This is a genomic window from Shewanella sp. 6_MG-2023, assembly GCF_030547195.1.
Taxonomy (GTDB): Bacteria; Pseudomonadota; Gammaproteobacteria; order Enterobacterales; family Shewanellaceae; genus Shewanella.
In genome coordinates this window covers 1-57671 of record NZ_JAUOQU010000028.1, presented here as the reverse complement: position 1 = coordinate 57671, position 57671 = coordinate 1, and the positions used below count along the sequence as shown (strand labels likewise).

Sequence of the window (57671 nt, the reverse complement as noted above, 5' to 3'; positions counted from 1 at the left end):
CTTCATTCACAGACTTATAAGCATCTGGTAGTTCGATGTATTTACCCACCATACCAATGGTAATTTCACCATTTGGATTAGCTTCTTGATAAATAACATTTTCCCACTCAGACAAATCAGCATCATTACAATCGATACCAAAACGTTTAACCACTAACTCATCAAGACCTTGAGAGCGCAATAACGCTGGGATCTTATAAATACTGTCGACATCTTTTAATGAGATAACGGCTTTTTCTTCTACATTACAAAATAGCGAGATTTTCGCTTTTTCATTAGCAGGAATAGCACGGTCGCCACGACAAACTAATACGTCTGGCGCGATACCAATTGAACGCAATTCTTTAACAGAGTGTTGTGTTGGCTTAGTTTTAATTTCACCTGCAGCACCTAAGAACGGCACTAAGGTTAAATGCATGAATAATGTGCGATCACGTCCTAGCTCAGCACCTAATTGACGAATTGACTCTAAGAAAGGCAATGACTCGATATCGCCTACTGTGCCGCCAATTTCTACGATAGCAACATCGTGACCTTCGCCGCCTTCAAGTACTTTTTCTTTAATTGCATTAGTGATGTGCGGGATCACCTGAATGGTGGCACCTAAATAATCACCACGACGCTCTTTACGTAGCACTTGCTCGTAGATACGACCGGTAGTGAAGTTATTACGACGGTTCATCTTGGTTCGAATGAAACGCTCGTAATGACCTAAGTCTAAATCGGTTTCAGCACCATCTTCAGTAACGAATACTTCACCATGCTGAGTCGGGCTCATGGTGCCAGGGTCAACGTTAATGTATGGGTCAAGTTTCATAATGGTTACATTGAGGCCACGCGCCTCTAAAATTGCTGCTAATGAAGCTGCTGCAATGCCTTTACCTAGTGATGAAACAACGCCACCAGTAACGAAGATATACCTTGTAGTCATGCTGAACCTGAGAATGTGAGATTGAAAATAACGTGCTTGTAAGAAAGCACTAGGACGGGGCGACATTCTACCAAAATAGCGCGCTAACAACAAACAATAAACGCATAAAATTGATATTAAGCCAAAGTTAAATCATGGTCATAATTTAACCCTAATTTTCATAGCGTTGAATTCAATATCATCCTAATGTTTGCCAAGTGCGCAGATTAATCTTTACTAAGCTGCTGACTTTTCTCTGCCATTTTAACTTGATCCCAATAGCTATCGAGCTCTTCAAGTGAGTGCTGTTCAAACGCCTTGCCACTTTGTGCAGCATATTGCTCTACCCCTTTAAAGCGACGTTCAAACTTCTGATTAGCAAGCCTTAATGCCTGCTCTGGCTCAACCCCTAAGTGTCTTGCCATATTGGCAACAGCAAATAATAAGTCGCCCATTTCATCAACCACCTTGGGGTAATATTCGTCTTTATTGGCTTCTAAGTGCTGCGCCTCTGCCATGACCTCATCGATTTCTTCATGAACCTTTGCCACCACAGGGGCTAAATCAGCCCAATCAAAGCCCACCTTTGCAACCCGCTTTTGAATTTTTATCGCTCGGTTCAGTGCTGGCATTGCTACTGGAATGTCATCAAGTATCGAGTGTTGGCTTTTCGCGAGCCTTTCTTGCTGCTTAATTTCATCCCAAACAAGTTTGACTTGTTCAGCGCTAGTGCCAAGGTTGTCGCCGCTAAACACATGGGGATGTCTTCTGGTTAATTTGTCGCAAATTTTATCCACCACAGTGGCAAAATCAAATAAGCCTTGTTCTTTACCGAGCTGACAGTAAAACACCACCTGAAACAACAAATCACCCAGCTCATCTGGCAGCGAATCTAAATCAGCTTGCTCGATGGCATCGGCAACCTCATAAGCTTCTTCAAGGGTAAAAGGAACAATAGTCTCGAAGCTTTGCTGTTTATCCCAAGGGCAACCCGTTTCAGGATCCCGCAGTTTTTCCATAATTGTTAATAAAGGCTGCATAATATCGTTAGCTTGCTTTAGGGTATTTGCTGACATGGTCTATTTCTCAATGATATGGCCTAAACTGGCTGATAAGTTAAAATAAAGGTGACAAACCTTTCGATTTATCACCTTATCTTTTGACACTAAAGTGCGCCGTTGGGATTTAATACTATAATCGTCTGGCTTCGGTCACACCTTCAACTTGGCCTAATTTTGATAATATCCGTGACAAGCCATCGAGGTTATACAGTTCAAGTTCTAGCTCAACGGTAGCAGTTTGGTTTTTTTCATCAGAGGTTGAACTCATTGCCATCACATTGGACTTTTCAGCCGCCAGTACTGTGGTGACATCTCGCAGTAAACCACTGCGATCATGAGCTATCACCCGTACTTTAATCCGATAACCGCCAGAATAGTTTTCTCCCCACACCACTTCGACACTGCGCTCTGGATGGGCGCGCATTAGCTCTTTAACCTGTGAGCAGTCACTGCGGTGCACTGACACGCCGCGGCCCATGGTGATATAACCAAAAATTTCATCACCCGGTACCGGTTTACAGCAGCTGGCAATATGGCTTAATAAATTACCAACACCATTTACTTCTACCTGACCTTTGCCTTTACGGGCTGGTTTCGGATTCGAGCGTTTAATGAGCTCTTCAACAATCTCTTGTTCGGTCACTTCAGTTTTGCGTAAACTGGTTTCAATGTAATTCACCACTTGGTTTAAGCGTAAATCACCGCCACCAATAGCCGCTAACATGTCATCCATGGAGTTCATATTAAAGCGCTCAACCGCAACTTTGGCATCTTTTAAATGAAGTGAGACACGGTTAAGTTCAGCCTCAAGTAATTCTTTCCCTGCCACCATGTTTTTATCGCGGTCTTGCTGCTTGAACCAATGCTGAATTTTCGAGCGAGAGCGAGACGACTTGATGTAGCCTAAATTTGGATTTAACCAATCGCGCTTCGGATTAGGATGCTTTGAGGTAATGATTTCAATACGCTCACCGGTTTCAACTTGATAAGTAAAGGGCACAATACGGCCATCGACTTTGGCGCCAATACATTTATGGCCCACATGGGAATGAATGTAGTAAGCAAAATCGAGCACGGTGGAGCCTAATGGTAAATCAACCACTTCGCCATTAGGGGTAAACACATAGACTCTGTCCTCAAATACTTGGCTGCGGACTTCATCAACCAGGTTTCCGGTTTCAGCAACATCTTCTTGCCACAGCAAAATTTTACGTAGCCAATTAATTTTTTCTTCATAGCCACTTTGCTTGCCACCAGCAGAGCCTTCTTTGTACTTCCAATGGGCTGCGACCCCAAGTTCTGAGTCCTGATGCATAGCTTCAGTACGAATTTGAATCTCTACCGTTTTACCTTCAGGGCCAACGACCACGGTATGAATTGATTGGTAACCATTGGGTTTAGGGTTGGCCACATAATCATCAAACTCACGGGGAATATGATGCCAAAGGGTATGCACGACACCTAAAGCACCATAACAATCTTGGAGGCGTTCTGTGACAATACGCACCGCGCGCACATCAAACAGCTCATCAAACTTCAAGTCTTTGCCTTTCATCTTACGCCAGATGCTATAGATGTGTTTCGGGCGGCCATAGACTTTCGCGCGGATTTGGTCATTATCCAGACGCTGTTGCAGCTGGGTAACAAACTTATCGATAAACACTTCTCTGTCGACACGTTTACCATCTAACTGTTTGGCAATATCTTTGTAAACTGTCGGGTGCAGGTAGCGAAACGAGATATCTTCTAATTCCCACTTTAATTGCCCAATTCCTAAACGGTTGGCAAGCGGGCCGTAGATATCGACCACTTCTCTTGCCAACAATACCCGGGTTTCTTCATCGGCATTTTTAACTTCACGAAGTAGCGCTACCCGCTCAGCAAGCTTAACCACTACCGCGCGTACATCTTCGACCATGGCCAATAACATTTTACGAATATTATCGATTTGCGGCTCGGCGGTTCGAGAGTCAGGACTGACTTTTAAGGCGCCAATAGCCTCCATGGTCACCACGCTTGCCACTAGCTTGCTTAAGCTAGCGCCATATTTTTCTTCAATTGTTTCAATTGATAAAATACCGGCATCATGAGCAATAAATAATAATGAAGCTTGTAAGGTCTCGATATCCATATTCAATGGCGCTAGAATTTCCACCATTTCACGGGCGCGCTCAAGCAAGGCCCGATGTACATCGGGAGATTTCGTTGGCAACATATCTAGATACAGGATCAGATCCCGTAACAATAGGGCTTCTTCGGCGTTATCGATATAACGCATAACCCATTCGTCGATATTAAAATCGGCTAGATTAAAATGTGCTTCTCGAACTGAGACCATAATTAACTTCCTTATTGGTACTGACTTTTACGCGTACAAATAACTGAATCTGTGTTGATGTGTTATTTACTCTAATGCTTTCATCTTGAGCATTCAGTTATTTATGTCAAATTAATATTAATCAATTTAAAAAATGTCATCTTCAAACAGTATTTCTGTTTGAGTTGGCAGTAAAAACAGTTGATTTTACTGGTTTGCCACGCCAGCGCAGCAAGTTATTTAATTTCAAACAATGCCATCGCTTCGATATGATGAGTTTGTGGAAACATATCCAACATGGTTAGTTTTTTAAGCTGATAGCCTTGTTCGATTAATACTTGGCTGTCTCTGGCTAAACTTGCCGGATTACATGACACATACACCACTTTTTTAGGCTTCATTTTAGATAACCATTGCAAACTTTCATACGCCCCCGCTCTGGCAGGATCGAGCAATAGTTTATCAATTTTGCCCAGCCAAGAGGCTTGAGATAAATCCGCACTTAAATCAGCGTGAAAAAAACTCAGGTTGGTTAAGTTGTTATCAGCAGCATTTTGTTTCGCCTGCGTAACCATTTCAGGTACGCCTTCAACACCAATAACATCAGCGGCTTGGGTAGCAAGGGGCAAACTAAAATTACCTACCCCACAAAATAAATCCAAAATTCGTTCATCTTGTTGTGGATCTAGCCACTCGATGGCCTGTGCGACCATACGCTGGTTAATATCAGCATTGACCTGCACAAAATTTCCCGGGCTAAATCGACATTCGACTTGGCCGTTAGCTAACAAATATTTGGGTAATTCAATATGGTCGTCACTGACTAGCGAACGCAGTTCGCCATCATTATCTTGCACTAACAACTGCATTTGATGCTCCAAAGCAAACGCTTTCAGGCGCTGCTCATCATCGGTTTTCAATGCTTTGGTGATTCTAAGTACTGCAAATATGCCATTTTCAGCTTCAGTGAGTTCAAGGTGACCGAGTGTCATTTTAGCTTGTAACTGATTAAGCACGTTTGAGAAGGGTTCAATCAATGCCGACAATGCTACAGCCAATACATCGCACTGCTTAATATCAACGATATTATTGCTATTGGCAGCTCGAAAGCCTAATTGTAAATGCTTCGTCTTTTTATCAAATAACGAAGCTAGCCGTGCGCGACGACGATAATGCCATTGCTCACCGGTTATCATTGAAGTCATGATCTTGTCATCAATATTGACCGCTAACTTACCCATTAAATTTTGTAGTGCATCTTGCTTATATTCGCGCTGCGCATCAATGCTCATATGTTGTAAGTCGCAGCCACCACATTGCTGATAATGAGGGCATTGCGCCGCGACTCTTTTATCGGTTGCGATTTGAATTTTAAGCAGCTTAGCTTTAGCGTACTTTTTCTTTTGTTCAATTAATTGCGCGGTTACCGTTTCACCGGGCAGAGCCCCAGGAATAAATACCACTTTGCCGTCATGTTGAGCAATACCTGCACCGAGATGATCAAGTTGTGATACCGTTAAAGTCAACTTGGCCGACAGTTGTTTAGTTTTGTTTGGTTTTGCTTTAAAAAATTGTGCCATTTTGGCCTCAGGTATTGAATAAATGACTAGTCAAGACGGCTCTGTTTCTGGCAGTCTAGTCCTCATCATAGATAAAAAGTCTTTAGGAATAATGTCTTCACGATGAAAAATGCTAACAACATGACCAAATACAGTCTTCGCTCTTGGGTACTGGTACTTGCGTTAGCGCCAACGGTCATGGTGGGTATTCTACTTGGAAGTTACTTCACCATAAACCGTTTTTATGAACTCGAAGAGACCTTAATCAATCAAGGTAGAAGTATTGTCGAGCCTTTGGCCATTGCCAGCGAGTTCGGACTGGTCACTGAAGACAGAGAAGCCAGCAAACGTTTACTGGCAGCATCGCAATTAAACAACTCTGCCCTTATTCACTCAATTGCTATTTTTGATGATGAAAATCAATTATTTGTAACATCTCACTACCATAAAGATTTTGAGAGTATGCGCTATACAGCAGCGTTAAAGTCTTTAATTTCGACTCAGTATGAAACCATCGACGACACCATGGTGATACGGGTGCCGATTATGTCTTATACCGGCGTTAATCAACAAACTAACCCGCAAGAGGTGACAATTTCGCCCGCCAACGGCCCAAGAAAAATTATCACCAATGCTGAAGGGCAACAAATATTGGGGTATATCTCAATATTACTCAATAAAGAAAATGCCTTACTTGAGCAACACCGTGCCGCCATTGCCGCATTTGTCATTGTATTAATTGGGGTGCAGCTGAATCTGTTTTTCACATTCCGTTTGGTTAAGCATGTTAACTACCCCATTACTGAAATGGTAAGAGTAGTAGCAAAAATTCGTGAAGGTAAGTTAGACACCCGTCTTGATGGACAATTAATCGGCGAGCTAGATTTACTTAAGCGCGGCATTAATGCCATGGCTAGTTCATTGTCAGAATATCACGATGAAATGCAGCAAAACATTGACCAAGCGACCTCTGATTTACGGGAAACCCTTGAACAAATTGAAATCCAAAACGTCGAGCTTGATTTAGCCAAAAAGCGCGCCCTTGAAGCCAGTCGCATTAAATCAGAGTTCTTAGCAAATATGTCCCATGAATTAAGAACACCACTAAACGGTGTGATTGGATTTTCTCGGCAGTTAATTAAAACGCCGCTGCACTCAAGTCAGTTAGATTACATAAAAACCATTGAACGAAGCGCCAGTAACTTACTGGGGATCATTAATGACATTCTGGATTTCTCCAAATTAGAAGCCGGTAAAATGGTCTTAGAGAAAATGCCATTCGCCCTGCGGGAAACCATTTCTGAAACCGTCAGCATTGTGGCCGGCAGCGCTCAAGAAAAAGACATCGAACTGATTATTGATATTGACGACAACGTGCCTGAAAGTGTCAGCGGTGATGCGATGCGGGTTGCACAAATCATGACGAACCTATTGGGCAATGCGATTAAGTTTACCGATCAAGGTAGCGTTATTTTGAAAATTCATCTTGTAGGCCAAAAAGATGAAAATATCACCCTGCGCTGTGAAGTAATTGATACCGGTATTGGTATTGATGAAAGTCAGCAAGAATATCTGTTCCAGGCCTTTGGCCAAGCAGACTCGTCTATTTCACGCCGCTTTGGTGGTACCGGCTTGGGCTTAGTGATCACCAAACGTTTGATTAACCAAATGGGCGGCCAAATTGGCTTTACCTCAATTCCAAATCAAGGCTCAACATTTTGGTTCATGCTGCCATTGGAATTAAGCCAGTTTCATATTGGTGAAGTGCTGCATTTGGACTCTTTACGTAATAAAACCCTGTTGTTATTTGAATCAAGAGAGCTAAGCCGCGATATGCTCAATCGCCGCTTTGAAGCGTGGGGGCTACATTTAACCACTGTTGGCCAAATTAGCCATTTAGAGTCAACGCTTTCATCAAGCAAAGTGCATTACGATTATATTCTGCTTAACTGCCATGGCTTTAGTGATAAAGAGCAGTTATTAAGCTGTTTAAGCATGGCGAGGGAAAAGACCTCATGTTTAGTCTTGCTTCATGATTGCATCGAGCAGCAAAAAATATTAAACCAAGCATTGAGGCCTAATAGCGATATTTTACTCAGTATGCCAGTGAGTGACTACGAGTTGGCTAACCACTTAATTCATCCACCCACTCAAACAGCGCTATTAACCGAGTCACTACCCGCGACTGTGTATGAGCGCAAGAATTTGAGCGTACTTGCTGTTGATGACAACCTTGCTAACTTAAAGCTAATCGATACCCTACTGAAAGAGTTGGTGGTTAATGTCATCTCTGTCAATAACGGTGATGAAGCCGTGAGCTATGCCCAAAAACAAGCCTTCGATGTTATCTTTATGGACATTCAAATGCCCGGCACTGATGGGGTTACAGCAACCAAACTTATCCGCCAAGACTCACTTAACCGCAATACACCTATTATTGCGGTAACAGCCCACGCTATCGCTGAAGAGCGAGAATTAATTTTAGGTAGCGGCATGGACGGTTATCTGCCAAAACCCATTGATGAAGCGGCATTAAAAGGGGTGATTGATCGCTGGATAAATAAACCTAAATTTACCCACTTTGATATGCATACCCTTAATTGGGAGCTGTGCTTAGCACAAACCAATCAAAAACCGGATTTAGCATTAGAGATGCTGCAAATGTTGGTGGACTCACTGCCTGAAAGTGTCAGCAACATAGAAACGGCATTAAAAAGCAGCAATAGTTCGCTTATGCTGCAAACCGTGCATAAGCTTCATGGAGCGAGTTGTTATTGTGGGGTGCCCAACACCCAAAAACTTTGCCAAGAATTAGAGTCTGCGTTAAAGCACAAAACCAACATCGAAGACTTAGAACCTGAAATACTTGAGTTACTTGACGAGCTAACTAAGGTAGAATCAGCAGCAAATCAAGTGATATCACAGTTATCAGCGGATGTTCCCTATGAGCAATAAACCCGGTTTTTTTAAGCGTTTAAAAGCGCTGTCATTACCTCAAAAGCAACTTTTTGCGACCGCGCTATGTCAGCGCATGCTGCCCAATTACGCCCTTTTCTCCGAAGTGTGTGAGTTTGGTGAGCCTAAAGTATTAAGCACAGTATTGGATTTACTTTGGCAATCACAATACGATAAAAAGCTTAAGTTTAATTACGATATTCACTTACAGCGTTTAGATGAAAATACCCCTGAGCCTGCAGATTTTGAAGCCTACGGTGTTTATCCTGCAATGGATGCTGCTGTAGCGTTATCGACTTTACTCGGTGGCATACAAGCTAAAATCGAAGAAGATATTACCAACGTCAGTAAATTATCATCAAGTACAGTGGCCAACTATATTGAAGCCATTAGCATTGAAGAACTTGAAGACGTCATGAATGAAGATGTTGTAGAAGAGTTCGTATTTAACCATCCTGTAATGCAAGAAGAGAAGCACTTACAAGGAATGTTATTAGATGTGATTGAAGAAACAACAAAAATCACACCTGAATTCATTAAGGAATTACGCAAAGAAATCATTGATGCTGGCGTGTCTAATATCGGCATCAGTCTGCAGCAATGATACTTTTAAAGTAGCAATAGCACTCTTTAAGTAGCAATAGCACTCTTTAAGTAGCAATAGCACTCTTTAATAAGGGCCTGTCATCATGCCCTTATTAAAGATACCGCTAACAGATAGCTTTATACTCTAATGCCAACCTGATGGGCAACATTTACATCCTCCTTGTCGTATCAGATCTATGCAGTTTTTCTTATCTTAGTTTAATTTAAAAACTTAACTTATTTGAATAGCTTAGATTCATCTCATACCTTACCTTTATCTAATATCTTATTGGCGCCATTAAAGTAAGATATCCAACGCCCACATTATTGATATGTCATTCAAGGTCCTAAAAAGGAATCAAGCTTGCCTAGTATCCTAACCCCACTTATCGCTGTTTTTGGCATCATGGTTATTGGCTTTAGTGTCCAGAAACTTAAATTACTCCCCCAAGATAGTGACTCGGCGCTAAATAAATACGTCTACTATATCGCCTTCCCTGCTATTTTATTTATTGCACTGGCCGAAACTGACATTAGCGATATTCTGCAATGGGGATTTATATTCGCCTTTGGCCTCGCTATGGCGGGCACATATTGTATTACAGTGATCATCTCAACCCTTGCAGACAATAAACAGCCCGCGCTAGCTGCAATTAGAGGCCTAAACACCAGTTTTGGTAATACCGCCTTTATTGGGATCCCTTTAATGATGAACTTGTATCCTGATAACAATCAAGCCATCGCCACCGCAGCCATTGCCAGTCTACTGTCCATTATCATGTTCGCATTTGCACTGGTGAGCATGGAACTTGCGGTGAATAAAACCCAACAACGTCATCCTATTATGATTATGCTCAACGCATTAATCACCAACCCCATCGTTATTGGTTGCGCCCTAGGGGTATTGGTATCAGCGCTCAAAATAAACCTACCTGACAGTATCAGCATGATGTTTCGGTTAATCGGAAACACCTCTAGCCCCTGCGCCTTATTTGCCATTGGCATGGTGTTAGCTAAAGCCATGCATCGCGGCGCAAAAGCTGGGCCTAAAAAACATAATATCGCCCTTGAAATGAGCTTGCTGAATAGTTTAAAACTCATTGTCCAGCCGTTATTTGCCTATGTTTTATTAAGCTATTTTAAGGTGGAGTCTGAGCTAGTTTTTATGGGCGTCATTCTGGCGGCACTGCCGACAGCAGCAAGTGTTTACTTACTGGCACAGCGTTACCAAATCTATGCCTTATCAAGTGCCAAGTGCATATTGATCAGCACTACAGCCACCTTTATTAGTTTGCCCATTATTGAAAAAATCTTAAGCGCCTTGGTTTAATCCTCGTATAAAAAATCAGCACCATTTTTTATACAGTACTTTACTGTATATAAAAACAGTGTAAACTGTATGCAGATACAGTGGTTTGATGGTTATTCACACAAGGATTGATTATGCTGTGCCAATTAAGCATTAATAATTTCGCAATTGTACGTTTTCTAGAACTCGACTTTAAAGCTGGCATGACCAGCATTACTGGTGAGACCGGTGCTGGTAAATCCATTGCTATTGATGCCCTGGGCTTATGCCTTGGTAATCGCTCAGATGCCAATAGCGTTAGACCAGGTGCAACCAAAGCCGAAGTGAGTGCCCGCTTTAGCTTAGATGATGTGCCATTTGCTAAGCGCTGGCTAGAGGACAATGACCTTGATGTCGAAGACGAATGTATCTTAAGAAGAACAATTAATGCCGATGGCCGCTCACGTGCCTATATAAATGGTAATCCAGTTCCGTTAGCCCAGCTTAAATCTCTAGGGCAATTATTTGTCGGTATTCACGGCCAACACGCGCATCATGCAATGTTAAAAAGCGAGCATCAACTGACCCTTCTTGATAGCTACGCCAACCATAAATTATTGCTTGATGGGGTAAGCAAAAGCTATCAACGCTGTAAGTTAATCGAAAATGAACTGAAACAATTACAACAAAATCAGCAAGAGCGTATCGCCAGAAAACAGCTAGTGCAATATCAAGTTGAAGAGCTTGATGAGTTTGATCTTAAAGCCGGTGAATTTATTGAGATTGAGCAAGAGCATAAACGCCTTGCTAACGGCACAGAGTTAATTGATACCTGCCAATCCAGCCTGCAATTACTGTGTGATGACGATGAAGCCAATATTGAATCTTTACTTAATCGGGTCGTGGGCTTAGCTGAAAACCTAACTGAGTTTGACCCACAACTAAGTAATATTGCTCAAATGCTCAATGAAGCGTTAATTCAAGTGCAGGAAAGCAGCAGCGAAGTTCAGGACTATTTAAGCCGAATAGAACTCGATCCTGAACACTTTGCTTACCTTGAGCAGCGCATTTCAAAGGTGATGAAATTATCAAGAAAACACCATGTGAGCTCTGAGCAACTGTTTGAGCATCACCAAGCTTTAAAAGCTGAACTTAGCGAGCTTAATAACGATGCCACAAGGCTTGATGAAATTCAGCAGCAAGTAGATGAAAGCAAAAAAGCTTACGTAATTAGCGCCCAAAAACTCAGCCATAGCCGTAACCGCTATGCTAAAGAGCTTAATAAGTTAGTCACCCAATCGATTCAAGAGTTAAATATGCCCAAAGGCAGATTCTGTATTGAGGTGAATTTTAACCCAGAACTACAATCAGTTTCTGGTTGTGATCAAGTTGAATTCTTGGTTACCACCAACCCCGGTCAACCGATGCAGCCCATTGCCAAAGTAGCTTCTGGTGGCGAATTATCACGTATTGGGCTTGGTATTCAGGTTATCACCGCTAAAAAGGTATCAACACCAACCTTGATATTCGATGAAGTGGATGTAGGTATTTCAGGACCTACTGCAGCAGTTGTGGGAAGAATGCTACGCAGCTTAGGTCAATCAACTCAGGTGCTCTGTGTGACGCATTTACCGCAAGTTGCAGGTAATGGTCACCAACATATGCTAGTGAATAAATTCACCAAAAGTGGCGGCACTGAGACGAATATGAAGTCATTGGATAAACAAGAGCGAGTCAATGAGCTAGCAAGACTACTCGCGGGTGATGTGATAACTGAAAATACCTTAGCGAATGCTAGAGAGCTATTGCAATAATCTTGCAGCTTTAAGCATCATCCATTAATCATCGCCCATTAAAAAGCCCACTATGAAGTGGGCTTAACGTTTAATGGGATTAGCTTTAAAGAGATTAAAGTATCATTGGTTAAATATAATAAGCCAACAACTGTAAACAAATTAACGAGAAAATCCCCGCTAATACATCATCAATCATGATCCCAAAACCGCCATGCACTTTAGCGTCGAGCCAACGAATTGGCCACGGTTTTAAAATATCGAAAAAACGAAATAACGCAAAACCAACCACTAACCAAATTACCCCAGCAGGGGCGGCAATCATGGTGATCATTAAGCCTGCGACTTCATCCCACACAATTGCGCCATGATCATGAACGCCCATATCTTTAGCGGCTTTATCACAAATATAAATACCAACAAGGCAGCTAATTAGCGTGATAAAAATAAAAGCCGATAGGCTTAAAAAGCTCATCAAGTACACAATCGGCACTGCGGCAAGGGTACCAAAGGTGCCTGGGGCTTTGGCGGCTAAACCACTGCCAAAACCTAATGCTAAAAAGTGTACAGGGTTTGTTAAGGTTAATTTCTTAACGGCTGGATCGGTTGAAATAAACTTCATTAGAAATGCTCAAAACTATTTTTTTCTAGCTCAAAAGGTTTGCCATCAGCCACTAAGCGTAACTTTTCGCCGGCACAAATTTGACCTACTTTAATAAATTTAACCCCAGCGTGGATCAGTGCAATATCCAAAGCGCCACGTTGAGATTCTGGTACAGTAAACATCAACTCATAATCTTCGCCACCAGTTAACGCATAACTAGTTGCTTCATTAGGGCTCAATGATGCTTGTAATGATTCCGATAGCGGTAATTCATTCACATCAATAATCGCACCCACATTAGATGCCTTTAAAACGTGCTGAATATCAGAAAATAAACCGTCAGATAAATCAATGGCACTGGTTGCTAAAGAGCGTAGCGCTTGACCCGCTAGTATTCTAGGCGTTGGATGATAGTGACGGTTAATTAAAAATTCTTTATGTTGATGTGCGACTTCTTTTTTGCCCAACAGGATATCAAGCCCAAGGGCAGAGTCACCCAAAGTGCCAGTAACATACACCCAGTCACCAATTTTCGCGCCACTACGGGTTAATGCTTTACCGGTTGGCACTTGACCATGAATAGTAATATTGATGCAGCGAGGCCCGCGGGTGGTATCACCACCGATCAGACTAACACTGTAATATTCAGCCGCTTCAAATAGCCCTTGGCTAAATTGCGCTAACCACTCATTATCAACATCTGGCAAGGTTAGCGCTAACGTCATCCACGCCGGATCTGCGCCCATGGCAGCAAGATCGGATAAATTTACCGCTACAGATTTATAGCCAAGCTCATAAGCTGGCATTGTCGGTAAAAAATGGACATTCTCGACTAGGGTGTCGCAAGATATGGCAATAGATGTGTTTTCCGCCGGTTGGACTAATGCACAGTCATCGCCAATGCCTAAATGCACATCTCGACGTTGCTGACCTTTATCACGGAAAAATTGTTCGATAAGTTGGAATTCTTTCACGATATAATCTGGTGCGGATAACCGCCCACCTATTATTTTGTAGAAAAAAGCGTTACATACAAAAACGGTATCCGAAGATACCGTTTTCATTCATTACTTACGAGTAACAAGCTTATCTAGCATACCATTGACAAACTTATGACTATCGTCAGCACCAAACGCTTTCGCTAATTCGATACCTTCGTTAATGGCCACTTTATATGGCACATCTTTACGATAAGTTAATTCATAAGCTGCTAAACGCACAATGGCTTTCTCAACGGGTGATACATCTTCAATATCACGATCTAAATGAGGCTTTAGCAGATCATCAAGTTGAGTTGCTTTCGTGGCTACACCTGATAGCAATTCACGAAAATAAGCTACATCAACACCGTTAATGTTTTGTTCAGTTAAAAATTCATGTTCAACATCAGCAACATTGTTCTTGCTTAACTGCCATGAATAAATAGCTTGAACAGCTAAACGGCGTGCCTTGCGGCGCTCTGAAGGCTTCATTACTTTTCCTACTACTATACTAACTGTTGTTCTAATTCTTGCAGAACGTTAACCATTTCTAGTAAACCAAGTGCAGCTTCAGTGCCCTTGTTACCAGCTTTAGTACCAGAGCGTTCAATTGCTTGCTCGATGGTATCAGTGGTTAAAACGCCAAATGAAACTGGGATATCATACTCTAAAGCGACTTGAGCAAGACCCTTGTTACATTCACCAGCAACTAAATCAAAATGCGGAGTACCACCACGAATTACTGCACCAAGTGCAACAATACCGTCAAACTTTCCACTAGCAGCAATTCGACGTGCAGCAAGTGGTAATTCAACAGCGCCAGGAACACGAACAACAGTAATGTTGTCGTCATTTACCTGACCTAAACGTTTTAGTGTGTCTAATGCGCCATCAAGCAGACTCTCAACAAGAAAACTATTGAAACGCGATACTACGATCGCCACTTTGGCATTTTTTGCTTCGATATTACCTTCAACTACGATCATTATCTTACCTAAATTAGCTAAAGCACCCGGCTCTGGGCAAAAGTGGCGGTATAATACCACAGCCAAATGCCCTGAGTCCTGTGCAATTATTGATAAATGTTAACTTCACTAAGTTAGTGAATTATTCTGCAATATAATCAGTTACTTCTAAACCGAACCCTGACAGAGAGTGATAACGCTTGGGTGAACTTAATAAACGCATTTTGCTCACACCTAAATTTGAAAGAATTTGCGAGCCAACACCGACTTGGCGCGAGGTTCCTTGCCATTTAGCAGCTGTAGGCGCTTGACCGTTATCTTCCGCTTCAAAGGCTTTGACCTTGGCGAGCATGTCACTTGAATGCTCGTGATTCGCCAACAGTACTAATACACCACCATCTGATGCAATACGCTCCATGGCGTTTTCAAGTGGCCAGCTACGTTTTTGATCGCGTTCAGAGTGGAATAAGTCATTAAAGGTATTTTGTAAATGTACCCGTACTAGGCAGTTTTCTTCAACGTCACCTTTCAATAAGGCATAGTGTAGCTGATTATCGATGGTGTCTCTGAAAGTCACCATATTGAACTCACCAAAACGCGTTGGCAATTTACATTCAGCTTCACGCACAACCGTGGTTTCTTTGGTGTTGCGGTATTCAATTAAATCGGCAATGGTGCCCATTTTAATACCGTGCTTTTCACTAAAGATTTCAAGATCTGGACAACGGGCCATAGTGCCATCATCATTAAGAATTTCAACTATCACGCCAGATGGCTCGCAGCCTGCAAGACGGGCTAAATCACAACCCGCTTCTGTGTGACCGGCGCGAATTAACACCCCGCCATCTTGTGCCATAAGTGGAAAAATATGACCAGGCTGAACTAAATCTGATGCTTTAGCATCTTTAGCAACAGCCGCTTGAACGGTTACAGCGCGATCATGGGCTGAAATGCCCGTTGTGACCCCCGTTGCCGCTTCAATGGAAACGGTAAAATTTGTTGAGAACTGAGCATTATTGTTGGTAACCATTAACGGCAAGTTCAGTTGCTGGCAACGCTCTTTAGTCATGGTTTGGCAAATCAGTCCACGGCCAAAGGTCGCCATAAAATTAATGGCCTCTGGCGTCACCTTATCGGCCGCCATGATAAGATCACCTTCGTTCTCTCTGTCTTCATCGTCCATCAAGATAACCATCTTACCTTGACGAATGTCTTCGATGATCTCTTCTATACTATGTAATGCCATTGCTAAGACCTTTATATTGTTTTGTCTATATCAGCGATATAGAGTAAATATGCTCCGGTAATAATATTTACCAGTAATAATCAGTTATCGCATAAATCCAGCACTTGCCAACAATTCCATTGTGACACCACTTTCAGTGGCTGGCTTTTGTTCTACTTTCATTAAGCGTTCAAGATAACGTGCAATAAGGTCAACTTCGATGTTGACGCTATGACCCGCTTGTAAAGCTAATAAGGTGGTTTCAGCTGCAGTGTGAGGCACTATGGTTAATCTGAATCTGTGCTGATCAACTTCATTTACCGTTAAGCTAACGCCATCAATGGTGATCGAACCTTTATGAGCAATATAACGAGATAACTCAGCGGGAGCTGCCAGCCAAAACTCAATGGCTTGGCCACGCACAAGGCGCTGCTCCACTGTGGCAATACCATCCACATGACCGCTAACCATATGGCCGCCTAATCGGGTCGTTGGGGTCACCGCTTTTTCAAGGTTTACTTTTTGACCGACGTTATATTTAGCAAATCCGGTTAAGGCAACGGTTTCAGCAGAAATATCTGCAACATAACCATCTGCTAAACATTGCACTACGGTTAAACACACCCCATTAGTGGCAATACTGTCACCCAGTTTTACATCGGTTAAGTCGAGCTTGCCACTGGCTACAGTCAAACGAATATCATCGCCTTTACGCTCAACTTTTCTTAATGTACCTAGTGCTTCAATAATCCCAGTAAACATATTTACTCACTTGTTATCTTTTGGGCCACGCTTAGCATCGACCGATAGACAAAATTGCATTAGTTAATTCGCTGGCGAATTAAGCTTTAAAATCAGTCGTTGGTCTGTACCAATTCTGCGACAATCCGTTAATTGTACATCAGGAATCTGATCCATAGTTTGATAGTCGTCTAATTGCATCAAATTGCGTCCATGACTGCCTAATATTTTCATTGCTTGGTACAAATAAAGTGTATCAGCTAATTTACTTTGAATAACACTACCAGCAACGCTGGCACCAGCCTCGACTAATACTGAGTTACAATGCTGGCCTAAGTGTGTAAATAAAGCATGCAAATCAACTCGTCCATCGTTATTAGCCGCTATTGTGATAAAGCTAACATGGGACTTAAAATCTTGTTTTACTTCTGCTGGATAGTCGACACAAGACACCAGCAAAATCGGCGTTTCAATAGTAAACATTTTATAGTCGGCAGTCAGCCTTGCTTTACTATCAAGCACCACTCTTAAAGGCTGTTGAAGGTCAGACTCAGCAAGGCTGTTTTGTACACCAGCCAATTGCTCGTAGCGCACATTCAAAGAGGGGTCGTCAGCTAACACAGTTTCAACGCCAGTCACTAGCGCACAATGACGGGCGCGCAGCTTTTGCACATCGGCTCTGGCTTCGGGGCCGGTTATCCACTTTGATACCCCATTCGATAGCGCGGTTTTACCATCCAAACTGGCTGCCAGCTTAATGGTGATTTCAGGTAATCCCGTAGTCATGCGTTTCATAAAGCCGATATTAAGTTGGCTTGCCGCAGCTGTTAGCAAACCCACATCAACTTTAATACCTGCCGCTTCAAGCATGCTAACGCCATTACCCGCCACTTGCGGATTCGCATCCATTTGCGCAATCACCACTCGCTTCACTTTGGCTGCAATTAATGCCTTAGCACATGGCGGGGTTTTGCCATAATGACTGCAGGGTTCAAGGGTGACATAGGCTGTAGCTTGAGGGAGTAGCTGTTGTAATTGACGATTTTCGACATCTTTTAAGGCGTGGATTTCTGCGTGGGGGCCACCCGCTTTAATATGATAGCCTTGACCAATAATCTCGCCATTGGCGACAATCACGCAGCCCACATTAGGATTTGGACGTGTGGTATAACGGCCTTTTTCAGCTAATGAAATAGCAAGGCTCATCATTTCAATATCACATTTTGACCACTGAGACATAAAGACCTTCTAGAAACTAAAAAGCAGTCATTAAAATTCAGAACTGCTAAATAAGGTTAATCATTGGCAAGAATACAAAGTGCCAATACCAACAAATGTAAGACTGCAATTAATTAAAGACGGCAATAAAAATAAGCTAGATTATTTTTGCAGCTTGGCGATGGCTTCACCGAATTGGGAAACATCTTCAAAGGCGCGATAAACTGAAGCAAAACGGATATAGGCAACTTTATCTAGGATCATCAATTGATCCATCATCAAATTACCAATCATGGCCGAATCAATTTCACGCTCACCTGTTGCTCTAAGAGTGGACTTAATCTTACTTAACGCTTGCTCAATTTGATCGATTGAAACTGGGCGTTTTTCAACAGCCCGAAGCATGCCGCCACGCAGCTTATCTTCATCAAATGGTTGGCGAGTGCCATCTTGCTTGATCACCCGCGGCATGACTAATTCGGCGCCTTCAAAAGTGGTGAAGCGTTCATGACACTCAGTACATTCCCGGCGACGGCGCACTTGATGGCCTTCAGCCACGAGTCTTGAATCAATAACTTTCGTATCTGTCGCGCTACAAAATGGGCAATGCATATCCGCTCCTGAAATAAAAAACAAAATGGCCGTAAGCACTGAGTACTTACGACCATTGAAGTTTATCCTATTTACTTTACAAGGTTAACCTTATCGAAAAGATTATCCGCGTTAGTTAAATAGATCATTGTTTATGTTAATCAATCTCGGTTGACATTAACCGTAAACTGGGAACTTAGCGCATAATTCAAGCACTTGGTTTTTAACGCGCTCAATAGTAGCTTCGTTAGTGATGTCATCTAACACATCACACATCCAGTTAGTTAACTCTACAGATTCAGTTTCAGTGAAACCGCGGCGGGTAATAGCAGGAGAGCCAATACGTAAACCAGACGTCACAAACGGTGAACGTGGATCATTTGGTACTGAGTTTTTGTTAACTGTGATATTTGCATGACCTAGCGCAGCATCTGCGTCTTTACCAGTGATATCCTTGTTGATTAAATCAAGTAAGAATAAGTGGTTATCGGTGCCACCAGAAACAACATTGTAGCCACGCTCAATGAAGGTTTTCGCCATCACTTTCGCATTAGCAACCACTTGCTCTTGATAAGTGGTAAATTCAGGGTCTAATGCTTCTTTAAATGCTACCGCTTTGGCTGCAATAACGTGCATTAATGGGCCACCTTGGCCACCAGGGAATACTGCAGAGTTTAGTTTTTTATAGATAGCTTCATCGTTAATGGCAGATAAAATCAAACCACCACGAGGGCCCGCTAGGGTTTTATGGGTAGTGGTTGTCACAACGTGTGCATGAGGTAGCGGATTCGGATAGATACCTGCAGCCACAAGACCGGCAACGTGCGCCATATCGACAAATAAGTAAGCACCTACTTTATCAGCGATTTCGCGGAATTTGCCCCAATCTATGATCCCAGAGTAAGCAGAAAAACCAGCAATGATCATTTTGGGTTTATGCTCAACGGCTAAACGTTCAACTTCAGCGTAATCAATCTTACCTGTGGTTTCATCGATACCGTACTGAACAGCATTATATAACTTGCCAGAAAAGCTAACGTGAGAACCATGAGTCAAGTGACCGCCATGGGCTAAACTCATACCTAAAACAGTATCACCGCCTTGAAGCAGTGCCATGAAAACAGCTGAGTTTGCTTGAGAACCAGAATGTGGTTGTACGTTAGCGTATGTAGCGCCGAATAATTCTTTTGCACGAGAAATAGCTAACTCTTCAGCAATATCCACATGCTCACAACCACCGTAATAACGCTTACCAGGGTAACCTTCTGCATACTTGTTAGTTAGCTGTGAACCTTGAGCTTCAAGAACACGTGGGCTGGTATAGTTTTCTGATGCGATTAATTCAATGTGCTCTTCTTGGCGACGAGTCTCATCTTCAATTGCTGCAAATAGTTGTGGATCATAATCTGCGATATTCATAGCTTTCTTTAGCATTGCTCACTCCAGCTGTTAATTCTTATAGTAGGGTTGCGCGGTATGATACAGCGCAATTGATCACAATCCCAGCATTTGAAACATGAAATTACTTGCAATTCATTATGAGTACCATTTGCCATCTATAAATTTTCAGCTGCAGCAGCTTTCAGTAATTGTATTTCATAGAAAAATCCAAATTAACTCTTAGTTTCATAACCTTGTGACAATTTTAAGAAAACTCTTTTCTAAAAAATTAATCAGCAAAATATTTAAGCTCTACAGCTCCATTTATCACAAAAACTAGATAGTCTAGTCTATGATACAGGCAATGATTTATCGGCTAATATTGATAAGTAAAGTGAATGCTACTGCGACTTTCTGTTTCATCATTTCGATTGGCAATGGCCAAGTTTTCAATTCCGGTTAATGTGCCACTTCGATCGATACGTTCATGGTGAATACTGATACTCATAGTATTCGTTAAAGGAACATCGAGATAAACTTCATACCTATCACGTGCATCTTTAAAATCTAGGTCACTGACGTTTGGATTCCAATCACTGCTTCGATTAAACTCATTATCATCTATAGAGTCCCAGCGTTGACTTTGAAACTTAACCCCGAGCAACAATTCTTTATAATTCGCCTCTAGTGCTAATTTGGCTGTATGGCCTAAAGCATATCCATAGCCACCTTCCCAAAGCACCGATTTTGTCCCCCAAAAATGGCCTCCATTTTGGCGATAATCTTTTGTTGCAAAGGGTTTCACCATACTAAAATCACCAAACAGGTCGCCTCTGATACTTATCGAAACATCATCAACAAACCATTGCGTTCCAGCAGATACACCAATCACATTGATTGCTGCGTAAAAATCTTCCTCTTCATCTTGACCCAGACTGCTATATTCCAGCCCCATGGATGGGCCAATAAACCAAGTCTGGCGTCTATTTTCAGAATCTAATATGGTATTAACATCGCTCGTCCAGCCACCTAAAAAAATCGAAGAATCCATTTGCCAATCTTCAATTCCTTCGTTAGAAATCCCCAGTTCCATGTTTAAATCGACCTGGCTAGGTGTCGCAGATAAAGCATCATATTTACCTTGAACACTATCAATACTCGCCTCTAATCCCAATATTAAAGAAGTAGTAGAAATATCAGCCTGCTTTTTGCTGGAGTACATTGCACCTGTATAGATGTTGAACATATCCTTGGCGTATGTTCGATTAAACCGTTGTGGGTTATCATAACCAAACCAACCTTTAATGGTTTTAGCCGGATTAAAAACACTACTAAAAGCCGTTGGGACCCAACCTTGTTTTGAATCTAACATTTCAGATATTTGAAATAAGCTTTCACCCAATACTGCACCACCAAATGTTGTAACGATTTGATCATTCACACTTACCACTTCTTTATATTCAGCAAAGACTTCCCAGACTGCCGATGCTATAAAATTACCCGCCAAAGATTCATAATAATTAAAGTTATAATTACGGAACGCTTGATAATACAGTGCACCAGCATAGGTATGCCCCCAATTCATGCCTACCTTGTTGTCATCAAGTTTCCAAGCATCAGTTGTCACAATTCTATCTGCAAAATATTGCCCTGCATTGCCTTCAATTTCGTAATCAAAATCTCCTTCCATACTTTCTTCACTGGTCAGGTAAAGTACCTCGCCAATGACTAATACCGTAGAAATTTCAATTAATGCTCCCCACCAGTCTTTATCTATTAGCTCAGTATCTGTGATAAGAGTTTCACCTTCTTGTAAATCAGGCCCACTAATACTTCTAATGTCTTTTCCTGCAGTGATAGAGCTTATGACTAAACCTGATGGCTCATATTTAAGTTGATTAACTTCATTTGAATATGATTGATTTACTGCTGCTGAATAAAAGGATTTAACTGAACTTTCATCTTTGCTGCTAATGGTGAAAACAGCGGTTGGTTGGTCTTTTTCAATGAATAAAGACCTGTATTCTTTTGCTTGGTGTTCTTGGGCATTAACTTGACTACACAAGCAGAATATTGAAACAGAAAACAACGAATTACACAGTAATATTCTCTTTAAAGCCTTCCTTTGTATCGTGCTCACTTTAATCCCTTAACATATTTTGAAAAATTAACCTGATATCACCAACAATCAGTGATTGTCCCTCTTTCTATCCACAAATCGGGTTGTTACAACTATGTTGTAGACGATTATTACTTTATTCGGTTGTTTTTGTTAAGTAGTTTTTTGACGTATCGGTGTGGAATAAACCTTCAATGACAAAAGTTCGATTTTCAGTTACGGCGAGATTGAAGTAGAATTAATTAAATTTCCTAGTCCGAATCTTAGTCAAAGAGATATAAATATGGCTCAGTTTGTATATAGCATGCTTAGAGTGGGCAAGATTGTTCCACCTAAAAAACAAATCCTTAAAGATATTTCCCTTAGTTTTTTTCCTGGCGCCAAGATTGGTGTACTGGGTTTAAACGGTTCAGGTAAATCTACTCTGCTTAGAATCATGGCAGGGTTAGATACTGAAATCGAAGGTGAAGCTCGCCCGATGCAAGATTTAAAAATCGGCTACCTTCCTCAAGAACCTAAGCTGGATGAATCTCAAACCGTCCGTGAGGCTATCGAAGAAGCCGTAAGCGAAGCTAAAAATGCCCTTACACGTTTAGATGAAGTGTATGCACTTTATGCTGAACCAGATGCCGATTTTGATGCGCTTGCAAAAGAGCAAGGACAGCTTGAAGCAATTATTCAATCTCAAGATGCCCATAACCTTGATATGGTATTAGAGCGCGCCGCTAATGCACTGCGCTTGCCGGATTGGGATGAAAAAATCGCAGTGCTTTCTGGTGGTGAACGTCGCCGTGTGGCCATATGTCGTTTGTTACTTGAAAAACCTGACATGTTGCTCCTTGATGAACCTACCAACCACTTGGATGCTGAATCAGTAGCTTGGCTTGAGCGCTTCTTACAAGATTACACTGGCACCGTGGTAGCGATTACCCATGATAGATATTTCTTGGATAATGCCGCAGGTTGGATTTTAGAGCTAGACCGCGGTGAAGGTATACCGTGGGAAGGCAACTATTCATCATGGCTTGAGCAAAAAGATGCCCGCCTGCAACAAGAGTCTGCCACTGAAAGCGCCCGCCAAAAAACCATTCAAAAAGAATTAGAATGGGTACGTCAAGGTTCAAAAGGTCGTCAATCAAAAGGCAAAGCCCGTATGGCTCGCTTTGAAGAATTGAACACCAATGACTACCAAAAGCGTAATGAAACAAATGAGTTATTCATCCCGCCGGGGCCTCGTTTAGGCGACAAGGTTATTGAGGTTAATAACCTAACAAAATCTTATGGCGACCGTGTATTAATTGATAACCTCACCTTCGCTGTGCCAAAAGGCGCGATTGTTGGTATCATCGGCGCTAACGGTGCAGGTAAGTCAACCTTATTTAAGATGATTTCAGGTGCAGAGCAACCGGATAGCGGCAGCATTGAAGTCGGCGAATCAGTGCAAATAGCCTCAGTTGAACAGTTCCGCGATTCAATGAATGATAAGAACACAGTTTGGCAAGAGATTTCAGACGGTCAAGATATCATGCGGATCAACAATACTGAGATCCCGAGTCGTGCATACGTAGGCCGCTTTAATTTCCGTGGTGGCGATCAGCAAAAAATCATAGGCACTCTTTCAGGTGGTGAGCGTAACCGGGTTCATTTAGCCAAACTACTGCAAGCTGGCGGCAACGTGTTATTACTCGATGAGCCAACCAATGACTTGGATGTTGAAACGCTGCGAGCACTAGAGGAAGCTTTATTAGAGTTCCCAGGTTGTGCCATGGTTATTTCCCATGACCGTTGGTTCCTAGACAGAATCGCTACCCATATTCTTGATTACCGTGATGAAGGCCAAGTGAACTTCTATGAAGGTAACTACAGTGAATATACCACTTGGCTGAAAGAAAACTTAGGTGCAGAAGCCATTGAGCCGCACCGCTTGAAATACAAACGTATTGCAAAATAACAATCGCGTCACTGCCGATACCTATCAATGGTGATGCAAGTTAATAAATGCTCCTTATGACGATTTACCCATTTTTAAGTAAATAGTCTAAAGGAGCATTTTTATATCTCATGACTAAAAAATTCACTAAACAGGTTAAAGCTGCAGTTTTGTTGATTAATGTCATAAAAATGACACCATTAATTCATATCCAAAAACAATTGAAATATTAACAACTCGCCAAACCATATTGCAGCGGCGCCGTTATGTTCATGTTTATCCGCCCCTTGCCAAACTCATCATCCATATGGACTATTTTTACTAATTAACAACAGCTTAAAAATCATTTACAACTTATCCCTTAGTGTATAAAAATGGCCTAGATGAATTAATTTTCGTGAGCTGTGGCGATGTTGTAAAAAATACTCAAAAACAACAATCTATTTGTAAAGACATACCAACTTCAGTAATATAAAATTATTGACGGATTGTTTTACTGTTGACCATTTGTTATGGCGCAATTGCTATACACCAAAAAAATTAAGAAAAAACGGAGAAATCAGTGAGATATAGTCGAATAACATTTATGTTTTTATGCTTTTATGCAAGCAGCTCATTTGGTTTAGAAATTATTACCAGCAGTGAAACTAAAGCACTTGAAGAAATTGAGCAAAAATACAACATTGACAGCTTACTTATTTCTGCCAATGACAAGTTATCGACTCATAAGAAAAAAGAATCTGATTATCATGCTCTCAGTGTTGAAATAAAGAGTAAGAAAACTGAGTATGATCACGTTATCTCAAAACTACCGGCTAAAATTTTATCGCGCTCAAACATTAATGCTTATTACCAAGATATCGAAAAACTGGTGCTTAAAATTGACCAGTTAGAAACCAAATATGATATTGACGGCAAATCACTTCGTAGAGAGTACAAGACTATTATGGCCGAGTACGATGCCATTAATACTAAACGTACCGATAAAGATGAGCAGTTAGCCGCCTTAAAAAGTGATATTACCAAACGTCTAATCGCTGATGTATCAAAACCAGATACTGTCCAAACTGTTGATTTAGACGGTTCGACGTTATGTTCTAAATTCCAATCAATAAACGACTGTCTTAAAGATTCTGAAAATTACATTGTCACTAATACCATTAAAACGGATCCATTCTTAAATGATCGTAGCGTGTTGCTTTCATACGATGTTATTGATGCCAGCATGAACATGAGTGGTAATTTAAACTACAAGATCAAGATGGCCTTCAAACCTTCTTATAACAGTAAAATTGATTCGCTCATTAATGAAAAGCTAGGGTTAAAATCAGCCATGATCACCTTAGTGAGTAATGTCGCTGCTGATTGGTTTATTGATGGGGTAAAAATCGGTACAGGCCGAGAATTATTTCATGAGGTGCCATTAGGGCAACATGGCATTTTGGCATCATACCAGTCTCAAGATAAATCGAGTGTTGAGTTCATTCAAGGAAACGGCGTTTTTAACTATAACTTCAATAATATGTCTCGACAAAATGACCTAGTCAGCTTGCCAAACAAAGACAGTAAAAAACAAGTTATAAAAATGAAGCCTAAACAGGTTAATACCAATAACCAAGCGAACGCCACCTCCAAAAAAAGCTTAACCGATAAAGGTTATGAATACTTTATGGGTATTGAACCCGCTAATAGTGAGCATGAAAAAAACTTCGACTAATAGCCCTATAAGCTGCGAGTAAAAAAAGCCATTTAGGTATTACCTAAGTGGCTTTTTTATTTAAGTGCATTTAGCTTAATGAGCTATTTTAATGAGAAGAATAACTAAGCCGCAGGTTGTTAATATCATAAGCTAGCAAATTGTCACAGTAACAATGTCGAACACCAAAAGTCACCAATAACATAAGCCAAGCTAATGTTATCTATTCATTACAAAATGATCGGCTAATCGCCTATAGTTGCAACGAACTGTCGATGAGCTTGTTATCGGAATGTTCAGTTACACTCTTATCTTCTTTGCTTTACATTCATTTACGCTTATATGGCTAATTATTTATTAATATAGACCGCAATTCAGCAACGAGTCATCGAGTTCTATTATGAAAAAATTACTTCCCCTTATTGTCATTTGCAGCTTAGTTGCTGCCGCAGTCATCTATAGTGATTTTTCACAAGCCAATAAAGCTACGCCGTCTCAAAAAGGCCCTGCCAAAAAATCTATTCCGGTTGTTACAGGGCTTGTAGAGCAACATGAATTATCTCAATCACTGTCTTTGATTGGTAAGCTAGACGCTGAACAATCAGTGTATATCTCTTCGCAAGTGGCTGGGCAAATCGGTCAAATTAATATTCAGTCCAATCAAGATATTCAAGCTGGGCAAATCATTGTTCAATTAGACGACGCCAAAGCCAAAGCGGCAACAGCAGAAGCCGCGGCTTACCTTGCTGATGAAAAAAGAAAGCTCAAAGAGTTCCAAAAATTAGTTAAAAGTAATGCCATTACCCAAACTGAAATCGATGCCCAACAAGCCAGTGTAGATATAGCTCAGGCGCGTTTAGCCGCTGCCCAAGCAGAACTTGATTACCATTCATTAAATGCGCCTTTTTCTGGCACCGCTGGCTTAGTTGATTTCAGTGTAGGTAAAATGATTGCTGTCGGCACCGAGTTACTGGCATTTGACGACCTTTCTAGTATGAGACTCGACCTGCAAGTGCCTGAGCATTATTTATCTATGTTATCCATTGGTATGCCTGTAGCGGCACAAAGTAAAGCCTGGCCTGAACAAGTCTTTAGCGGCGAGATTACCGCCATTGATTCCCGCATTAATCAAGACACCTTAAATTTACGAGTTAGAGTGCAGTTTGATAACTCCAATAGTCAACTCAAGCCGGGAATGATGATGGCGGCGACACTTAACTTTCCTGCGATTGCTGAGCCAGTCATTCCTGTACAGGCTATTGAATACTCAGGTACTAAACGCTTTGTCTATTTGATTGGAAAGAACAACATTGCTAAACGTACTGAAGTCATTCTTGGTGCCCGTATTGATAATGAAGTGTTGATCTCAAATGGCCTTAAAATTGGCGACAATGTGGTGGTTCAGGGACTTGTCAATATGCGTGATGGTGTCAGTGTCGATATTTTAGAAACCAACTCAACCACTGAGAAAATCGCTAAAGAAGATGACAGCGCAATGCTAACCACTGAATTGGAGAAAAGTTAATGTGGCTTTCTGACGTTTCGGTAAAACGCCCTGTTGTCGCCATCGTACTGAGCCTGCTTTTAGGGGTATTTGGACTGGTATCACTGTCTAAGCTTTCAATCAGAGAAATGCCAGATGTAGAAAGCCCTGTGGTAACTGTAATGACCACCTATGATGGCGCCTCGGCAACCATTATGGAAAGCCAGATCACCACCACCATTGAAGATGAATTAACCGGTATCAGTGGTGTTGATGAAATTACCTCAGTAACCCGCAATGGCATGTCGCGCATTACTGTAACCTTCTTATTAGGCTGGAATTTAACCGAAGGGGTAAGCGATGTTCGTGATGCTGTCGCGCGCGCGCAAAGACGCTTACCTGATGAAGCTAATGATCCTGTGGTCTCTAAAGACAATGGCTCTGGCGAGCCGGCAATCTATGTCAATTTAAGCTCATCGACGATGGATAGGACCCAGTTAACTGATTACTCCCAACGGGTGCTAGAGGACAGATTTAACTTAATTTCCGGAGTGAGTTCTATTTCAATCACTGGTGGATTATATAAAGTCATGTACGTTCAGTTAAAGCCTGAACTTATGGCCGGGCGTAACGTGTCAGCCAATGATATCGTCTCTGCTTTAAATACTGAAAATGTTGAAACCCCAGGTGGTGAGGTCCGTAATGACACCACTGTTATGACTGTGAGAACGGCCAGACTTTATAATAATCCAGATGATTTTGATTATTTGGTTGTACGTACTGCAGAAGATGGCAGTCCTATTTATCTAAAAGACGTCGCTGATGTATTTATCGGTGCAGAGAATGAAAACTCAACCTTTAAAAGTAATGGTGTTCCTAACCTTAGTTTAGGCATTATTGCCCAATCAGATGCTAACCCTTTGGATGTCGCTAAATTGGTTCATCAAGAGGTTGATAACATTCAACAGTTTCTTCCTGATGGCACAGCCCTCGCGGTAGATTATGACTCTACCGTGTTTATATCTCGTTCTATTGATGAGGTGTATAACACTATTATTATCACTGCTATTTTAGTGATACTGGTGCTATACATTTTTATTGGCCAAGTGAGAGCCACATTGATCCCTGCGGTGACGGTTCCGGTATCATTAATTTCTGCTTTTATTGCGGCCAATAGCTTTGGCTTTTCAATCAACTTGTTAACCTTAATGGCACTGATCCTCGCCATTGGTTTAGTGGTCGATGACGCCATTGTAGTAGTAGAAAATATTTTTCATCACCTCGAAAAAGGTGAGCCACCGATACTTGCCGCGTACAAAGGTGCCCGTGAGGTTGGTTTTGCTGTAATGGCAACCACAGCGGTACTGGTCATGGTATTTTTACCTATCTCCTTTATGGAGGGCATGGTGGGGCTGCTATTTACTGAATTCTCAGTCATGTTGGCTGTATCAGTGCTGTTTTCATCACTCATTGCCCTAACCTTAACCCCAGTACTTGGTAGTAAATTACTTAAGGCTAACGTCAAACCTAATCGATTTAATCTGTGGGTTGATGACCTTTTTGAGCGCCTAGAGCAGCAATACCGTAAGCTGGTTTCAAAAGCGGTGAAATACCGCTATATCGCGCCTATTATCATTATTGCTTGTGTGATTGGTAGTGGCTGGTTACTCAACCAAGTACCAGCACAGCTAGCACCACAAGAAGATCGCGGTGTCGTGTTTGCTTTTGTTAAAGGCGCTGAAGGCACCAGCTATAACCGCATGGCGGCCAACATGGATATTGTCGAGCAGCGACTACTGCCCATGTTAGGCGATGGTGTTATTAAGTCATTTAGTATTCAAGCGCCTGCTTTTGGTGGCCGCGCAGGCGACCAGACCGGCTTTGTGATTATCCAATTAGAAGAGTGGCAAGACCGTGATATTAATGCCCAGCAATCTTTAGGCATTATCGCTAAAGCACTTGATGGCATTGCTGACGTTATGGTTCGGCCAATGTTGCCTGGCTTTAGAGGCCAATCCAGTGAGCCGGTACAATTTGTGTTAGGTGGTTCTAATTATCAGGAGCTATTTAAATGGGCACAGGCACTGCAACTTGAAGCGGATCATAGCCCACTTCTAGAAGGCGCTGATCTTGATTATGCAGAAACCACCCCCGAATTACTGGTGAGTGTTGATAGGCAACGCGCTGCAGAGCTGGGCGTCAGTGTCTCAGAAGTAGCCGACACCTTAGAAATTATGCTGGGCGGCAAAAGTGAAACCACCTTCATCGAACGCGGTGAAGAATACGATGTTTACTTACGTGGTGATGAAAATAGTTTTAATAGCGTGGCTGATTTGAGTCAGATATATATGCGCACTAAAACCGGTGAACTTATCACCCTTGATACCATTACCAAGATTGATGAAGTGGCTTCAGCGCAAAAACTAAGCCATTTAAATAAACAAAAATCGATAACCTTAAAGGCGAATTTAGGCGCGGGTTATACACTCGGTGAAGCATTAGATTTTCTGGACCAAAAAGCCATTGAGATGCTCCCCAGTGATATAAATGTGTCCTATACCGGTGAGTCGAAGGATTTTAAAGAAAACCAGAGCAGCGTATTTATCGTATTTGGTTTAGCGCTATTGGTTGCCTATTTAGTTCTGGCGGCGCAGTTCGAGAGTTTCATCAACCCATTAGTGGTGATGTTTACCGTACCAATGGGGATCTTTGGCGGCTTCTTAGGGCTTTATTTAACCGGTCAGGGGTTAAATATTTATAGCCAGATAGGCATGATAATGCTCATTGGTATGGTGACTAAGAATGGTATTTTGATTGTTGAGTTTGCCAACCAGCTGCGAGATAAAGGCCTTGAAATAGAGCAAGCCATTATCGACGCCTCAGCTCGTCGTTTAAGACCGATTTTAATGACTGCTTTTACCACTCTAATCGGCGCAATTCCACTCATTATGTCAACAGGTGCAGGCTCGGAAAGTCGAATAGCTGTGGGTACAGTAGTGTTCTTTGGGATGGCATTTGCTACTCTAGTGACCTTATTAGTTATTCCTGCCATGTATCGACTCATTTCAGGGGCAACGCATTCACCCGGGTATGTTGAACAACAACTCAATGATGCTATTGAGGCGCAAAAACAACGACCTTAACTTAATGACTTTAATACAGGTGTAAAAATGGAAAAAGTGGCTATTTTTGTTGATGTACAAAACATTTATTACACCTGTAAACAAGCTTTTGGGCGCTCATTCAATTACCGCGCTTTATATAAATTACTGAGTCAGCAATATCACATTGAACATGCTATTGCTTATGCCATTGCCCCTGCAGACGACGGTCAGAGAAAGTTTCAAGATGCATTAAAACACATAGGTTTTGAAGTCAAACTCAAACCTTATATTCAGCGCAGTGATGGCAGTGCCAAAGGCGACTGGGATGTAGGAATTACCATAGATATTCTTGATATTGCCGAGCATGTCGATAAGGTAATTTTATTGTCTGGCGATGGTGACTTTGATTTATTGCTTGCCAAAGTGGCACAAAAATATGGCTGTAATACCCAAGTGATCAGCGTTGCGCCTTTAACAGCAAAGTCACTGCTTGATGTCACTGGCAGCCATATCGCGATTAACCATGACTTGCTACTTTAACTGTCACATTTTTCATCACTCTTCGGCTTCGTGTAAACAAATATACACACATATATAAGCTGGCTAGTATGCTTTAAAATACCAATATAAACAACTAACTAGGCTTTCCTATATGGTCACAGTGCTCACTTCCCATATTGTGCTGTTTATCCGCATTACATCACTTCTAAATTTATGTAGAATTACTAGCGAACTTCATTAATAAAAAATAATAATAATTGAGGCTAGTCGATGTTTGGAGCGTTAAAGCAGTTTGTATTGTTAATCACTTGCGCCTGCGTCACTGTTTTTTTTACGCCTCAAAGCTATGGCGAACAATTTCGATTAGAAACCCTGACCATCAGTGACGGTCTACCTTCTTCGAGTATTACTACCCTTTATCAACAAAAAAATGGCTTTATCTGGTTTGGTACCGATGCGGGTGCCAGTCGCTATGATGGGGTTAACTTCACCAATTTCCAATTTTCATTAAATGATAAACACCATATATCAAACAATTACGTCACTAAAATCCACGAGGATACAAATGGTGATATATGGATAGCAACCGAAGATGGTCTAAATCAGTTAACCACAGATAATCAGATTATTATTCATGATATGAAATCATCAAGTAATGGCTTAGGTTCCAGTTGGATAATAGATATATTTGAAGATGATAATAACGATCTATGGTTTGGCACCGGCTCTGGTGTCAGTCACTATAATATAGACACTCAAACCTTTACCCCCTACTTCCTCTATGAAGTTGAAACGGATAAAGCATATGATACCTCTATCGCAGGCTTTTTTTACGATAGTAACCATAACATTTGGGTAACCTCAGACTTTGGCTTGGCCAAGGTAAATCGGCTGAAGCAGAAACTGGAATTAGTCAATTTTAACGATAAGCGCACCCAAGAGATCTTTGACGGAAGCTTATCGACCGTGTTTCAGGCTGAAGATGGCCTTGTGTGGATTGGCACTTATCAAACAGGCTTAATCAAGTTTAACCCTGAAACACTGGCTACTGAGGTATTTCAACATCAAGGGGATAATCCCTCCTCCCAGCAGCTCGCTTCAAATCAAATTTTTTACATTACCGCAGAAGATAACAATACCCTGTGGATTGCGCACGATCATGGTGCCACAAGATTACAACTCGATACCATGACCTTCAGCCATATCAAACATCAAGATTATAATGATAATTCACTTGCTGATGATTACGTTGCAAGCATCTTAATCGATTATTCAAACGGTATTTGGTTCGGCACTGGCAATGGTGTATCGCGCTACTCAAGCTTTAAACAAGGCTCTCGATTATATCGCCCTCACCCTTTTAAACCCGAGTTATCAGGTAATTTCGTTTATTGGTTTGATACCGATAAACAAAATAATATATGGATAGCCACTGATAAAGGTATCGATAAGATTAACGCTGGCACAGAAACAATTACCATAGCGCCAATAACAGATGCTGTGATCAATGAACCCTATAGCACCATTGTTGATGAACAAAACAATTTATGGATAGCGGGTGCCAATGGCTTATCACAGTATAATATTGATAATGATACTTTAAGGCATTTTAGTAATAGCCCTGACAACCCCCATGGATTCCCCAGTAATGAGTTTTACCTCGCCATACCTGACAACAAAGGCAATGTTTGGATAAGCGGTTATTTAGACGTGGGTTTAATACTGTTCAATCCTGATAAAGGCATTTTAAAGCGCTATTTCGAGCACTACGATAATGCATATCGCTCTGGAGGTAACTTTGCCTTTGATAAGAAAATCATTCATAACGGCGAATTATGGATGGCCACAACCAATGCTATTTTCCGAATTAACCCTGAAACTGATGAAGTGAAACACTTGCCTCTAGGCAGTGAGGTTGAAAATATTCGCACCGTCAAAATTTACCAAGATGAAGATAATATTATTTGGGTTGCCACTCAAGGGTTAGGGCTGGCTAAAATTGAGATTGGCGAGAAATGGAGTGATGAATTAAACATCCAGTACTTCACCAAAGAGCATGGGTTTACCAGCAATACCCTCAAGGGCGTGGTGGGTGATGGTAAAGGAAATTTATGGATCACCTCGCAAGCTAAATTTGCGCACATGGATACAAAAACCAATAAAATCACCCAATACCCCAGTGCCATCACTCAAAAAGACAGTTCATTTTCAGATGGTGCAATAGCAATAAGAAACCACGAGTTACTTATTGGCACTAATCATGGTGCCTTTAAAATTGACACCCAGCAGCTAACAAGAAATGACTTTCAGCCTCAAGTGCATATTACTTCGGCACTTGTTGCTAACCAAGAATATATTGGCCCTAATAGTAATAATCAGCTCGCTAAGTTAAGCCTAGATTATCAAAAAAATATGGTCCAGTTTACCTTTGCCTCATTAGACTTCAGTGCCCCCACTAAAAACCAGTATCGCTATATGCTGCAAGGGTTTGATAAAGAGTGGACCTATGTCGGTAACACCAACACTGCCACATATACTAACCTCAGTGCCGGTGAATATAACTTCATCGTACAAGGGAGTAATAGCGACGGCCTATGGAGCCCTCATCAAGCCATATTTGCTTTTAAAATAAACCAAGCTTGGTGGCATTACGCCATTATTAGCTTGCTGATAATATGTGCCTTATTACTGTTTTTATACCTATTAACTCGCCATCAAAAAATTACTGAACTTAGAAAAAGAGCGAACTTTGATGCGTTAACGGGGTTATCGAATCGCTTCCAATTTAATAGCAAACTTGAAGCGTCCATTAGCATTAAAAATACTCACGCAGCCATTGTTTTTATCGACCTTGATTATTTCAAAGAAGTGAATGACACCATGGGCCATGACATTGGTGATGAGCTTATTATTCAGGTCAGTCAGCGTTTAAAAGCCAATATAAAAAGGGATGACTTATTAGCTCGATTAGGTGGCGATGAATTTGCCATTATCATTCGAAATCCTGGTGAGTTGGCTCAATTAGTGACTATTGTTGAACGGATAAGAGCAACCATTAATTGCGGTTACCAGGTACAACAGCATTGGATCAGTACTTCAGCGAGTATTGGGGTCGCCTGTTACCCTGAAGATGGCCAAGATGCTAAGACCTTGCTAAAGCACGCCGACACGGCAATGTATGCCGCCAAGCATGCAGGCCGTAATAGTGCATACTTTTTTAATGAGGCGCTCTCCATCGCCCTGCAAGAAAAAATCACTATCAAACAGCAACTGCAACTGGCATTAGAGAATGGTGAATTTGAGTTATTTTATCAACCGAAAGTCTGTTTAGTCAGCGGTGAGATCAGCTCCTTTGAAGCATTACTGCGTTGGTTTCACCCTAAAGAAGGCATGATCCCGCCTAATCGCTTTATTCCAGAAGCTGAAAGTAACGGTCAAATTATTGAGATCGGCTACTGGGTATTAAGACAAGCCTGCATAACCGGCAATCAATGGCATCAGCAAGGGCTATTAAGTGGCAATATTTCAGTCAATATTTCGCCAGTGCAACTATCACAGCCGGATATTTGCCAGCAAATTGAAGCGATTTTAGTTGAAACAGGTTTTCCTGCCGAGAAACTAGAGCTCGAGATTACCGAATCATTATTAATTGAAAACGTGGAAGTCGCTGAAAAAGTACTTAACCAGCTGCATCAACTGCATATCAGGATTAGTTTAGATGACTTTGGCAAAGGCTATTCTTCATTGAATTACCTGACCCATTTCCCGCTAGATACCTTAAAGATTGATAAAGGCTTTATCGATAACTTTATCGATAACAAAGCGGCTGGTAATGTACTTAAAAACATTATTAATCTCGGTAAGGACTTGAATATGCAAATTGTTGCCGAAGGTATTGAAACCGAGCTGCAATTATTAAAGTTAATTCAGTATCAATGTCATGTAGGCCAAGGTTATATCTTCAGCCCAGCGGTCAACGCGCAAAGCGCTTACCAAATGCTTACTGGGGAAACACAATTACTGCCATTGTCTATGCAGCAAAAGGTCAGCTAAAAATTAAGCATCAGTTTGACTGTGATGCTTAAAGCTACTCACAATGCAATATCGTTGCAGGTCTGAGCAGTATGTAACTTAGGTATATCAACAGCAAGAGTCTGTTTAAAGTGGTTTAAATAGGTGACAATAAGCATCCGTTTTACCTTAATAACCAAATCAGCCTAACTGAGTAGCGAATGAGCACAAAAACAATAGCATATAGCCCAATATTTCACTTTCCGGTGCAAATCTATTATGAAGACACCGACTTTTCTGGGGTTGTGTATCATCCTAACTTTTTAAAGTATTTCGAAAGAGCCAGAGAGCATGTTATTGGGGCCGATGTACTAAATAGCTTATGGCAGCTACAACAATTGGGATTTGCAGTGTATCGCACCGATATGCTTTGTCATGATGGGGTTGAGTTTGCAGATATTGTTGATGTTCGCACTCGATATTATTTTGAAAGTAAATATCGTACTGTGTGGCAACAGGAAATTTGGCGACCTAATGCTAACAAGCCTGCTGTGACAGCGACCATAGAAATGGTTTGTATGAATCAACAACGACAAATGGCGCCGATGCCAGTTGAGCTGATCGCACAGTTACGATCACAATTTGGTCAAGATTAGCTATTTAGCAATAAATTACGTCGCGCTAACCGGATAAGTTAACTGAGCTAAACAATGCTCTAACTCACTAGGCCGAAGGGGTTTACTAAAATAATCCCCTTGGATGGTATTGGCGCCAAATCCAATCAAGGTATCAAATACCGCCTTTGTTTCGACCCCTTCAACCGTGACATTAAACCCTAAGCTACTAGCTAAATCTATGCTAGTTTTGACAATTTTGTTAGCTTGTAAATCACAATTAAAATCGTCCAAAAATGCTTTATCAATCTTTACCTCATCCACTGGAAGATGGCGCAGGTAAGCAAGAGAAGAGTGGCCGGTGCCAAAATCATCAATGGCGATGGAGACGCCGATGTCTCTGAGGGTATTTAGCGTTTCTATGGTGCTGTTCAAATCAATCATCAAGGCGCTTTCAGTAATTTCTATGGTCAAGTTTTGCGCAGGCACTTTATATTGCAGCAACTTACTGCTTATGATGATCGGAAGCTGTTTATTCTCTAAATCTTTGGTGGACAAATTCACTGCCACTTTGATATTTAAACCTTTGTTAATCCACTTAACCTGTTGTTTTAACACTTCATCCAGCGCCCAATGGCTAACTAAATCGATAATGCCAGTATGCTCAGCTAATGGAATAAACTCCGAAGGAGAAATGTCACCAAGACCAGCATGTTTCCAACGAATGAGTGCTTCAACTTGATGACAAGCACCTGAGTTCATGTCCAGCTTTGGTTGATATACCATGTACAATTGATTCTGCTTTAAACCTTTTGGTAAGCTATTGATAATTAATAATTCACGATATTGGGCTTTATCATCATCTTGATTATAAAAAGCAACAGAGCCACTGCTGCGTTTAGCTTTTTTAAGGGCTAAATCCAGCCTTCTTAGCATTAAACTGACATCAGCATGGTGTTTATTTAACTCCAATACACCTAGTTGAACTTTAATACAGATTGGCGTTTGAGCAATTTCAAATGGTCGTTGTAAATGCTGCTTCATATCCTGTAAATCCTGGCTCAATAATGAATTTGGATAAAAAAGCAAAAACTCATTACCATTCATTCGCGATACAAACGCAGGGGGGGTAGTTAAGCCTTTAATCCTCACTGCAAATGCTTGCAATAATTGATCGCCAAAAACAAAGCCAAATAAGTCATTCACAAATCTAAACTGTTGAATATCGACCAAAATCAACATACCTTCGGTCGCTGGCATTTTGGCAAACATTTTGCGTTTAAAGCCCACTCGATTGGACAGTCCTGTTAGTTTGTCACGATCAAGATTAACAGGATTATTTTTGTGTAGTTGATTTAGATTGCGAATAAGGGGTTTAAAAGCCCGAGGGGTATGTTTGAAACTTAACGGTAGTTTATTGCTACTATTGACATCAAGGGTTTGGGTTAACTCATTAATAAAGCGCCCTTGCTGAAAATAGCCACCCAGTACAATACCGAGCAGCAAAACTAAGCCAATAAACACAATGATCATTATTTCAACAGTTAACACAACCGAGTGCCTCTATTATCTTGCTTTATTAGCGTTAGCCTTATTAGCGTTAACTCAATAGCCATCGGGCTTGAATTTAAGCTTATTGATAACTCTGTTTTATCGAATGATAAACATCTAAAAACTCATCACTCTCTAAATCTTCAGGGGTAACTGGTAAGCCTCTTGTGGCAAATAATGCTAACCGCTGCTCAAGCTCGGGACCTGCTCTTAACTCACCAGAGTAATAGGCCGCTGAGCGAATAAAGTCTAAATAAGTGACCTGCTCAGAGATGTAATGCAAATCAGCCCAGCGCTCAACCACTTCCATCACTTCAGGGGCAAAGTCCCACGTTTTTAAAATAGCTCTACCTATTGGCCCTTGCATTTTACGTACGAGACCGCGTAATTGTTCAATACTGGTAAAGGTATCAGGCCTTGTTTCAGCTTCTGATAACACAGGTAGCGCGCCAATATTGTGCACTAAGCCAGCCAAGGTCAATGTTTCAGCATCTAACCTTTTACTGGGGTTGCGCTTATTATAAATTGCAAGTAATGCCCCTGCCGCTGCTGTCACTTCAATGGAGGTTTGCCATACTTCATCCATCACCTCCCATACCATTTCATTGGTTGAGATAAAAAGTTGCTCTAACGCCACTGAAGTGACAATGGTTTTAATCTGCACTAAGCCAATTCGATTAACGGCAGCACTGATATTTTCAGCTTTTTTACCACGGCTATACAATGCACTATTTGCCACCTTAATAATGCGCGCCGAAATCGCCGCATCTTGGCCAATAATATCACCCACTTGCTTCAAGCTGCTATTAGGGTTTGATACCACCTCTTGCACTCTCATGGCAACTTCAGGAAGCGTTGGCAGTACCAATGCGTCATCTTTAAGCTTTTTCAGTAAACCCACTAGGAGTTGGTGTTCAGTCGTCATCAATTCAGCCCGTTGTATTATTATTATCGCTTTGTAAGCAATTGTACCAGTTATGTGGCTTATTTGAATAAAGAAAAAGAACGACTATGGGGATTTTATTCCATTAAAGATGATCAAATTTGACTGTAACCGCAATCACAGAGGAAAAATTTGCATTCAGCAGCCATACTTCAGTAAAATGCCGCCCCCGCGCTGTGTGCGAGTTTTCATCAAATTGAGAGTTATTATGTTTAGACCAGAGCTATTGTCTCCAGCTGGAACCCTTAAAAATATGCGCTACGCATTTGCCTACGGTGCAGATGCTGTATATGCCGGTCAGCCTCGTTATAGCCTTCGAGTTCGTAATAATGACTTCAAAATGGAAAACCTCGCCATGGGGATCCAGGAAGCCCATGCGCTCAATAAAAAATTATATGTGGTCAGCAACATTGCGCCCCACAATGCCAAGCTAAAAACCTACATTCGTGATATGGAACCTGTCGTGGCGATGAAACCTGACGCCATAATCATGTCAGATCCAGGCCTTATCATGATGGTGAGAGAAGCCTTTCCCGATCAAGTAGTGCATTTATCAGTACAAGCCAATGCCATTAACTGGGCTTCGGTGAAGTTTTGGCAGCAACAAGGTATTAAACGCGTTATTTTATCTCGAGAATTGTCGTTAGATGAAATTGAAGAAATTCGTCAGCAATGCCCTGATATTGAATTAGAAGTATTTGTCCATGGCGCATTATGTATGGCTTACTCAGGCCGTTGCTTACTCTCTGGTTACATCAATAAGCGCGACCCTAACCAAGGCACTTGCACCAATGCTTGTCGTTGGAAGTACGATGTCCATGAAGCCAAGCAAACTGAAACCGGTGACATTATTGCGGTAAACCCACAAGGGCTTGTTGACCAACATGGTGTGCAGTTAGAGACGCCGCCAACATTGGGCGCAGGTCAGCCATCAAGTGAAGTGGTGTTATTGCAAGAACCAGGACGCCCAGGCGAATATATGCCTGCTTATGAAGATGAGCATGGTACTTATATTATGAACTCAAAAGATTTACGTGCCATTCAACACGTTGAGCGTTTAACCAAAATGGGTGTCGACTCATTAAAAATTGAAGGCCGTACTAAATCTTTTTATTACGTAGCGAGAACCGCACAGTTATATCGTCAAGCCATTGAGGATGCTGTGGCAGGTAAAGATTTTGACCGCACGCTAATGCATAACCTTGAAGGCTTGGCGCATCGTGGTTATACCGAAGGCTTCTTACGTCGTCACGTTCATGACGAATACCAGAACTATGATTACGGCTACTCAATCAGTGATACCCAACAATTTGTTGGTGAATTTACCGGTAAACGCAATGATGCCGGCGCAGCTGAAATTGACGTTAAGAACAAGTTCTCTGTCGGTGACAGTGTTGAATTGATGACCCCGCAAGGCAATATCACCTTAACCATTTCAGAATTAGTTAATCGCAAAGGTGAATCAGTAGAAGCCGGGTTAGGTTCAGGGCACTTTGTATTCTTAGCTGTGCCGGCAGAAGTCGAGCTGGATAAAGCAATTTTAATGCGCAATCTGCCTCAAGGGCAAGATAGCCGCAATCCACATCAAGCGATTGAACCCGTTACCTAGACCTGCTACATAAGTCAGTCTAACCAGGGGATGGTTATCCGTTTTCAGCTGTTGCAGTTATTGCCTTTTAGGCCATAACTGTGACTGTTGAGAAAGTGTTTACCCGCCAATGCAATACAAGCCACCACTTTGACTCAATCTCTACCTTTCACTCAACTTCTATCACCTACTCAACTTCTATCACCTACTCAACTCTATCACCTACCCAACTCTATCGCCCACTCAAGATCCAGCCTACTACATATAAAAACTCATGACCTATCATTTAGTCAGTTATCACCTATCATTTATTTATTATTGGCCAAGGTTGGTCAAAACTTGAAGGGTTAGACCCTTCAAATGTGAGTTCCTCTAATCTATGCTATTAATTAATATCAGTAATAAGTTTTACAGCGGCAAAATTTTATCATTAACGCAATATCAGTAACAAACTCAAAGCGATACGAGCAACCGAAGCTAACAAAGCCGTAACCCTAAGCCCTGAAATATTTATTATTCGCCCCCAAAGACACGCTTGCGCAACAAAAGTATCAAAGTGTGCTTTACATTATCCAAATTTAGAGCAAAGCTGTTTAAAGTAGCTTTTATGGTGCTTGCCGTTTCACATGTTGCCAGTTTTTACTATTTTTATTGCATGAATAAATGAGGATAAAAAATGAAAGACGATACCAAGCTAAATGATTTAACCACTAACAATGTCGACCAGTCAAAGCGTACTACGCTAACTAAGCTTGCAGCGGGTGCTGTTGGTACTGCAGCGCTTCCATTTGCCTCAGTTTTGCAAGCCGCATCAGACAAACTCACTGAGCAGCAAATTAAGCTAATGGCCAATGAAAAGGGCCCATTTGATATTGTTATTGAAAATGGCCGGGTCATTGACCCTGAAACTAAATTAGATGCCATTCGTAACGTCGGCCTTAAAGGCAATCGTATTGCCGCCATTTCAACAGATAAATTACAAGGCAAAAAAGTCATTGATGCCACAGGCTTAGTGGTTGCGCCGGGCTTTATTGATATGCACGCGCATGGTCAACAGCTTCCGGCTGCACGAGCACAAGCATTTGATGGTGTAACCACCGCTCTTGAAATGGAGTCGGGGTTGCTACCTATTGCTAAATTCTATGATGACACAGCCAAAGAGGGCCGCCCTATTAACTACGGCGCCTCTGTTGCATGGACTTATGCTCGTATCACGGCAAAAGAGCCCACAATGCCACCAGCAGACGGTACGATTGTTTGGTTTCAACAAGCATTTTCTAAAAATAACTGGCAAAACACCCTTGCGACAAAAGATGAGCTTAAATCCATTTTAAACTATGTTGAGCAAGGCCTTAAAGAGGGAGGTTTGGGCATTGGTATTAACGCTGGCTATGCACCAGGTTATGGCCATAAAGAGTACTACGAATTAGCAAAGCTAGCTAAACGCTATGAAATGCCTACTTATACCCACGTGCGTTACTTAAATAGCGCAGAGCCTAAATCAAGCTTTGAAGCCTACCAAGAACTGATCAGTTTATCGGCAACCACCGGTGCACACATGCATATTTGTCACCTTAACAGTACCTCAGTGCAAGATATCGAAGATTGTGCTGATTTAGTTCAAGATGCGGTTGATGCAGGCTTATCGGTGACAACAGAAGCTTATCCTTACGGTGCTGGTTCATCAGTGATCGGCGCAGAAGTTTTCCGCGGTGATGATTGGCTAGAGCGCTGGGGAGTGCCAAGTGCAAGCTACATGGAAGCAAATGGTAAAGCCTTAACACAAGAAAAAGTCACTGAGCTTCAAGCAAATGCGCCAGGTACAGTGGTAGTAATGCACTTTTTAAAACCTGATGAAAGTAAATCCGATCGCCATAAAATGGACCGCTCAGTATTATTTCCAGGCGCAGCCATTGCATCCGATGCAATGCCATGGATGAATCCTAAGGGGCAATTAATCGAAGGTAATGTATGGCCATTACCAAGTGATGCTATTGCTCATCCAAGATCGCTTGCTTGTTTTACTCGCTTTATCAGTAAATACCTCAATGAATACAAAGCAGTTACACTACTCGAAGCGATGGAGCGTACGAGCTTAAATGCGTGTCGAATATTAGAAAACAGTGTTCCTCAAATGAAAAACAAAGGCCGTATTCAAGTGGGTAAAGATGCTGATTTAGTCTTATTTAAACTTGACGAAATCAAAGTGCTAGCGACCTTTGATGCGCCTAATGCACTCTCAGAAGGGATGCATCATGTGATCGTAAATGGTACACCTATTATCGAAAATGGTGAATTGCATTTAGATGTAAATCCTGGCTTAGCAGTTCGTAATCCAGTGGTTGCATAACCATTATGCCTAAAATCATAAAGCTCGGGTAATACCGAGCTTTTTCGTTAAAAAGTAAATCATATAGAGAAACGTCAATGAATAAAAAACCTATTCCAGTGACCATTTTAGCGGGTTTTTTAGGTGCCGGGAAAACCACCCTGTTAAACCATATCCTAACCAATGCCGATGGCATGCGTATGGCCGTTATCGTAAATGACTTTGGTTCAATTAATGTCGATGCAGAGCTAGTAAAATCCCAAAGCGACAATATGATTAGCCTCGAAAATGGCTGTGTGTGTTGCAATCTTGCCGAAGGTTTAGTGGTCTCAGTGATGCGCATACTGGCACTTGAAGAGCGCCCTGATCATATTATTGTTGAAACCTCAGGTATTGCCGAACCTAAAGAAGTGGCATTGCAATTTGAAGATCCTGAACTACAAGCACACGCGCCATTGAACGCGATTATCACCACTATCGATGCTGAGAATATTTTAAGTTTAGAAGGTTCAATGGCCAGCTTGTCAGAGCAACAAATACAAGTCGCCGATATCGTGTTAGTTAATAAAGTTGATTTAGTGGCAACTGAGCAGCTGGAAAAAGTTAAAGCATGGTGCCAAACCCAAGCCCCTTTTGCCAAACTGGTTGAAATGGAGTTTGGAAACGTCGCACTACCGATTTTATTTGATGTACCTGAGCGGTTAGTAAAACTTAGCCATGAGCATACTTGTCAGCACCAAGGTGCAGACCATGACCACAGCCAATGCAACCATCATGACCATGTAAACCACAGCTTTGATACTTTTAGCTTCGAAACCGACAAGCCGCTGTCTTTACAAAGCCTCTATCCGCTATTACAGCAGTTTTCAGTCGATGCCTACCGCATGAAAGGTATTTTAAATTTATCTGATCGACCTGATCATCGCTGTATATTTCAATGTACTGGCCAACGCGCCAATGTCACTGTTGGCGAGCCGTGGGAACACGATGAAGCAAGAGCAACCCGTTTAGTCTTTATTGCCCCCAAAGGTGGCATGGACGAAAAAATAATGCGTGAAAAGTTAGCTAGCTTAGTGGTTTAAATATAAAACGACTATGCAGTAAACGGCCCACTAAAGCTGTTAATGACAAGCTGTAAATGCTTGGCTGATAATTAATAGCATGATAATCAAGGATATTGGCGAGAAAGGAGTAAATGATGTCCGAGTTAAATCAAGATGACAAATTAACCGCTGAAGTTGATCAAACCAAGCGCGATACCATGAAAAAACTGGCTATTGGCGCCGCTGCAATAACACTTTCATCGACTGCCACAGCAGAAACTAACAAGGGTCCACAAAAGCCAGAGTTAATGCCAAATCAAACAGGCCCGTTTGATGTAGTGATTACTAATGGCCGTGTCATTGATGCCGAAACGGGTTTAGATGCCGTACGCAATGTAGGCATTAAAGACGACAAAATTGCCGCTATATCGACAGAAAAGCTCACAGGTAAAAAAGTCATTGATGCCAGCGGGCTTGTGGTTGCCCCAGGCTTTATCGACCTTCACGCCCATGGACAACAATTACCCGCAGCCAGAGCTCAAGCCTTCGATGGTGTCACCACCGCCCTTGAGTTGGAATCAGGCCTATTACCCATTGGTAAGTATTATGATGACACCGCTAAAGAAGGTCGCCCAATAAACTACGGCGCCTCAGTAGCTTGGACCTATGCCCGCATTATGGCAATTGAAAGTGAAATTTCGCCCGCAGATGGCACCATTACTTGGTTTCAGAATGCCTTTAGTTTAAAAAATTGGCAAAATGATCTCGCCACCGACGCACAGCTAAATACGATATTGTCTGATGTTGAACAAGGCTTAAAAGAAGGTGGTTTAGGGATTGGTATTAATGGCGGTTATGCTCCCGCCTATGGCCATAAAGAGTATTACGGCTTAGCTAAACTGGCCAAAAGTTTTGATGTACCGACCTTCACCCATGTACGTTATGCCAACGGCATGGAGCCCAGATCAAGCTTTGAAGCCTATCAAGAGTTAATCAGTTTAGCCGCCACCACTGGGGCACATATGCATATTTGTCACCTCAACAGTACCTCGGTGCGAGACATTGATGATTGCGCCGACCTAGTGCAAGAAGCTGTTGATTCTGGTTTGCCGATTACCACTGAAGCTTACCCCTATGGCGCAGGCTCAACACCTGTGGGCGCGGCCTTATTTGCTGGCCCAGGATGGATTGACCGCTTTGGCGTTCCCGATGCAAGTTACATGGAAGCCAATGGCGTACCTATGACCCAAACCAAAATCGATGAACTACGAAAAACCAACCCTGGTGAAGTGATCGTTATTCACTTCTTAAAGCCTGACGACAGTAAAGAAGACTTACGCATGATGAAGCGTTCGGTGTTGTTTCCTAACGCCGCTATTGCCTCTGATGCCATGCCTTGGATGGACAGCAAAGGTAAATTGATTGAAGGTGATGTATGGCCATTGCCTAACGATGCTTTTGCTCACCCCCGCTCGGTCGGGTGTTTTGCCCGCTTTGTAAATAAATACGTGGTTGAGTATAAAGAAGTCAATTTAGTCGAGGCAATGAAGCGCACCAGCCTCAATGCGTGTCATATCATCGAAGATGCTGTGCCGCAAATGCGTAACAAAGGCCGTATGCAAGTGGGTAAAGATGCTGACATAGTGGTATTTGATCTCAATAGCTTTAAAGATATGGCCTCATTTACTGAGCCCAATAAGCTTTCAGTGGGTATGCAGCATGTACTAGTCAATGGCCAATCGATTATTGATAAGGGACAATTGCTTATGGATGCTAAGCCTGGCAGAGCAATTCGTCGCGATGTGACAGTCTAATCGATAATCAAAAAACGTCGATAAAACATGACAACGAAAAAGCGCCATTAGGCGCTTTTTTCATGTGTTTAGTTTTTCTCAATTAATATCGATTAGTTGCGTTTATGGTCAAACAAAAAGCGGTCATTGAAAATGGAATAAACCATGATCTGCCCTGCCATAATCGAACAAAACATCAATAATGCTGACATGCCAATACTGGGAATAGGCAATATTGCAGTGGCAAAGAATGACTCACTGGCGCCAACGATGATCCGGCTTCCTGGCACTAAAATGATCACCCCTTGGATGATATACACTAACGCAGGCACTTTACGTGCTTTACCGGCTAACAGCCCATAAAGAGTGATAATCATGGTGCTAATCCAAGTGCCGATAACCCAATCAGAGGTAAACCAATGTGGCCCCCACATGCCAACTGCAGCAGCGGGCAGGCCAATAATAATGTCTTGCCAACTGGCATTAAAAATCAGTCCAATCGCAACCGATATGCCAATTAACGCCAGAATATGCAAACCTAAAGGGATTTCATTAATAAATGGCGCAGCGGCTACATGACCCACAAGCAAGCTTGATAAACCTAAGCCCATCACCACGCCAATGAATATTTTTATTACCACCAAACTACTTTGGGCCAATAACTCTATGCCTGAGCGAAAGTCATTTAAGGCAAGACTGGCTAAACCATTGGTGACAGTGAGTCCTGGAATAAACAGTACAATGGATGAGATGCATAAAGCTAACACCGGTAACTCAGGAAATTGAGCGGCCAATATCCCCACCACAAAACTGGCAATAAACGCCACAATGAACTCTACCAGCATTGCTCGCTGCTCGGTGCACATTAGTTGAGCTAACCAGGCGATTAACCCTAAAAAAACCGAAATCATTGCCGCAAGATACGTGCTCCCCACCAGCATCAAATAGCAAGGCGGCAGTAATAGGTTGGCAATGCCTAAAGTAAAATTTGAGTAACTCGGCACCCCTTGATAGTTTTCTTTTGAGTGTATTGCCTTTAGGGTTGCCACCAAATTGCGTAAATTGACTGACGGTGGATTTTTAGTTTGCATCACCATTTTTTGAGTGGGTTGCTCGAAAATGGTCACAATTTTAGTTGGGGTAACATCAATGGCGATATCTATCTGATGATGAGCCGCATAAGACTGAGTATATTTCGCCACTGAGTATGGTGCGCACCCTGATTGATGTAATCGATCTGAAAATGATAAAACATCATCATACTGTTGCTGGGTTGGGCTTTTATCTTCCATTTTTTATTCTCGATAAGTCAGCAAAAAGTGGTTCTGAGGGCTTAGTTAAATCATAGTAGCTAAATGATAATTGCTACATAATAGTAGCGAACTCATTCACTTCATAATCTGAAATAGAGGGTCAAACCCTTCAAAAATGAATCCTTTCATTGAATTAGCAGTGGTCGCGGTAATCTCCACTGCAAAACATGCGCTAGCCGGTGAATTTCTCGCTTAACCCTAGGCGGGCTATCTCTGTGTGATATAATCATCGATTGAAAGATTTATAGCGTGTTAAAACGCATTAGATCAGCGCAGTCATTCAACGCTTATTAAGTCTTTGTGTTCATTCAGGTCATTATTCATGGTTAAGTGCATGAAAATCCGCTGTATGAATCATTGAACGTCGGGACAGGGTAATTTTTACCATTATATGGAATATACATAAGCAATTGTTACAGATGAATTTTATAAGGTATATGAACTAGATGGCATTACTAATCGACGATAGCTGCATTAACTGCGACATGTGTGAGCCTGAGTGCCCTAATGAGGCCATCACCATGGGTGAAGAGATCTATGAAATTGATCCTGCGCTATGTACCGAATGCGTAGGCCACTATGCTAAACCGACCTGTGTTTCGGTTTGCCCTATTGATTGCATTGATCCTGATCCCAGCCACGCAGAAACCCCAGCTGAGCTGCAATATAAATATGAAGTCATTACAGGTAAGGTTTAACCCTTAAACTACATGACAAAAAAGGCGCTAATTAGCGCCTTTTTTGATGTTTATATTCATCCCATGTCTAACGCTCTTCATCTGAGTCATTATGACTGAATATTACGCCGTTGCGGCTGCCTGCTCATTAGCATAGCCTTGTAACGTTTGTAGCGTGATAGCTAACTTTTCAATGCTAAGCTTTACCGCTGCTGGTAACGTATCAAGCTCAATACCGAGCAATAAGTTTTTCACTTCAAGGCCGAGTTCGGTATCGCCTTCAATACGCAGCTTACGTTGAAAAAATAACGTGTCAGGATCTTCTTTGGCCGCAGCAACCAGTAATAACTCAGGCACATTGGCAGTAAAAGTTACATCGGCTTGCGTCAAAGGACGTAATAATAACTGTTGATCGTAACTAATTTCAAAGTTGAGCGCGATGTCTTGCACACAAATAGCAACCCACTTACCTTGCAGAAAATCTAACTCACCAAATTTAATTTGTTCACTTAACGAAAGTGACAACATCTTAGCCAGAATATCCAACTTTACCTTTTCAGGGACAACAGAAAGAGACTGGGTGGCGACTTTAGGGGCGATATTAAGCAAATTTTTAGCAACCTTTCCTGAAAAACCGAAAGACATTCATACTCCTACACTGACAAGATTCCAATTTAAGCTAGTTTACTCACATTTTATCAATTGAAACCTGTTTCAAATCAAATCATGTGATGTCATTCAACTTTACACTCACTTTCAATCGAAATTTGAGAGAGAGAATATGGAACTCTTGTGCCCTGCAGGAAATTTAGCCTCATTAAAAGCCGCTTTTAGAGCGGGCGCTGACGCCGTTTATCTAGGTTTAAAGGATGATACTAATGCCCGTTCATTTGCAGGTTTAAACTTCACCCCAGAACAACTAAAACAAGCCACCAAGCTTGCCCATGCCCAAGGCAGAAAAGTATTTTTAACCTTAAATACTTATCCAAAACCTGGAGAGGAAAGCCGCTGGTATCAGGCAATAGATTTAGCCGCCCAGCTGCAAATGGATGCACTTATTACCGCTGATATATCCCTGCTTCATTATGCCAGCAACCGTTATCCACATTTGCCATTGCACCTTTCAGTGCAAGCTTCGGCCACCAATCAAGCCGCACTCGATTTCTATCAGCAAAATTTTAATATTGAACGCGCGGTATTACCTAGAGTGTTATCAATGAAGCAAGTGCGTGACCTAGCCAAATGCAGCTCGGTAGAGTTAGAAGTATTTGCCTTTGGTAGCTTGTGTATTATGGCTGAAGGACGTTGTCATTTATCGTCTTATGTCACTGGCCAATCACCTAATACAGGCGGGTCTTGCTCGCCAGCAAAAGATGTGAGATGGCAAGAGCAAGGCAACCAATGCCTAACTAGGCTAAATGACGTGCTGATTGATACCACAGGTATTGACCAACAACTTGGCTACCCCGTGGTCTGTAAAGGCCGCTACATTGCCGAAGCGGATACCAAAGCCGATTACCTGTTAGAGTCGCCCACCAGCTTAAATACCTTAAGCCTATTACCTCAACTTGCCCAAGCTGGGATCAAATCGCTAAAAATAGAAGGCCGTCAACGCAGCCCTGCATATGTAGAGCAAGTAACGCGGGTTTGGCGTGAAGCGATTGATAGCTATCAAAACAATCCTAGCGCCTTTAAAGAGCAAGCCAGATGGAATCATACCTTAGCCAAGGTATCTGAAGGACAAGTCACCACATTAGGAGCATACGAGCGGCAATGGCAGTAAATAACAATATGAAAATCTCACTGGGCGCCATTAGCTATTGCTGGGACAAAGACACCACGGAACAATTTTATGACAGGGCAGCACAAAGCCAGGTTGATACTATTTATTTAGGTGAAACCGTCTGCAGCAGGCGTCGATTAATGAAATTTAAAGATTACTTCGACATTGCCACTATGCTCAAGCAGTCTGGCAAAAATGTGGTACTTTCAACCATGGCATTAATCGAGGCACAATCTGAGCTTGGCGAACTTAAAAAGTATATCGATAATGGCGAGTTTATTATTGAAGCCAATGATATGGCAGGCGTGCAATTGGCCTCTGAGGCCAAACTGCCGTTCATTTGTGGCCCAACCATTAATAATTACAATAGAGCCAGCTTAGATATTTTGCATAAAATGGGTATGCAACGCTTTGCTATGCCATTTGAATTATCAAAGTCATGGCTTAAAACCGTGATTGGTGAGGGCGAAAACACGCCGCAATTTGAAGTGGAAGTCATGGGCCATGGTTATATGCCACTGGCACATTCGGCGCGCTGCTTTACTGCCAAACACTTTAATTTGAGTAAAGACAATTGTGAGACCATTTGTCAGCAACACCCAAAGGGAATTTTGGTGCAAACTCAAGAGCATCAGGATTTACTGAGATTAAATGGCATCCAAACTCAATCTGCTTCATTTGTTGATTTAACCGCTGAAATGATGCAAATGCAGCAAATGGGAGTGAACTACTTTAGAGTATCACCTAGCCAATTAGCCTGTATTGAGCTTGCAGATGAACTCACAAAGCGCTTAGCAAACAGTGATGAGACTCAAGATGATATGGCGATGAAAACTCGCGAGTTTGCTAACAAAAAATCCTGTAATGGCTATTGGTTCGGCGGCGCTGGTTTACAAAAAATCTAGTTAACACCTTAGTAATCGGGGCTAATGCAAGGCAGTGAATAACGCTGTAAGCTTTAGCCTCTTTGCTTACAAGTCTTTTTACTTACAAGGCTCTTATAACAAGTCTCCTACTGACAAGGCTCTTACTTACAAGGCTCTTACTTACAATTGCCCAAGAGTCATATCTTTGGCTTAGGCTTATCTGCTTTACTTTGCCCCTGGGGCAGAAAATAGCAGCGGCAAATGCTCAAAACCCACAGCCATGTAGTTATGATGCTTAGCCAAAATAAGATGGATAACCACCAAGTTTGTGGCTTAGGAGACTGCGACACAATGGCTTGAAATAGTAGTCCTTCAGAGAGCGGGTTCTCACCTAAACTCCCACCCCAATATGGCCAAGTTAAAATCGCGCCGTGGATCACCGCAATCAAACCAGCAAACACCAATGGCAGCATATATTGGGCTTGGCGCATAATGATCCCGTTAACCAGTCCCAGTAGCGCACTGATTAAGCCAAAGTAAATAAAAATAGACACGGCTTGAATATGTAAATGGTAAACATTAAGGGGAAACAGCCCTGTGGCAGCTAGGGCAAGAAAAGTCACGATAAGAGCCAGCCAAAATAACCGACCAGTAATGGTACGGTTTATTTGTAGGCCAAATAAAGCACTCATCGTCAGGCTTAAGCTACCAAAAAATAGCCCGCCATTAATCAATAAGGCAGAAGAAGAGCGGTTGTAAGTCCCCAGTTCACTGATTGAAAATTGCAGTAAACTATACTTATCACCATGCTGCATATGCTCAATAAACACAGATAAACCTATGCCGATAAAAAGCCCTATCAAGCCTAATAAACCAAACAGGTAAGCTAATCGAGCAATTTTTTCCGTTTTACTTATTATCACAGCGTATCTTGTTCCTTGTAAATTAGGCTCTATCATACTTAATCGCCTTTGATAAAAACGCTATCGACATCTAATGTTTAGTATTCAGTCAATTAACCGCGTCAATATAGAGGGCACGACCCAAACAACCTTACAACGTTCTACTCACCCATTGTAATAACAAAACACCACAGCAACAACAACTGCATAACACTATGATTACAAACAAAATAATCCGTGCAATTCGGTTGGGAAACGATACAATATAGATAAGCATAAAAAGCCCATAACTATTCGTTTTAGTGAATAGTTTTACTTAGAATAGATAAGCAGGTAACCTTGCCTCGCTTAGATATCCTATGAATGGACATACAGCATTTCCCATAAGACGGTTTGATTAACTCAACCATGATTATTTAGTTAATTGGTAAGGCATAGACAAAGTGACTCAAGAAAAACCAAAATATAATCTCAAAACAATACTTACCTTTATCATTCCGTCACTTATCGGATTGTTATTGTTTATGACACCTATTAGCTACGACGGCTCAATCACCATTCCGATTGCTATCGTATCAAAATTTGTACAAAACCAATTCGCCGATATATTACCTTTAATCGTAACCTGTATCGTAGTCTTTATGGCAATCGTGTCGGTGCTTACTAAACTAATAAACCCAAAGTTAGTTCGTAAGAGCCCGTTTTTGCATTCGCTGCTGAATGTTTCACCATTTTGGTTATTAGTACGCGTCTTAGGGGCAATATTCATTGTATTAACCTACTTAGAGATCGGTTCAGAAGTGATTTACTCAGCTGATACCGGAGCCTTGGTACTCAATGACCTATTACCAGTACTACTGTCAGTGTTCATTTTTGCAGGCATGCTGCTGCCGTTACTGCTTAACTTCGGTCTATTAGAATTTTTCGGTACCATGCTGACCAAATTAATGCGTCCAATCTTCAACCTTCCAGGAAGAAGTGCCATTGACTGTATGGCATCATGGTTAGGTGATGGCAGTGTTGGTATTTTAATGACCAACAAGCAGTATGAAACCCGTCTTTATACCGAGCGTGAGGCGGCCGTAATTGGTACTACCTTCTCAGCAGTATCTATTACTTTTAGTTTAGTGGTTATTTCTCAAGTCAAACTTGAGCATTTATTTGTGCCATTTTACTTAACCGTTTGTCTCGCTGGTTTTGTTGCCGCTATCATAGTGCCTAAATTACCACCGCTATCATGGAAAAAAGATTTATATATCGACAACACCCCACGTCACCCAGATGATGAAATGATCCCACAAGGTCATGGCGTAATGTCTTGGGGCTTTGAGCAAGCGATGAATAAAGCTTCGCGCGCTGGTGGGGTTAAACAGCTATTAACTGAAGGCGTTAAGAACGTGGTTGATATGGTGTTTGGTATTATTCCTGTGGTTATGGCCATTGGTACCATCGCATTGGTATTAGCTGAAAATACGCCGATTTTTAATTATCTAGGTATGCCATTTATTCCACTGCTCGAATTACTGCAAATACCAGAAGCCGATGTTGCATCGACAACGATTGTGGTTGGCTTTGCTGATATGTTCTTGCCTTCAATTTTAGCCAGCTCAATTGAGTCAGACTTAACTCGCTTTGTGATTGCAGCCCTATCAGTAACCCAATTAATTTATATGAGTGAAGTCGGTGCATTACTTATTGGCAGTAAAATCCCAGTTAACTTCTTCGAGTTGTTTGTGATTTTCATTTTGCGTACCTTAGTGACATTACCGGTTATCGCCCTTTGCGGACACTTACTGATTTAGTCGCTTGATTCGAGTCATAAAGTAAATACAAAAAAGGAGCCACTGGCTCCTTTTTTAATGCTTAACAAGTTTTGTTAATCCATTTATTAATCAATTTAGTTAATCAGTTCTAATAACTCATGAATGGTTTTAATCGGATGGATTTTAGCGCCTAGCCCTTCCATTGATTTATGGTAGTTACGATGGGGAATATACACCTCGGTAAAACCATGTTGCACCGCTTCTTTTACTCTCGGCACACCACTATCAATCGGCCTAACATCACCATTTAAACTTAGCTCTCCCATAATGCAGGTGGTTCTGGGCACCACAAAGTCATTTAAACTGCTGAGTAATGCCGTCACCAAGGCTAAATCAATACAGGTTTCTGATTCATCAATCTTCAAACCACCCACCAAATTAAAATAAGTATCATGATAAATCTTGGTGCGAGTATGCTTGCGTAATATCCCCGTGAGCATTTTAATCCGGTTCATGTTTAACCCCACACAAACTCGCTGCGGAAACTCGCCTTCAGTCTCAGTGGTTAGACATTGAATTTCTAGCAATAAGTTACGGTTGCCTTTACGGATACAGGTAATGGCCGCGCCAGGTGATTCAGTGGTGGAGCCAGAGAGAAATATCTCACTGGGATTATCAACACTTATCATACCGCGCTCGGTCATCTTAAAAATGCCCACGGTATCCACATCACCAAAACGGTTTTTATTGGCTCTTAGAGTTCTAATTTGGCCGTCATTGCATTCAATATGGGTCAGACAATCGACAATGTGAATAAGCGTTTGCGGGCCGGCAGTTTCATTGTTTTTATTAACGTGCGCCACTAAAAACATGGTGACATTATTTTGCTTACAATACTGGGTTAATGCCTGCGCGCAGCTTTTGACTTGTGAAGGCGAGCCAGGGCTGCCATTGGCGCTTTCAGACACCACCGCTTGGATTGAGTCGATAACAGCAAACTTTACCTGTTTAGCGTCCAGCTCAGCAATAATCGCCTCAACGCTGGTTTCAGCCATTAAATATAGGTTCTCTTCGTTATAACTGAGCTTTAAGCGGTTAACACGATTTTTGAACTGCGATAGTGACTCTTCAGCAGTACAATATAATGAAGGCATAACTTGTGACATGCGGGCAATTAAATCGGACAGTAAAGTAGTTTTACCTGCACCAGGATCGCCTGAAATAATATTCACTGAGCCTGTGGTTAAGCCACCGCATAAGACCCTATCAAGTTCACCAATGCCGGTAAGCATTTTTTGGGCTTCAAACTCTTCCACTTCATGAAGTTTTTTTGAGCCGCCGCCGACAGAGCCTGCATAACCAGCTACCGAATTGGTCGACGATTTAACCGCAGAAATGCGCACTTCTGATATGGTATTCCACTCTTGGCAGGCATTGCACTGTCCTTGCCAGCGAGGAAAATCTTGTCCGCACTCATTACACACATACGCTGTTTTATTTTTTGCCATAGATCACTTTTGTCAGATTGCTGCTTATGGGATTTAAGCACTTATTAATTTATTAAATTTACACAGCTCAATTGTTAAGCTAATGGCGCCAAAATCGCATTATTACCTTAGCTTTAACAGACACCTAGACTAATTTTGTATAAAGTAAGCCTGATGCTAGCCGATAAGATTACCAGTCGAGCCTGCAATTATCACCTTTATCTGAGCCCTCAATAGAAAAGAAGCCATGAGTTTAGAAGAGCACAGTCAGCTTATAGAGCAATTAAAGCCACTTTTAATGGAACCTGATTTTAAGGATGCCTTTGAAATGTTTACGGCTGACGAATCAAACTCGACTCGATTTTTATTGAAAATGGAATTAAATCGCATTGCGGTGATTTGTACTCGGATCATTGATTTACGTGATAAAAGCGATCTTGAATGTGAAGAGGTTCAGGTTGGAAAACTACGTCATTTTCTCGATGAGCCAGCAAAGCTTTCCTTGCTAGAGGCACTGCAGCTGTATCGCAATAAGTATATCGTTGGCGTTTATGAGCATGTACTCAACCAGCACAAATTACGCAAAGAAAAAGCCCGCCAAAACAATCAGCAACCCGTAGCACAAACCTCCCAGTTAACTGTGCCTGGGGTGGTTTTAGGCAGCTATTTTAATCGTAGCGAAGAGCGAATGAATTACAGTATTCGTATTTCAGCCTCACAAACAGGTGGCCCCGAAGTTAATGGCGCCAGCTTAGATTTATCTGTCGGTGGCGCGAGAGTTCGCTTACCTGCTGACATTCGCTTTGATCAAGATAAGCCGCTGCGTATTAAATTACTTGAATTAAACGAAGAGTATTTTTTTGACGATCTCCAAAAAGGCATCGACTATAAAATCGTCGATATACAACACAAAGATGATAGTGCCATATTGCGCCTATGCCGTATTGGAGAAAGTAACGAGCTCGATAACTTATTAACCCAGCTGATCCGCAGTTACCGCTTTCGCTATAAAGTGGATGTCAACGATGTGATTGTCAATGCAACCGGGCTTGGGTTTGAACGCCATTATTTACCACTATTAGCTCACCTCCCCATTTATATCAGTTTAAATGACGGTAAACCGACCATTAGCCATTTGCTATTAAGTCAAGGCAACCAAGCTTCATTACAATATTTTCAAGATGAGCAAGAGATTAATCAGCTACCCGGTTTACTGACCAATAATCGCTTAGTCAATCTCATTAAGCACCCACAAGACAGTGACCATAGTTTATTTTTTTGCTTCACCTACCAAGCAAACGACACAATCCAATACTTTTCAGCCTCGCTTTATGAGTTAAAGCAACATGATGCCTTAGGGTTATTCCTTGGCTTTGGCGCAAGCAAAACTAGTTGGCGAGTGTTCAAAGTAAGCCAACAAAGCATTGACCATAAACTGAATTATAAAACCTCGACGCTACCAGGGGATGAAACCCACTACTCAGCGCTAGTAGAGCAACAACTGGCAGGCTTTAGCTACGTGCTGCAGTTAATCGATTTAACCAATGAGCAGGTTCAATCCGATTATCAAACCTGGTTTAACCCAAGTGATAACGTCAATAAGCTTAAAAAGTTTAACCAAACTAAGCTCAAACAAAACAGCATAAAACGTCTATCAATGCCCTTTAGCGAGCGACGACGAGAAGCGCGCTATGCCTTTAAAACCTTGGTAGATATTGAGCACAACAACCATAAAACCCGTGGGATAAGCCATGATATATCCACCCGTGGGCTGCAGCTTGCTTTAGAAGATAATCTTAACCTCAAAAAGCCTACAGATGTGTTACTTAGTTTCCCTAAACTGCAGCAAATTGCAGGCAAGACATCACTGTCAAACTTGCCATATCGATTGATCCGCAGCCGTAATCATGACCAAACCCTGCATTTGTCGGCCAACATTGGTCACGAACCCCATGCTGGAGTTGAGTTTATCAATAAACTCATTAATCATAATCGGGATAAACTTGAGCAATTATCAGATAGTGAAGGCGAGTTAAAAGAGCTTGCCGATGGCATGAAAAACTTACTCCTAAGACAGCTGGCTAATGTGCCCTTTTTTGTAGAAAAAACGCAAAAATCGGCGCAACTATCATGCTTAGGGATCGGCGTTAAAACTGATGCTATTAGCCATCTATTTGCCGCTGGCTCCACTAAACCATTAAATTATAATTTGACGCCATTATTTAATGAAAGCCAGTTTAAGCAGCTAATTATTAATCCAGTTCGAGCAATGAAGCCCATTGATGGCCTGAAATATATAGAGATATTCCTGCAGGTGTCTCGTCAAGGTAGAGGAGCAATTAACATTCAATCTCAGTTAGTCAACGACTTCGCTAGCCGAGATGCTCAAATTGCCTTTGTGCGCCACGCTAAAACTGTTGGCCGCTTTGTGGCATTACGAGTTTATTATGGCGCAACTGAAAAGCCAGACATGAGCTATATTCGCCGCGAAATGGAATATATTGCCACCCATGCTTCCCACAGAGCAAAACAGCTTGAAGCCCAGTTATGGCGGGTTTTAGGAGCCGGAGAACTGTTAGAGATTAGTGCTGAAGTTGAAATGAGATATCCAGAGTTACACCAAGTCTAAATACCCCAAATCTGAATGACTCAAAACCTGAGTTGCTCAAAACTTGAAGGCTCCTAGCCTAAGTGCGCTAATGCTAAACCAAAAGTGCGCTAATGCTAAACCAAATTGATACACTAATCTCGACAGCGCTAATAGAGTATATATTGCAATCACTTGGTTTGTATTACTTCAGCTAGCGCTTATCGCTGCAGTTTATTTTTAAGTTGCTACTTAGCCAAACTGTCATACCAGCTTTTCACTAACGGGAAATGATCATCTACTGCGGATTTGTCGGTTAACATGCCTGCATGGGTGTAGTCCCGCTTAAAGCCGCGATGTTTAGCCAGTAAAGTATACTCAGCTGCCACCATCTGACACTCACCCATCATATCTTGCACATCTGAAGGGTTACCTAACACGCGGTCCTTTTTAGCGGCTAAAAACCAACAAGGCGGCCAAGTCACCTGCCTAGCTGCAGCGGCATAATCAAAGTTATCATGGCAATCTACCCAATCACCTTTTACCCAATCTATGGTTTGCCTTAATGATTGCCGGCTTTCATTGTCCATACCCATTCGATATTTATCTGCCGCTAAATAGCCATCCACTTTTGACAAAAATGGCGCCAACCGATTCCAAAATAAATCCACCATCATGGTTTTACGCAGAGATTTAATTTTGATGGTTCTTTTACTACCAAAGGTGACAAATGAAGCCACTTGAGTACGCACCTTAGCTAAGCGAACATAACAGCTCGCCATTAACACCCCGCCCCATGAGTGCGCGCACCAATGCACTTTACTTGCTGATGAATGCGATAAAATAAACTCATTGGCAAGGGGCAGCTGCTCTAAAATCACTTCGGTTTGACCTAAGGAATAGGCCGCGCTGATTTTAGGCTCACTTAAGCCTCTGCCTGCCGTATCGAGTATATACACATCAAAACCTTGCCTAGCAAGATAGCAACCTAAGCCTTTGCCCGAGGCACTGTAAAATACCCGTCCATTTGACATTGCGCCATGTAACATCAAAATTGGCATGCCTTTAGCCAAGCTAGGGTTTGCTTTGATATGCCGAATATGAAGGCGACCATTTCGATAGGGAATAAAATGTGACTGCTGCATGGGAATGAATATGACTATTTTGAGTGTATGAACTTAATACGGTAATCAGTGTAAATGTTAATTACAAGTTAATTAGAGTAATGAGCCTAATCAAGATAAAAAATGGCTCACTTAAAGTGAACCATTTAAAAGTGCTCTCAGCCAATATCTAAACTGCTAAGAGTCGATGCCATTGATGCTTGCAGCTCTTTACCCTTGCAGTGTTTTTAGGCTTGCAAGTAATACACAAAGTAATAAACAAAGCAGCGTAAATCCAAGTTATTGATACTGG

41 protein-coding genes (1 of these 41 running past the window's edge) are annotated in these 57671 nt (G+C 41.8%); 20 read left to right on the top strand and 21 right to left on the bottom strand.

Features of this window, described 5'->3' with window-relative positions; translation table 11 throughout:
- The 4 genes from Q4533_RS15570 to rlmD all read right to left on the bottom strand — a co-directional run.
- Positions 1-931 carry the 5' portion of a CTP synthase gene (locus tag Q4533_RS15570; RefSeq protein WP_303503218.1) on the bottom strand. It extends 707 nt beyond the left edge of the window, so 931 of the gene's 1638 nt are visible here — the first part of the coding sequence; the start codon lies at positions 929-931; its stop codon lies off the left edge, out of view.
- 206 nt (positions 932-1137) lie between these two features.
- The gene (mazG, locus tag Q4533_RS15565; RefSeq protein WP_102532029.1) at positions 1138-1986 is read right to left on the bottom strand and encodes a nucleoside triphosphate pyrophosphohydrolase; all 849 of its coding nucleotides are present in this window, start codon (positions 1984-1986) and stop codon (positions 1138-1140) included.
- Between the two features lie 115 nt (positions 1987-2101).
- Positions 2102-4309: a GTP diphosphokinase gene (gene relA, locus Q4533_RS15560; protein WP_102438066.1), complete on the bottom strand. Its 2208-nt coding sequence runs from the start codon at positions 4307-4309 to the stop codon at positions 2102-2104.
- Positions 4310-4524: 215 nt separating this feature from the next.
- Positions 4525-5868 (bottom strand): 23S rRNA (uracil(1939)-C(5))-methyltransferase RlmD, encoded by a 1344-nt coding sequence (gene rlmD, locus Q4533_RS15555; protein ID WP_303503217.1) that lies wholly within the window; start codon positions 5866-5868, stop codon positions 4525-4527.
- A gap of 102 nt (positions 5869-5970) precedes the next feature.
- On the opposite strand from rlmD, the gene barA reads away from it, so the two are divergent.
- The 4 genes from barA (at position 5971) to recN (ending at position 12489) form a co-directional block, all read left to right on the top strand.
- Positions 5971-8802 (top strand): two-component sensor histidine kinase BarA, encoded by a 2832-nt coding sequence (gene barA / locus Q4533_RS15550; protein WP_303503216.1) that lies wholly within the window; start codon positions 5971-5973, stop codon positions 8800-8802.
- On the top strand, positions 8792-9406 hold the full coding sequence (locus Q4533_RS15545; RefSeq protein WP_076543013.1) for a YjaG family protein: 615 nt from the start codon (positions 8792-8794) through the stop codon (positions 9404-9406). The genes barA and Q4533_RS15545 overlap by 11 nt, the downstream gene beginning before the upstream one ends.
- A gap of 345 nt (positions 9407-9751) precedes the next feature.
- A complete protein-coding gene (locus tag Q4533_RS15540; protein WP_303503215.1) occupies positions 9752-10717 on the top strand; it encodes an AEC family transporter in 966 nt (321 codons plus the stop codon).
- 113 nt (positions 10718-10830) lie between these two features.
- The gene (recN, locus tag Q4533_RS15535; RefSeq protein WP_303503214.1) at positions 10831-12489 is read left to right on the top strand and encodes a DNA repair protein RecN; all 1659 of its coding nucleotides are present in this window, start codon (positions 10831-10833) and stop codon (positions 12487-12489) included.
- 109 nt (positions 12490-12598) lie between these two features.
- Here the strand turns inward: recN and Q4533_RS15530 are convergent, their stop codons facing one another.
- The 10 genes from Q4533_RS15530 to Q4533_RS15485 form a co-directional block, all read right to left on the bottom strand.
- The gene (locus Q4533_RS15530; protein WP_102438056.1) at positions 12599-13090 is read right to left on the bottom strand and encodes a phosphatidylglycerophosphatase A; all 492 of its coding nucleotides are present in this window, start codon (positions 13088-13090) and stop codon (positions 12599-12601) included.
- Complete coding sequence (thiL, locus tag Q4533_RS15525; protein WP_102438054.1) at positions 13090-14046, bottom strand: thiamine-phosphate kinase; 957 nt, start codon at positions 14044-14046, stop codon at positions 13090-13092. The genes Q4533_RS15530 and thiL overlap by 1 nt, the downstream gene beginning before the upstream one ends.
- A gap of 93 nt (positions 14047-14139) precedes the next feature.
- Positions 14140-14544, bottom strand: coding sequence for a transcription antitermination factor NusB (nusB, locus tag Q4533_RS15520; protein WP_076543020.1), 405 nt, complete (start codon positions 14542-14544; stop codon positions 14140-14142).
- 14 nt (positions 14545-14558) lie between these two features.
- The gene (ribE, locus tag Q4533_RS15515) at positions 14559-15038 is read right to left on the bottom strand and encodes a 6,7-dimethyl-8-ribityllumazine synthase (protein WP_102438136.1); all 480 of its coding nucleotides are present in this window, start codon (positions 15036-15038) and stop codon (positions 14559-14561) included.
- A gap of 121 nt (positions 15039-15159) precedes the next feature.
- Complete coding sequence (gene ribBA, locus Q4533_RS15510; RefSeq protein WP_102477182.1) at positions 15160-16263, bottom strand: bifunctional 3,4-dihydroxy-2-butanone-4-phosphate synthase/GTP cyclohydrolase II; 1104 nt, start codon at positions 16261-16263, stop codon at positions 15160-15162.
- A gap of 84 nt (positions 16264-16347) precedes the next feature.
- A complete protein-coding gene (locus tag Q4533_RS15505) occupies positions 16348-17004 on the bottom strand; it encodes a riboflavin synthase (RefSeq protein WP_102438052.1) in 657 nt (218 codons plus the stop codon).
- A 63-nt stretch (positions 17005-17067) separates the two neighbouring features.
- Positions 17068-18222, bottom strand: coding sequence for a bifunctional diaminohydroxyphosphoribosylaminopyrimidine deaminase/5-amino-6-(5-phosphoribosylamino)uracil reductase RibD (gene ribD, locus Q4533_RS15500; protein WP_102477181.1), 1155 nt, complete (start codon positions 18220-18222; stop codon positions 17068-17070).
- A 141-nt stretch (positions 18223-18363) separates the two neighbouring features.
- A complete protein-coding gene (nrdR, locus tag Q4533_RS15495) occupies positions 18364-18813 on the bottom strand; it encodes a transcriptional regulator NrdR (protein WP_076543024.1) in 450 nt (149 codons plus the stop codon).
- Positions 18814-18969: 156 nt separating this feature from the next.
- Complete coding sequence (gene glyA, locus Q4533_RS15490) at positions 18970-20226, bottom strand: serine hydroxymethyltransferase (RefSeq protein WP_303503212.1); 1257 nt, start codon at positions 20224-20226, stop codon at positions 18970-18972.
- A 322-nt stretch (positions 20227-20548) separates the two neighbouring features.
- Entirely contained in the window at positions 20549-22312 is a 1764-nt protein-coding gene (locus Q4533_RS15485) for a DUF3943 domain-containing protein (RefSeq protein WP_303412188.1), read from the bottom strand.
- 262 nt (positions 22313-22574) lie between these two features.
- Here Q4533_RS15485 and ettA point away from each other — a divergent pair, with 262 nt between their 5' ends.
- The 7 genes from ettA (at position 22575) to Q4533_RS15450 (ending at position 35672) form a co-directional block, all read left to right on the top strand.
- Complete coding sequence (gene ettA, locus Q4533_RS15480) at positions 22575-24242, top strand: energy-dependent translational throttle protein EttA (RefSeq protein WP_303503208.1); 1668 nt, start codon at positions 22575-22577, stop codon at positions 24240-24242.
- Between the two features lie 541 nt (positions 24243-24783).
- A complete protein-coding gene (locus Q4533_RS15475; RefSeq protein ID WP_102520088.1) occupies positions 24784-25938 on the top strand; it encodes a hypothetical protein in 1155 nt (384 codons plus the stop codon).
- Positions 25939-26317: 379 nt separating this feature from the next.
- Positions 26318-27442, top strand: a complete 1125-nt coding sequence (locus Q4533_RS15470; protein WP_303503206.1) for an efflux RND transporter periplasmic adaptor subunit — start codon at positions 26318-26320, stop codon at positions 27440-27442.
- Positions 27442-30543: a multidrug efflux RND transporter permease subunit gene (locus tag Q4533_RS15465; RefSeq protein WP_102520090.1), complete on the top strand. Its 3102-nt coding sequence runs from the start codon at positions 27442-27444 to the stop codon at positions 30541-30543. The genes Q4533_RS15470 and Q4533_RS15465 overlap by 1 nt, the downstream gene beginning before the upstream one ends.
- A gap of 27 nt (positions 30544-30570) precedes the next feature.
- Complete coding sequence (locus Q4533_RS15460; RefSeq protein ID WP_102438036.1) at positions 30571-31044, top strand: NYN domain-containing protein; 474 nt, start codon at positions 30571-30573, stop codon at positions 31042-31044.
- Between the two features lie 231 nt (positions 31045-31275).
- Positions 31276-35058, top strand: a complete 3783-nt coding sequence (locus Q4533_RS15455) for an EAL domain-containing protein (RefSeq protein WP_303503203.1) — start codon at positions 31276-31278, stop codon at positions 35056-35058.
- 179 nt (positions 35059-35237) lie between these two features.
- Positions 35238-35672 carry a thioesterase family protein gene (locus tag Q4533_RS15450; protein WP_102438032.1) on the top strand — a complete coding sequence of 145 codons (435 nt, stop codon included), beginning with the start codon at positions 35238-35240 and terminating at the stop codon, positions 35670-35672.
- Between the two features lie 15 nt (positions 35673-35687).
- Here Q4533_RS15450 and Q4533_RS15445 read toward each other — a convergent pair whose 3' ends face one another.
- Together Q4533_RS15445 and Q4533_RS15440 are read right to left on the bottom strand one after the other, a co-directional pair.
- A complete protein-coding gene (locus Q4533_RS15445) occupies positions 35688-37181 on the bottom strand; it encodes a bifunctional diguanylate cyclase/phosphodiesterase (RefSeq protein ID WP_303412182.1) in 1494 nt (497 codons plus the stop codon).
- A gap of 82 nt (positions 37182-37263) precedes the next feature.
- Positions 37264-38106, bottom strand: a complete 843-nt coding sequence (locus tag Q4533_RS15440; RefSeq protein WP_102438028.1) for an HDOD domain-containing protein — start codon at positions 38104-38106, stop codon at positions 37264-37266.
- Between the two features lie 226 nt (positions 38107-38332).
- On the opposite strand from Q4533_RS15440, the gene yegQ reads away from it, so the two are divergent.
- From yegQ to Q4533_RS15420, 4 genes are all read left to right on the top strand, one after another.
- A complete protein-coding gene (gene yegQ, locus Q4533_RS15435; RefSeq protein ID WP_102438026.1) occupies positions 38333-39733 on the top strand; it encodes a tRNA 5-hydroxyuridine modification protein YegQ in 1401 nt (466 codons plus the stop codon).
- A gap of 655 nt (positions 39734-40388) precedes the next feature.
- A complete protein-coding gene (locus tag Q4533_RS15430; RefSeq protein WP_055023742.1) occupies positions 40389-42062 on the top strand; it encodes an amidohydrolase family protein in 1674 nt (557 codons plus the stop codon).
- A gap of 77 nt (positions 42063-42139) precedes the next feature.
- Positions 42140-43123, top strand: coding sequence for a GTP-binding protein (locus Q4533_RS15425; protein ID WP_102436176.1), 984 nt, complete (start codon positions 42140-42142; stop codon positions 43121-43123).
- A gap of 116 nt (positions 43124-43239) precedes the next feature.
- On the top strand, positions 43240-44898 hold the full coding sequence (locus Q4533_RS15420; protein WP_303503200.1) for an amidohydrolase family protein: 1659 nt from the start codon (positions 43240-43242) through the stop codon (positions 44896-44898).
- Between the two features lie 92 nt (positions 44899-44990).
- On the opposite strand, the gene Q4533_RS15415 is transcribed toward Q4533_RS15420, so the two are convergent.
- The gene (locus Q4533_RS15415; protein ID WP_303503198.1) at positions 44991-46169 is read right to left on the bottom strand and encodes a threonine/serine exporter family protein; all 1179 of its coding nucleotides are present in this window, start codon (positions 46167-46169) and stop codon (positions 44991-44993) included.
- A gap of 467 nt (positions 46170-46636) precedes the next feature.
- Here Q4533_RS15415 and Q4533_RS15410 point away from each other — a divergent pair, with 467 nt between their 5' ends.
- Positions 46637-46888: a YfhL family 4Fe-4S dicluster ferredoxin gene (locus Q4533_RS15410; RefSeq protein ID WP_055023738.1), complete on the top strand. Its 252-nt coding sequence runs from the start codon at positions 46637-46639 to the stop codon at positions 46886-46888.
- A gap of 102 nt (positions 46889-46990) precedes the next feature.
- Here the strand turns inward: Q4533_RS15410 and Q4533_RS15405 are convergent, their stop codons facing one another.
- Positions 46991-47512 (bottom strand): SCP2 domain-containing protein, encoded by a 522-nt coding sequence (locus Q4533_RS15405; RefSeq protein WP_303503196.1) that lies wholly within the window; start codon positions 47510-47512, stop codon positions 46991-46993.
- Positions 47513-47648: 136 nt separating this feature from the next.
- Between Q4533_RS15405 and Q4533_RS15400 the strand changes: the two genes are divergently transcribed.
- A complete protein-coding gene (locus tag Q4533_RS15400; protein WP_102477171.1) occupies positions 47649-48650 on the top strand; it encodes a peptidase U32 family protein in 1002 nt (333 codons plus the stop codon).
- An 8-nt stretch (positions 48651-48658) separates the two neighbouring features.
- Positions 48659-49555 (top strand): U32 family peptidase, encoded by an 897-nt coding sequence (locus Q4533_RS15395; protein WP_102520177.1) that lies wholly within the window; start codon positions 48659-48661, stop codon positions 49553-49555.
- 158 nt (positions 49556-49713) lie between these two features.
- On the opposite strand, the gene Q4533_RS15390 is transcribed toward Q4533_RS15395, so the two are convergent.
- Positions 49714-50475: a DUF998 domain-containing protein gene (locus Q4533_RS15390; RefSeq protein WP_102520099.1), complete on the bottom strand. Its 762-nt coding sequence runs from the start codon at positions 50473-50475 to the stop codon at positions 49714-49716.
- Positions 50476-50942: 467 nt separating this feature from the next.
- Between Q4533_RS15390 and Q4533_RS15385 the strand changes: the two genes are divergently transcribed.
- The gene (locus Q4533_RS15385) at positions 50943-52220 is read left to right on the top strand and encodes a YjiH family protein (protein WP_102477222.1); all 1278 of its coding nucleotides are present in this window, start codon (positions 50943-50945) and stop codon (positions 52218-52220) included.
- A gap of 95 nt (positions 52221-52315) precedes the next feature.
- Here Q4533_RS15385 and radA read toward each other — a convergent pair whose 3' ends face one another.
- Positions 52316-53689: a DNA repair protein RadA gene (gene radA, locus Q4533_RS15380; RefSeq protein ID WP_102477169.1), complete on the bottom strand. Its 1374-nt coding sequence runs from the start codon at positions 53687-53689 to the stop codon at positions 52316-52318.
- Positions 53690-53915: 226 nt separating this feature from the next.
- Here radA and Q4533_RS15375 point away from each other — a divergent pair, with 226 nt between their 5' ends.
- Positions 53916-56297, top strand: a complete 2382-nt coding sequence (locus Q4533_RS15375) for a PilZ domain-containing protein (protein WP_303412169.1) — start codon at positions 53916-53918, stop codon at positions 56295-56297.
- A 206-nt stretch (positions 56298-56503) separates the two neighbouring features.
- Here the strand turns inward: Q4533_RS15375 and Q4533_RS15370 are convergent, their stop codons facing one another.
- Positions 56504-57400: an alpha/beta fold hydrolase gene (locus tag Q4533_RS15370; protein WP_102436190.1), complete on the bottom strand. Its 897-nt coding sequence runs from the start codon at positions 57398-57400 to the stop codon at positions 56504-56506.
- Positions 57401-57671 lie beyond the last annotated feature (271 nt).

Bases quoted from the DNA above. Each gene is read 5' to 3' on its own strand.
- mazG (WP_102532029.1), bottom strand. From the start codon at position 1,986: ATGTCAGCAAATACCCTAAAGCAAGCTAACGATATTATGCAGCCTTTA.
- relA (WP_102438066.1), bottom strand. From the start codon at position 4,309: ATGGTCTCAGTTCGAGAAGCACATTTTAATCTAGCCGATTTTAATATC.
- rlmD (WP_303503217.1), bottom strand. From the start codon at position 5,868: ATGGCACAATTTTTTAAAGCAAAACCAAACAAAACTAAACAACTGTCG.
- barA (WP_303503216.1), top strand. From the start codon at position 5,971: ATGAAAAATGCTAACAACATGACCAAATACAGTCTTCGCTCTTGGGTA.
- Q4533_RS15545 (WP_076543013.1), top strand. From the start codon at position 8,792: ATGAGCAATAAACCCGGTTTTTTTAAGCGTTTAAAAGCGCTGTCATTA.
- recN (WP_303503214.1), top strand. From the start codon at position 10,831: ATGCTGTGCCAATTAAGCATTAATAATTTCGCAATTGTACGTTTTCTA.
- Q4533_RS15530 (WP_102438056.1), bottom strand. From the start codon at position 13,090: ATGAAGTTTATTTCAACCGATCCAGCCGTTAAGAAATTAACCTTAACA.
- nusB (WP_076543020.1), bottom strand. From the start codon at position 14,544: ATGAAGCCTTCAGAGCGCCGCAAGGCACGCCGTTTAGCTGTTCAAGCT.
- ribE (WP_102438136.1), bottom strand. From the start codon at position 15,038: ATGATCGTAGTTGAAGGTAATATCGAAGCAAAAAATGCCAAAGTGGCG.
- ribBA (WP_102477182.1), bottom strand. From the start codon at position 16,263: ATGGCATTACATAGTATAGAAGAGATCATCGAAGACATTCGTCAAGGT.
- Q4533_RS15505 (WP_102438052.1), bottom strand. From the start codon at position 17,004: ATGTTTACTGGGATTATTGAAGCACTAGGTACATTAAGAAAAGTTGAG.
- ribD (WP_102477181.1), bottom strand. From the start codon at position 18,222: ATGTCTCAGTGGTCAAAATGTGATATTGAAATGATGAGCCTTGCTATT.
- nrdR (WP_076543024.1), bottom strand. From the start codon at position 18,813: ATGCATTGCCCATTTTGTAGCGCGACAGATACGAAAGTTATTGATTCA.
- glyA (WP_303503212.1), bottom strand. From the start codon at position 20,226: ATGCTAAAGAAAGCTATGAATATCGCAGATTATGATCCACAACTATTT.
- ettA (WP_303503208.1), top strand. From the start codon at position 22,575: ATGGCTCAGTTTGTATATAGCATGCTTAGAGTGGGCAAGATTGTTCCA.
- Q4533_RS15470 (WP_303503206.1), top strand. From the start codon at position 26,318: ATGAAAAAATTACTTCCCCTTATTGTCATTTGCAGCTTAGTTGCTGCC.
- Q4533_RS15465 (WP_102520090.1), top strand. From the start codon at position 27,442: ATGTGGCTTTCTGACGTTTCGGTAAAACGCCCTGTTGTCGCCATCGTA.
- Q4533_RS15460 (WP_102438036.1), top strand. From the start codon at position 30,571: ATGGAAAAAGTGGCTATTTTTGTTGATGTACAAAACATTTATTACACC.
- Q4533_RS15455 (WP_303503203.1), top strand. From the start codon at position 31,276: ATGTTTGGAGCGTTAAAGCAGTTTGTATTGTTAATCACTTGCGCCTGC.
- Q4533_RS15450 (WP_102438032.1), top strand. From the start codon at position 35,238: ATGAGCACAAAAACAATAGCATATAGCCCAATATTTCACTTTCCGGTG.
- Q4533_RS15440 (WP_102438028.1), bottom strand. From the start codon at position 38,106: ATGACGACTGAACACCAACTCCTAGTGGGTTTACTGAAAAAGCTTAAA.
- yegQ (WP_102438026.1), top strand. From the start codon at position 38,333: ATGTTTAGACCAGAGCTATTGTCTCCAGCTGGAACCCTTAAAAATATG.
- Q4533_RS15430 (WP_055023742.1), top strand. From the start codon at position 40,389: ATGAAAGACGATACCAAGCTAAATGATTTAACCACTAACAATGTCGAC.
- Q4533_RS15425 (WP_102436176.1), top strand. From the start codon at position 42,140: ATGAATAAAAAACCTATTCCAGTGACCATTTTAGCGGGTTTTTTAGGT.
- Q4533_RS15420 (WP_303503200.1), top strand. From the start codon at position 43,240: ATGTCCGAGTTAAATCAAGATGACAAATTAACCGCTGAAGTTGATCAA.
- Q4533_RS15415 (WP_303503198.1), bottom strand. From the start codon at position 46,169: ATGGAAGATAAAAGCCCAACCCAGCAACAGTATGATGATGTTTTATCA.
- Q4533_RS15410 (WP_055023738.1), top strand. From the start codon at position 46,637: ATGGCATTACTAATCGACGATAGCTGCATTAACTGCGACATGTGTGAG.
- Q4533_RS15405 (WP_303503196.1), bottom strand. From the start codon at position 47,512: ATGTCTTTCGGTTTTTCAGGAAAGGTTGCTAAAAATTTGCTTAATATC.
- Q4533_RS15400 (WP_102477171.1), top strand. From the start codon at position 47,649: ATGGAACTCTTGTGCCCTGCAGGAAATTTAGCCTCATTAAAAGCCGCT.
- Q4533_RS15395 (WP_102520177.1), top strand. From the start codon at position 48,659: ATGAAAATCTCACTGGGCGCCATTAGCTATTGCTGGGACAAAGACACC.
- Q4533_RS15390 (WP_102520099.1), bottom strand. From the start codon at position 50,475: ATGATAGAGCCTAATTTACAAGGAACAAGATACGCTGTGATAATAAGT.
- Q4533_RS15385 (WP_102477222.1), top strand. From the start codon at position 50,943: ATGACACCTATTAGCTACGACGGCTCAATCACCATTCCGATTGCTATC.
- radA (WP_102477169.1), bottom strand. From the start codon at position 53,689: ATGGCAAAAAATAAAACAGCGTATGTGTGTAATGAGTGCGGACAAGAT.
- Q4533_RS15375 (WP_303412169.1), top strand. From the start codon at position 53,916: ATGAGTTTAGAAGAGCACAGTCAGCTTATAGAGCAATTAAAGCCACTT.
- Q4533_RS15370 (WP_102436190.1), bottom strand. From the start codon at position 57,400: ATGCAGCAGTCACATTTTATTCCCTATCGAAATGGTCGCCTTCATATT.